The 46,093-nt window shown below is 39.2% G+C and carries 41 protein-coding genes; 31 read left to right on the top strand and 10 right to left on the bottom strand.

Translation table 11 applies throughout. The features are described from left to right. The 7 genes from tssD to QZ738_RS09820 form a co-directional block, all read left to right on the top strand. Nucleotides 1–191: type VI secretion system tube protein TssD (tssD, locus tag QZ738_RS09850; protein WP_293783898.1), on the top strand; the 191-nt coding region annotated here is incomplete at its 5' end. An 85-nt stretch (nt 192–276) separates the two neighbouring features. Further along, nucleotides 277–996 (top strand): hypothetical protein, encoded by a 720-nt coding sequence (locus QZ738_RS09845; protein ID WP_293787034.1) that lies wholly within the window; start codon nt 277–279, stop codon nt 994–996. Between the two features lies 1 nt (nt 997). Continuing rightward, nucleotides 998–1,843, top strand: coding sequence for a hypothetical protein (locus tag QZ738_RS09840; RefSeq protein ID WP_293787032.1), 846 nt, complete (start codon nt 998–1,000; stop codon nt 1,841–1,843). 22 nt (nt 1,844–1,865) lie between these two features. Next, entirely contained in the window at nt 1,866–3,704 is a 1,839-nt protein-coding gene (locus QZ738_RS09835) for a phage baseplate assembly protein V (protein ID WP_293787030.1), read from the top strand. 4 nt (nt 3,705–3,708) lie between these two features. Next, on the top strand, nt 3,709–5,271 hold the full coding sequence (locus QZ738_RS09830; RefSeq protein ID WP_293787028.1) for a polymorphic toxin-type HINT domain-containing protein: 1,563 nt from the start codon (nt 3,709–3,711) through the stop codon (nt 5,269–5,271). A gap of 11 nt (nt 5,272–5,282) precedes the next feature. Then, nucleotides 5,283–5,936 (top strand): hypothetical protein, encoded by a 654-nt coding sequence (locus tag QZ738_RS09825; RefSeq protein ID WP_293787026.1) that lies wholly within the window; start codon nt 5,283–5,285, stop codon nt 5,934–5,936. Between the two features lie 93 nt (nt 5,937–6,029). Further along, nucleotides 6,030–6,530: a hypothetical protein gene (locus tag QZ738_RS09820; RefSeq protein ID WP_293787024.1), complete on the top strand. Its 501-nt coding sequence runs from the start codon at nt 6,030–6,032 to the stop codon at nt 6,528–6,530. Between the two features lie 506 nt (nt 6,531–7,036). Here the strand turns inward: QZ738_RS09820 and QZ738_RS09815 are convergent. Then, nucleotides 7,037–7,639, bottom strand: a complete 603-nt coding sequence (locus tag QZ738_RS09815) for a DUF2807 domain-containing protein (RefSeq protein WP_293787022.1) — start codon at nt 7,637–7,639, stop codon at nt 7,037–7,039. A 270-nt stretch (nt 7,640–7,909) separates the two neighbouring features. Here QZ738_RS09815 and QZ738_RS09810 point away from each other — a divergent pair, with 270 nt between their 5' ends. Then, nucleotides 7,910–8,266, top strand: a complete 357-nt coding sequence (locus QZ738_RS09810; protein ID WP_293787020.1) for a response regulator — start codon at nt 7,910–7,912, stop codon at nt 8,264–8,266. Between the two features lie 271 nt (nt 8,267–8,537). Here the strand turns inward: QZ738_RS09810 and QZ738_RS09805 are convergent, their stop codons facing one another. Next, entirely contained in the window at nt 8,538–9,836 is a 1,299-nt protein-coding gene (locus QZ738_RS09805; protein ID WP_293787018.1) for an AarF/ABC1/UbiB kinase family protein, read from the bottom strand. Between the two features lie 7 nt (nt 9,837–9,843). Next, entirely contained in the window at nt 9,844–10,497 is a 654-nt protein-coding gene (locus QZ738_RS09800; RefSeq protein ID WP_293787016.1) for a TetR/AcrR family transcriptional regulator, read from the bottom strand. A gap of 161 nt (nt 10,498–10,658) precedes the next feature. Between QZ738_RS09800 and QZ738_RS09795 the strand changes: the two genes are divergently transcribed. From QZ738_RS09795 to QZ738_RS09775, 5 genes are all read left to right on the top strand, one after another. Then, complete coding sequence (locus tag QZ738_RS09795) at nt 10,659–11,591, top strand: HD domain-containing protein (RefSeq protein WP_293787014.1); 933 nt, start codon at nt 10,659–10,661, stop codon at nt 11,589–11,591. Nucleotides 11,592–11,895: 304 nt separating this feature from the next. Continuing rightward, nucleotides 11,896–12,036 carry a twin-arginine translocase TatA/TatE family subunit gene (locus QZ738_RS09790; RefSeq protein WP_090496822.1) on the top strand — a complete coding sequence of 47 codons (141 nt, stop codon included), beginning with the start codon at nt 11,896–11,898 and terminating at the stop codon, nt 12,034–12,036. A gap of 59 nt (nt 12,037–12,095) precedes the next feature. Further along, nucleotides 12,096–12,302: a hypothetical protein gene (locus tag QZ738_RS09785; RefSeq protein ID WP_293787011.1), complete on the top strand. Its 207-nt coding sequence runs from the start codon at nt 12,096–12,098 to the stop codon at nt 12,300–12,302. A gap of 235 nt (nt 12,303–12,537) precedes the next feature. Further along, nucleotides 12,538–16,092 carry a PKD domain-containing protein gene (locus tag QZ738_RS09780; protein ID WP_293787009.1) on the top strand — a complete coding sequence of 1,185 codons (3,555 nt, stop codon included), beginning with the start codon at nt 12,538–12,540 and terminating at the stop codon, nt 16,090–16,092. Nucleotide 16,093: 1 nt separating this feature from the next. Continuing rightward, nucleotides 16,094–17,104, top strand: a complete 1,011-nt coding sequence (locus QZ738_RS09775; RefSeq protein ID WP_293787007.1) for a type IX secretion system membrane protein PorP/SprF — start codon at nt 16,094–16,096, stop codon at nt 17,102–17,104. 278 nt (nt 17,105–17,382) lie between these two features. Here the strand turns inward: QZ738_RS09775 and rpoN are convergent, their stop codons facing one another. Beyond that, entirely contained in the window at nt 17,383–18,855 is a 1,473-nt protein-coding gene (gene rpoN, locus QZ738_RS09770; RefSeq protein ID WP_293787005.1) for an RNA polymerase factor sigma-54, read from the bottom strand. A gap of 171 nt (nt 18,856–19,026) precedes the next feature. Here rpoN and mscL point away from each other — a divergent pair, with 171 nt between their 5' ends. After that, complete coding sequence (gene mscL, locus QZ738_RS09765) at nt 19,027–19,476, top strand: large conductance mechanosensitive channel protein MscL (RefSeq protein ID WP_293787003.1); 450 nt, start codon at nt 19,027–19,029, stop codon at nt 19,474–19,476. Nucleotides 19,477–19,518: 42 nt separating this feature from the next. Here the strand turns inward: mscL and QZ738_RS09760 are convergent, their stop codons facing one another. Beyond that, nucleotides 19,519–20,382: a ChaN family lipoprotein gene (locus QZ738_RS09760; protein ID WP_293787001.1), complete on the bottom strand. Its 864-nt coding sequence runs from the start codon at nt 20,380–20,382 to the stop codon at nt 19,519–19,521. Between the two features lie 140 nt (nt 20,383–20,522). Here QZ738_RS09760 and QZ738_RS09755 point away from each other — a divergent pair, with 140 nt between their 5' ends. The 8 genes from QZ738_RS09755 to tsaB all read left to right on the top strand — a co-directional run bounded on the left by QZ738_RS09755 (nt 20,523) and on the right by tsaB (nt 25,847). Beyond that, a complete protein-coding gene (locus QZ738_RS09755) occupies nt 20,523–21,281 on the top strand; it encodes a LiaF domain-containing protein (RefSeq protein WP_293786999.1) in 759 nt (252 codons plus the stop codon). A 20-nt stretch (nt 21,282–21,301) separates the two neighbouring features. Further along, a complete protein-coding gene (locus QZ738_RS09750) occupies nt 21,302–21,484 on the top strand; it encodes a DUF4288 domain-containing protein (protein WP_293786997.1) in 183 nt (60 codons plus the stop codon). Nucleotides 21,485–21,638: 154 nt separating this feature from the next. Beyond that, nucleotides 21,639–22,700 (top strand): sensor histidine kinase, encoded by a 1,062-nt coding sequence (locus tag QZ738_RS09745; RefSeq protein ID WP_293786995.1) that lies wholly within the window; start codon nt 21,639–21,641, stop codon nt 22,698–22,700. After that, nucleotides 22,678–23,412: a response regulator gene (locus QZ738_RS09740; protein ID WP_293786993.1), complete on the top strand. Its 735-nt coding sequence runs from the start codon at nt 22,678–22,680 to the stop codon at nt 23,410–23,412. Before QZ738_RS09745 ends, QZ738_RS09740 begins: the two co-directional genes overlap by 23 nt. A gap of 456 nt (nt 23,413–23,868) precedes the next feature. Then, the gene (gene rpmH, locus QZ738_RS09735; RefSeq protein ID WP_010601723.1) at nt 23,869–24,027 is read left to right on the top strand and encodes a 50S ribosomal protein L34; all 159 of its coding nucleotides are present in this window, start codon (nt 23,869–23,871) and stop codon (nt 24,025–24,027) included. Between the two features lie 67 nt (nt 24,028–24,094). Then, nucleotides 24,095–24,493 carry a ribonuclease P protein component gene (locus tag QZ738_RS09730; protein ID WP_293786991.1) on the top strand — a complete coding sequence of 133 codons (399 nt, stop codon included), beginning with the start codon at nt 24,095–24,097 and terminating at the stop codon, nt 24,491–24,493. After that, entirely contained in the window at nt 24,477–24,707 is a 231-nt protein-coding gene (yidD, locus tag QZ738_RS09725; protein WP_293786989.1) for a membrane protein insertion efficiency factor YidD, read from the top strand. The genes QZ738_RS09730 and yidD overlap by 17 nt, the downstream gene beginning before the upstream one ends. Before the next feature lie 444 nt (nt 24,708–25,151). Continuing rightward, nucleotides 25,152–25,847 (top strand): tRNA (adenosine(37)-N6)-threonylcarbamoyltransferase complex dimerization subunit type 1 TsaB, encoded by a 696-nt coding sequence (gene tsaB, locus QZ738_RS09720; protein WP_293786987.1) that lies wholly within the window; start codon nt 25,152–25,154, stop codon nt 25,845–25,847. Nucleotides 25,848–25,849: 2 nt separating this feature from the next. On the opposite strand, the gene QZ738_RS09715 is transcribed toward tsaB, so the two are convergent. After that, nucleotides 25,850–27,259 carry a DUF5723 family protein gene (locus QZ738_RS09715; RefSeq protein ID WP_293786985.1) on the bottom strand — a complete coding sequence of 470 codons (1,410 nt, stop codon included), beginning with the start codon at nt 27,257–27,259 and terminating at the stop codon, nt 25,850–25,852. Between the two features lie 26 nt (nt 27,260–27,285). Further along, entirely contained in the window at nt 27,286–28,857 is a 1,572-nt protein-coding gene (locus QZ738_RS09710; protein ID WP_293786983.1) for a hypothetical protein, read from the bottom strand. 90 nt (nt 28,858–28,947) lie between these two features. Here QZ738_RS09710 and QZ738_RS09705 point away from each other — a divergent pair, with 90 nt between their 5' ends. From QZ738_RS09705 to QZ738_RS09695, 3 genes are all read left to right on the top strand, one after another. After that, nucleotides 28,948–29,334 (top strand): DUF423 domain-containing protein, encoded by a 387-nt coding sequence (locus QZ738_RS09705; RefSeq protein WP_293786981.1) that lies wholly within the window; start codon nt 28,948–28,950, stop codon nt 29,332–29,334. Next, nucleotides 29,334–31,814 (top strand): primosomal protein N', encoded by a 2,481-nt coding sequence (priA, locus tag QZ738_RS09700; RefSeq protein ID WP_293786979.1) that lies wholly within the window; start codon nt 29,334–29,336, stop codon nt 31,812–31,814. Before QZ738_RS09705 ends, priA begins: the two co-directional genes overlap by 1 nt. 191 nt (nt 31,815–32,005) lie before the next feature. After that, nucleotides 32,006–32,662: a protein-L-isoaspartate(D-aspartate) O-methyltransferase gene (locus tag QZ738_RS09695; RefSeq protein WP_293786977.1), complete on the top strand. Its 657-nt coding sequence runs from the start codon at nt 32,006–32,008 to the stop codon at nt 32,660–32,662. Between the two features lie 79 nt (nt 32,663–32,741). Here the strand turns inward: QZ738_RS09695 and smpB are convergent, their stop codons facing one another. Beyond that, complete coding sequence (gene smpB / locus QZ738_RS09690) at nt 32,742–33,191, bottom strand: SsrA-binding protein (protein ID WP_293786975.1); 450 nt, start codon at nt 33,189–33,191, stop codon at nt 32,742–32,744. Between the two features lie 688 nt (nt 33,192–33,879). Here smpB and QZ738_RS09685 point away from each other — a divergent pair. Continuing rightward, the gene (locus QZ738_RS09685; protein WP_293786973.1) at nt 33,880–34,359 is read left to right on the top strand and encodes a redoxin domain-containing protein; all 480 of its coding nucleotides are present in this window, start codon (nt 33,880–33,882) and stop codon (nt 34,357–34,359) included. A gap of 60 nt (nt 34,360–34,419) precedes the next feature. Here the strand turns inward: QZ738_RS09685 and QZ738_RS09680 are convergent, their stop codons facing one another. Both QZ738_RS09680 and QZ738_RS09675 read right to left on the bottom strand, forming a co-directional pair. Next, nucleotides 34,420–36,285, bottom strand: coding sequence for an Nramp family divalent metal transporter (locus tag QZ738_RS09680; RefSeq protein ID WP_293786971.1), 1,866 nt, complete (start codon nt 36,283–36,285; stop codon nt 34,420–34,422). Next, a complete protein-coding gene (locus QZ738_RS09675; protein ID WP_293786969.1) occupies nt 36,272–36,934 on the bottom strand; it encodes a metal-dependent transcriptional regulator in 663 nt (220 codons plus the stop codon). The genes QZ738_RS09680 and QZ738_RS09675 overlap by 14 nt, the downstream gene beginning before the upstream one ends. A 125-nt stretch (nt 36,935–37,059) precedes the next feature. On the opposite strand from QZ738_RS09675, the gene QZ738_RS09670 reads away from it, so the two are divergent. The 5 genes from QZ738_RS09670 to QZ738_RS09650 all read left to right on the top strand — a co-directional run bounded on the left by QZ738_RS09670 (nt 37,060) and on the right by QZ738_RS09650 (nt 45,282). Then, on the top strand, nt 37,060–37,530 hold the full coding sequence (locus QZ738_RS09670; protein ID WP_293786967.1) for an Lrp/AsnC family transcriptional regulator: 471 nt from the start codon (nt 37,060–37,062) through the stop codon (nt 37,528–37,530). 1,259 nt (nt 37,531–38,789) lie between these two features. Next, complete coding sequence (locus tag QZ738_RS09665) at nt 38,790–39,395, top strand: TetR/AcrR family transcriptional regulator (protein ID WP_293786965.1); 606 nt, start codon at nt 38,790–38,792, stop codon at nt 39,393–39,395. A gap of 72 nt (nt 39,396–39,467) precedes the next feature. Continuing rightward, the gene (locus tag QZ738_RS09660) at nt 39,468–40,670 is read left to right on the top strand and encodes an efflux RND transporter periplasmic adaptor subunit (protein ID WP_293786963.1); all 1,203 of its coding nucleotides are present in this window, start codon (nt 39,468–39,470) and stop codon (nt 40,668–40,670) included. A 24-nt stretch (nt 40,671–40,694) separates the two neighbouring features. Next, nucleotides 40,695–43,889 (top strand): efflux RND transporter permease subunit, encoded by a 3,195-nt coding sequence (locus tag QZ738_RS09655; RefSeq protein WP_293786961.1) that lies wholly within the window; start codon nt 40,695–40,697, stop codon nt 43,887–43,889. Further along, nucleotides 43,876–45,282 carry a TolC family protein gene (locus QZ738_RS09650; RefSeq protein WP_293786959.1) on the top strand — a complete coding sequence of 469 codons (1,407 nt, stop codon included), beginning with the start codon at nt 43,876–43,878 and terminating at the stop codon, nt 45,280–45,282. The genes QZ738_RS09655 and QZ738_RS09650 overlap by 14 nt, the downstream gene beginning before the upstream one ends. Nucleotides 45,283–46,093: the final 811 nt, after the last annotated feature.

Here is a 46,093-nt window from a genome sequence, read left to right as displayed (position 1 = left end):
ACATCATCTTTAAAAAAGGCGAAGAAGATGCAAAAATGAAGGAACTGTCTTTCGAAGATGGTTACATTATCCAATATAACGAAGGTATTGCCGTGAATGACAATACACCGATGACTTTAAGTTTTGTAGTATCGGCACGTAAGCTAAAACTCGGCAACGCCGAACACGAAAACGATTGGCCTAAGGCTTAATCCGATTTAAATCGTTATTGGTATCAGGTAAAGCTGCGCCAGTAACGATTTTTCTGTTTTTGGGGCATGATCAAAAGAGCTACCTATGGCTACCGATTTGGAATACATCAACCTGTTTAATCGTTGTACAATTTCTCCGTTAAAATCTGCAGAAATCAACCGGATCATCGATGATAAAATCCTAGTTAACAAATCAAGATATCAGGCGATTAGAAATAAACTGCTTGATTTGACTGGATACACTTATCGTACCTCCAGCTTTTTTACCGGGACGGAAGATAACTTTCCGGACAAGAATCCAAAAATCTCAAATCGTTTTTTTAACAGGCCGTTTGAAGATACCGGACTCTTTTCTGAAAACAGCGGTATACCATGGTATTTTATTGCATGTGTGCATTACCGGGAGAGCAATTCCGATTTTACCAGGCACCTGCACAATGGCGATCCATTAAGTGGCTTTACCAGACAGCATCCTGCAAACAGACCAAAAATTGACCATGGCCCGCCCTTTACCTTTGAGGAAAGTGCAGTTGATGCCCTGAAGTTACGTGGTTTAGATAAAGAAACCGTTTGGTCATTACCTAAGGTTATATTGCGTTTAGAGCAGTACAACGGCATAGCTAAAGCTTATCAGCGCAATAACATCAATTCTCCATATCTATGGGGTGGTTCCAATCTGTATACTAAGGGAGGTTTCCCGAGAGATCATGTTTTTAGCCTTGATTATGTAAATAAACAGATCGGAACAGCTGTTATTTTAAAGGCAATGGAAAACAGGGGGATTATCAATATACCAAGGCAATAATATGAAAGCAACAGGCATCCTATTTCTTTATTTAGCTTTCCTGCTGTCTTCATGCGGCCCAAAGCATAATCAGCAACAGCATGAAAAGGTCAATGACTCGGTTACGCTTAAATATCAAAAATTAGATTCACTTTCCGCCAAAATAGATACGCTGGAAAAACTGGCTGCGCAAATGGTGGCTTCAGGAGAAAGTTACTTGAATAATGGCAATACAGATGCTGAGCAGATTTTTATAAAGGCGTTTATGGAAGCTTTAGAAGAACCAAAAGCGTTTGAAACCAATTTCAACAAGTTGAGGAAATACGATATTCAAATGTTGACTGCGGATGATGGCAAACTCAGGGTGTTTTACTGGCTTTCTCCATATTCAGGTTCCATGTGGCATGTACAGAATATTGTGCAATATAAAGATGAAAATAATGCGGTAACGGCCCTTTCATTTAACAACCTTTACGAGGATAAAGATGATGAGGGCAGTCCTACGCCATTTTTTGATCACATTTATACGTTAAATACATCGCCTCAAAAGACCTATCTCTTAACTGGGTATGGACAAATGAGTGGAACCGAACCTTACACGGTAGGCCATACACTCGTGATCGATCAGGGAAAGTTTAGCATCACTAAAGCTTTGTTCAAAACAGGCAAAGGGATTAAAACACAGTTATTCGCATCTGCAGAACTTAAAGAAAACCAGGATAAAGAAAAGCTGTTGGCCCTATTGGCCATCATCTATAACGCTAAAGCTAAAATCATTAGCTATCCCGAAGTGAATGAAACAAAAGATGGTTCTGCACTCACGGGTAGGAGAAACATTTTAACCTTTCGTGATGGGATGTTCAAGTAGGCACAAACGATTATAAGTTGATATGGAAAAGAAATTAATCACCGAAATAAACATAGAAGATAAGGCCATTACCCACTTTTCTTCCTTCAGTTTGAAGCAGGCCTTTAATGCCCATCATTATTTTGAGCTTCGGTTTAACCACGATCAGATGGGTTTGCCCGGCATGATCAGCTTAGACGATAGTCGCGATTTTGTAGGGAAAACCCTCACCGCTGCGTTCGGTCACGATTCGGGGAGTTTACAGGAATTTGCAGGATTGGTAACAAAGGTTGAACTGGCGCAGAGCCATGGTTACCATGGCATACTGATTGTAAGCGGTTACAGCCCAACCATTTTGATTGATCGTGGGCCAGACCTTGGATCTTATTTAGATAAAGATTTAAATGCCATTGTTAGCCTTGCAACTTCAGAAGTACCCCAAAATGATCTTAAAATTGTATCAAATGCCTCTAGAAAGTCACCTATTGATTATTTGATTCAGTACAGGGAAAGCGATTTCAATTTTTTAAATAGATTATCTGGAGAGTACCACGAGTGGTTTTATTATGATGGTAAACAATTGAACTTTGGTAAGCCCGACGATCAGAAAGAAATAGCTCTTTTTTATGGCCGGGATGTGCAAAATCTGCAATATGCAATGGAAATTGCACCGATAAAAAATAAACGTTTTGCCTATAATCCCAAACAGGATGAAATGTTACATAGTGAAAGTGCTGCTGCCGCCAACGGATCGCCCGATTTGGATCACGCTATTCAGGCATCTAATAAAACATTTAGCAAGATATTCAACCAGCCATCTTTAATCAGGGTTGATAACAATAGTGATATCAAGAGCCACGTAGATAATGAGGAAAAAGCAACTATCAGTAATCTTCTAAAGGTGCATGGAAGTGGCGATAATGCAACGCTGGCAATAGGCAGTATCGCAGAAATTACGATGAGCTTGAGAAGAGAACTTGCTTTTAGTACCGAAAGTTTGGGTAAATTCCTCATTACCAGTATTAATCATGATATTGATGGTACAGGTAAATATTACAATACTTTTGAAGGGCTGGTTTCTACAACAGAACGTATCCAGGTACAGAATTATACTAAACCGAACCCAGATATGCAGCTAGCAGATGTAGTAGACAATGCTGACCCCAAAGGACAAGGTCGCGTTAAGGTTAAATTTAAGTGGGAATGCCAAAGCAACGACGTAACAGAATGGCTAAGGGTAATAACACCAGATGCCGGAAGCAGTGAAACGGTAGCTAAAAACCGTGGATTTTCTTTTGTACCTGAAGCGGGTGACCAAGTGGTGATAGCCTTTGAAGAAGGGAATATAGCTCGTCCCATCGTATTGGGCAGTGTTTATCATGGCAAATCGGGAAGCGGCGGAGGAGATACCAATAAAACCAAATCATTAACTACCAGAAGCGGCAACACTATAATTTTGGACGATAGTAATGGCAGCATCAACGTTAAAGACCCCAGTGGTAACGTAATCACTATGCATGGTAATGGCCAGGTTACGTTAACGGCACCCCATTCTTTTACCATTAATACTAAAGATTTTATTGTAAATGCCAGCAACAGTATTGCAATTAATGCACAACCAGGTGAACAAGGAGGTGGTGAAGGTACCATAGCCATTAGCGCCAAAAAAACTATTGCTGCAACGGCAGATACAGAAGGCATTACTTTTAATGCTACGGAAATGGGAGTGGCGATTAAGGGTAAAACAGATGTAAGCCTGGAAAGTACCACGGCATCTGCATCAGTTAAGGGAACTACCGAAACCAAAATTGATGGAGCCGATGTTAAAATGAGCGGAACAGCTACAATAAGAATCAATTCTAATGATACCGATATAACTTAAGATTATGCCTCATGAATTAGAATATATTGTTGATAAAGCCGTTTGTCATTGCGATAAAGGTGCTGCCCCTAATTTTTTTCGAGGGCTGGCCAACCAGAATGTCAAGATAAATGGTTGTATGGCCTGCACAAAGGCTGATAAGATACCCATTGCCAATATACCATCTTTCGGAGTGTGTAGCGTTACCGGATCTGCTTGTGCACCAGCACCTGTAGATTGGACTGATACCTATAAGGTAAAAATAAAAGGAAAAGAAACATTGCTTTTCAAATCCAAACTACCCTGTACTGTAGGTGGTAAAATCGAATTCATGACTAGCGGGCAAGTTCCGGTGAGTGAGGAAGATTTGGCCAATATGACCGATGAACATAGTGAGGAAGAGGAAGATGAAGGCTGGGGCTGGTGGGATACTGCCGAGTTGATTCCCGTGGTGGGGAGTGTAATTGGGATTGTACGCTCGGCAGCAAAAGGCGATTGGTGGATGGCCGCTGCTAATGTTGGTTTTCTTGCTCTTGATATTGCTGGTGTAGTTAGTTTTGGTGCTACCACTGCAGCTTCCACCGCAGCAAAAGGCGGATTAAAAGCAGGTTTAAAGGTAGCTGGTAAAGCCGCACTCAAAAGTGCTGGAAAAGTACTTACCAAACAAGGTGCAAAGGCGCTTGCCAAAGGCTTAGCTAAACATGTAGATGATATTGCTATGGCTACTGGTAAAATATGCGTATTCGCGTGTTTTCCGGCAGGTACGCCTGTACATACAATTTCAGGACAAAAAAACATTGAGGAAATTGTAACCGGGGATGAAGTGTGGGCTTGGGATGAAGACAGCGGAACCGTTGCCCTGAAAAGGGTAACAGCCACCATGCAGCAGGAGGTTGATGCCACAGTAGCAATAACGCTGGAAGGAGAAACCATAGAAACCACTGCCGAACATCCTTTTTACACCCGCAAAGGCTGGAAAGAGGCTGCTGATTTAACCACTGACGATGAATTGAAAACAAAAAATGGTGAGTGGAAGTTTATTAAAGTGCATAAGTTTGCTTATCAGAAGCGTAAAGTTTTTAACTTTGAAGTAGAGGATTGGCATACTTATTTTGTAGGGATATGTGCCTGGTTGGTGCATAATGCAAGACCTTGTTTAAGTCAGATAAAACATCTTCCAGAATGGCTGGCAAGAATGTACAAAGGAAATTACTTCAATTTTATAAGAGAGGGCTTCTATAAAAGGGCTGGGGGTTTTAACGAGGTTGTTTTAGAAACTGGTAAAAGATTAGATAGCTATATTCCTGGTAAGGAAATTGTATCTAGAAAATTTTCGCAACTGGCAAACGTTACGGAGGAAACCGCAAAAAAATATATTGATGAGCTTGTAGAAAAATATGGGCCCGAGACTTTATTAAAAAAAACACCTAGAAATGCTGATGCTATAGCACAAGGTGGCGAAAAACTGTCAGGAGAAATGATATTGGAAGTACCAGTTCAAAAAGGAGGTATTCCTCAATCAGTATTGGATCACGCCAAAGATGCAGGTGTGAAAATTAGGGACATAGGGGGAAACTTATATAAATAATTTTAATGGAAGTGATATTTAGAACTTGGCTATATGGCTATAAGGAGTTGAACACAGAAAAAGGTGCAGTTGGTCGGTGGGATCTGTGGAATAAAACAAAGTACAAGCAAAAAGTAGAAAAAGGAGAATTAACCTCACGAGACGTTGCACAGCTAAATCATAAAGAAAAGCTGGGCTATGAGTTCTGTATCTTTAATGAGGATAATAAAGAATTTCCATTTTGCACTGCAAATTTAATTTTAAAAAGTAGTCATGCAGGAGTTGAGTTCATTGATTTTATTGGAAGAAAGTATCTGAACTATCTTTTTGGCGAGTCTTTACGTAATAAAGAAGAGTTATTTCTTCGAGAAATATGGTACTATCATTTTACCTCAGAGAGTGGGGAGAACGAAGATTACAGGATCCATTTTGTATTCGATGAAGAAGGTAATATCAATTACAGAAAGTATGATGATAAAAACCAAAAATTCGAGGATTATGAGAGTAATCGTAAATTTGATGTGAGTGGTTTATATGAGCCATATCCAAATTTCGAAGAGTATGAATCATTGATCCGTCTCGACCGGAATCTCCCATTAGATATTTTCCCTAAAGATGGCAATAACGACAATGATCCCGATGTACCTAAAAACCCCTGGTTGCCTGTAGATTGGAATAAGAATTGATTTTATACAGTCTTTATAGGTTGGCAAGCATTAGGTTAAATGGATAATATCACGTTTGATCATAGATTTTATAATGATGTCCGTTATTTAATAATGGATGAAGAAAAAAGCTTAAGTAACATCAAAACAAGGGTTGAGGATGATGTCTCTAAAGCAATTTGGAAAGAATATGTCAAAACAACCAAGGATTGGGCAAAATATGCACATGAGCATAACTTTTGGTATCCTACAACAGTATATAAAAACAATGAGCCATTTGCCTATATTGTTAATACTGAAAAAACTGTTCATATTAAATTTCTCAATGAAAAACTGTTTTGGACTGGGGGCATGGTTTTTAAAAAAGAAAACAGCGATAAAATGTTTTTAAGTGAGGTATGGATTAGACGTTATGCCGGTAAAAATGATGAGATGTTAAAAGATCTTTTACAAGACCAACATTTAGTTTTCACTCCTAAAGGGAATCTAACGCTAACAACAGAAACTATTATTCGTGAACCATTTGTCAAGATTGAACGGGAAGAAAAGGAAGCTGCATATCCTGTTAATGTTTCTCAGAATTGGAAAAAATATACCAAAATACGGCGAATATGACGAATTTTTGGATTATGAATCGATTATCAAACCTGGCGATCTTTTAAAAGGAATAGACACGAGTATAGAACCTCCAACGGATGATCAGGCTGGTCAAAGTAATGGAAAAAATGATCACCCATGGTTACCAAAGGATTGGAACAAGAACTAAAGTAAAAGCGGCTGAACAGGTCGCTTTTTTTGTTTAAAATTAATGAAATTATTGTAATTGCAGTTTTGCCTTCGCCAGTATAAAACCGCTATATTTTTGAGGTAGGGATTGGCAATTTTGGAGAAACCGCGATTTTAGGCGCACTTGATGGTGTATTAACTGGCCTGGGGGGTGCAATAGTATTGGATTCTGCCGCGTTAGCGTTACACAAACCAAAATAAGTTTTCTAAATAAAGAATATAGCTGGGAGGGGTTAGAGATTGTTTGATTTTATAATGGAGATGATGGAATAACCAAAAAAAAGGCTCCCTGATATAACCAGGAAGCCTAAGTTTCATTTGCATGTTTGTGTATGTTATTTGATTGCGGCTAGTTCTTGTCCAACGGCAGTAGTTTCTATCGTACTGATATTGGTTTTTAGAGCCGCAAACTTTTCAATAGTTAACTTTTGTGATTTACCCATAATCAAAGTATGGATATCAGTAGAGCCGCTTAATTTTAAATCAGCATGGTCTGAAATCACCGTATATAACCCCTCCGAAGTGGTATTGATGTCAGCATGGGCATTTCCTTTTAAAAAGATTTGAAAATATTTCGTGTTCAGTTTTCCTTCAGTTCTGACAACCGCATTTTCTGAAGCTTCAATTCTGTAAAAATCAGTTACATAAACGGTTAATTTTGCTTTTTCGGTACCGGTTGAAGTGATTTTCAAATCATAACCGTTTTGCATAACTTTCGCTGTTCCCGCATTGTCATCATCATAAGCAATACCAGAGGTCCCCCGCTGAATAATGGTTAATTCCACATTTCCTTTTACAGAGATTCTCTTAAAATCCGATATTTTTATAATGGCATCCGGTTCTTTTTCTTTTGCCGAAACGTTTGTAGTCAATACAGCTGATGATAAAACAATGGCTGTTAAAGAAGTGGTGAGTAGAGTTTTGATGGCGGTTTTCATAATATCTTATTTTAGAATTAAGTTTTAATTAATTGTCTTTTAGTTGTTTATGTTTGTTTTTTTTGTTGTTTGATAATAAGACGCCATTAAATCAAAAACGTTGCAGGCCTTGCTGCATTTTTATACCATCCTTAATTAATATCCGACGAACAGACATTATTTGAAGACGAATGCCTGGAACTTTTACCAATCATTTGTAAAATATTTTAAGATCTACTGGTGGATTGTGCTTTTTTTTTATCTTTAATGAGAATTTAGGCTTGCTTAATTATGAAGAAAAAGGTTGTGCTTGTTCAGGATAATAAAGATATCCTTGATATTATGGACGAGGTGTTGAAAGAGGAGGGATTTGATGTTACCCCATCACTATCAACCGAGCCTCTAGAAAGAATAGAAGAAATTGAGCCGGATGTGGTGATTGTGGATGATCACATCAAGGGTAAAAAGAAAGGGTCGCAGGTAATTAAAGAGCTTAAATCTGATCCTGAAACCGAAGATGTATCGGCAGTATTAACTTCAACATCCAATAACCTACCCCAACAGGCAGAAGATTGCAAAGCCGACGATTATATTGAAAAGCCATTTGATATCGATCACATGGTGGATGTAGTAAAGAAAAATGCTTAAGCATTATAATTCAACAGTCGGATAGCTCCCTGAAGTGATTACCAATAACCAGCAGTCTCACTATCACTGACAGGCTCCAATAGAAACATCGTCATCTCTAAAAAACCTACACGAAATGCCAGCCTGTGCGTAGAAGCGGAGAGAGATTTACCGCAGATTATGGAAACAGGTTTACATGATTGTACTAAGCAAAATCATTTATTTTGCCCTGTACAAATATGTGATCCTTTGGAATGATGTTATTTTAACCAAAGGGAACTTATATCCTTCTTTAAACATGAGGCTTAAAGGTGTCTGTTTTAACAGTAGCTTTTAACTCGTGCAAAATCTGATATAATCCAAAATTAGTTCGGTTAACATAAATAAAATGTTTTACTCCACGGGCCTGTTTAAATTCCGGCATTCTGGAAATTTTCTCTCCGTATGTATAAAGCTGCTCAAAAAAATCAGGCTTGCTAAAGTCAAATGATTTGCTGGTATAAGGTTTGGCAAAAAGACTAATCATTTCCCGGTATGATTTGTAGTAAAACTCCACCTGCTCAGCTGAATCGTCTTCGTGTATCATGTCCAGTTTTCTAAAAGCTTCAACGGTTTTATTTTTATCATTGATCACGTCAGTAGAAATTAAGGAAAAGAAGGGGGAATAAAAATCATCCGGCATCTCTTTAATGCAGCCAAAATCAATTACACCAAGATTTTCATCAGGAGTGATCATGAAATTCCCAGGGTGAGGATCAGCGTGAACAGCTCTGAGTTCATGTTGTTGAAAGTTATAAAAATCCCATAAAGCCTGGCCGATTTTATTACGAAGTTCAGTAGAAGGATTGGTCTGTAAAAATTCTTTTAAGTGCAGGCCATCAATCCAATCCATGGTAATGATACGCTTTCCGGATAATTCCGGATAATATCTTGGAAAAACTACGTGATCGAGGTTTTTACACGCGTTAGAAAACTGAATGGAACGTCTCACTTCCAGTTCGTAATCGGTTTCTTCAAGCAAGCGTTCTTCAACTTCTTTGATGTAGATATTCAATTCCCTTTCCGACATGCCCAATAAACGGAATGCAAAAGGTTTTACCAGTTTCAAATCAGACGAAATGCTATCGCCCACACCAGGATATTGAATTTTGATGGCTAATTTTTTACCGTTAAGCGTGGCCTGGTGCACTTGCCCGATAGAAGCCGCGTTGCTTGAATTTAAACTAAAACTATCAAAGATGTTTTCAGGAGTTTTGCCAAAGTTTTTGGTGAAAGTGCGTACAATTAACGGACCTGAAAGCGGAGGGGCATTGTATTGCGATTGACTAAACTTATCTACATATGATTTCGGCAGGATATTTTTGTCCATGCTCAGCATCTGTGCAATTTTTAAGGCACTTCCTTTTAGTTCGCTCAACGATTGATAAATATCGGTAGCATTATCTTCATTGAGCTGTTCACGGTCAAGGTTAGGATTAAACAGTTTTTTTGAATAATGTTTAATGTAATTGCCCCCGATCTGAATGCCGGTTTTAACAAATTTTGCCGAACGTTCTACTTTAGTGGTTGGAATAGTTTTTTGTGTCTTCATCTGGTGTTTAAAACCTCATTTTTTCTGCAAACTTCCCATTTCTAGATAAAAACTTTCCGTATTCCAGTAAATTATCGATTGGAGAGTGCTGGAAAAGATCGAAAGTAACATTAATGCCTTTTTCTATAGCTTCGTCGCTTTTTTCAAAACCCTCACTGTCATCGTCGATCCAGAAATTAAGAATAAAGGCAAACTGAATCCATAAAGCATCTTTATATCTTTTGCTTAAAAAACGACGTTCAGCAAGTTCGCCGCTCTCTAACCCTTCTTCAATAATTTCTTGTGCAAAGTTTTCAAAAATGGGTTTAACACCTGCAAGTACTTCCGGAGTAGAAAACTTACCACGATGATGTTTCAAACTATAAATGACAAAACTTCGCTCATTCTTCAGATTTTCCAGATAACTGTAAAAGAAAGAGAGCATTTTTTCCCTCGCCGTATACTGGAGCCAAATTTCCTGTGCTTTTATTTTATTAATGGTTTCGAAAGTGAGTTCAAACCAGATTGTTTTTTCAATGCTTTCGAAAGAAGAGAAAAACTGATAAAAATCGGCCTCAGTAATCTTAAGCTTTTTTGCAAAAACATAAACCGATTTTGGCTTTTCGTTATTCGTTAAAACATAATCTAAATACCCTTTTCTAATTTGTTGAGCAGTTGCCATATAGCTGTTTTTTACAAGTATAACGCTTAATCAAATTCCTTGTTTTTGTTAAAGGCTTTTTATTGATCATGAAATTGTAATAATAGCTTTCAAAATAATTGAAAGTTGGTTTTTAAGCTAATTATTTTGGTTTTTTCAAACTGTATTTATGATAATTTGTTATGATTAAACTAAATAATTTAGTATTTTTGTTTTTTGAACTAAGGCACAGTGATATGATTAATGTGAATGATTTTTTATATGGTAAGATGGAATTGCCCATGGTATTTTCCGATCTGTTGAATACTGATGCTTTAAAAAGGTTGGGTGGGATTCACCAAAGTGGTGCTATATTTTTGGTCAATCCGGATATCTGTCATTCGCGGCTGGAGCATGCTATTGGGGTGACCATGTTAATCAGGACATTGGGTGGTTCCGAACTGGAGCAAATTGCAGGCCTGCTACATGATATTTCGCATACCGCTTTTTCGCATGTGGGCGATTATGTTTTCGGAAATACGGATGAAGATTATCATGAAAAGGTTTTTGCTGAAGTTTTATGCAAATCAGAAGTGCCAGGTATACTGTTGAAATATGGATATAATGTTAGCCAGATTTTGCATGGTACTTTTGATATTTTAGAACAGCCCTTACCGGCGCTCTGTGCCGATCGTTTAGATTATACTTTACGTGATGGCGTTCATGGTGGGGTGATTTCCCGTCAGCGCGCCCGCGAATTTTTAACTGCTGTTGTTCTGAAAGATGGAAAAATAGCGGTTAACGCAGGAACCGAAGTAGCCTGGATTAATGAAGCTTTCGAGAAGCTGAATAATGATGTGTTTAAATTGCCTCTACATTTATATGCCAATGGTAAAATGGCTGAACTGATTAAGCGCTTTCTGGATAAAGGCTTATTGGTGGAAAGCGACCTGTTTAAAACAGATACCATGCTGTTGAACAAAATCAGAACTTCCTATGAAGGATATGAAGCGATAAAGTCGATTAAACAATTAAAAGGTTTAGCCGAATTTATGCGTAATGGTGCGGGGCCAAAAATTAAAAAAACGAACATTAAATGCCTTTCTGGTTTAATAGGCCTTACATGGATTGTCTAAAAAGAACAATTATCGGTTTATGGGCTTAAAGATAGATCGTGTAATGTATTTGCCCTCATCCTTTACCCTATATTTTAAAAAATCCTCATGCTTTTACTTTAATTTATACAAGTTTCAGATTCTTCAACTCATTCTATCAGGGGTGTAAATAAGTAGAGTTTTCAAATTACCTCTCTGAAAGGGTCTTTAAATGTTTCTAAAGACTGCGTTTTTCGTATTCCGTCAATACTGAACTTCCCATAAACCTGTAATCGGAGGATCCGATTCAAACGAATTCACGTATATTGTTAAAAAATATAATGATATGTCTGCAATAGAAATTATTTTAATCGGAGTTGTTATTCTGCTCATTTTTGGGGGTAAGAAACTTCCTGAGCTGATGAAGGGGATCGGTAAGAGTGTAAAAGAATTTAAGGATGCCAAAAATGAGCCCCCGGTTAAATAATCTTTGTAATTGAAACATTCCTTTACGGGTGCTGTTTAAACTAAACTAAATAGCTAAAAATGGAAAATCAAAAACAAGATCTGCCAAAATCTAATTTCACCGAAGAAAATGCAAGAAATCCTGAAAAGGGGCTTGACAATTGGAATGAACGTTTAGACGAAAACCTGGAGCCTGAAGCACATAATGATATCGACGCAGATGAAAAAGCTAAAGATTTCTCTGAGAAATATGGTAGCGGCGATCAGTCCGATCTAACTAATGATTGACAATTGACGATGTAGTCTTCTTTTTATTACTCATATATCAACCAGGTTTGCTTCTTTTAATACGAAATTCATTCGTATCTCAAATATCTTTACACTAATCTCTTCGTTTTATTACACGAAATAGAATTTTATTTCCAAAAAATTTTATAATTGTTTTCATGTAATTTGATTAATAGTATATTGCATACCTAATCAAGCAAACATGTACAACGTTTTTAAACTGGACTGATAAGTGATGAATAAGCATTGGTTATTGGTTTTGTTTTTCTTGCTTTCTGCCAGCCTTTTTTCTTTTGCGCAAAATACATCGAATAAGGGAAAAGATTTTTATATTCCTTATGCAGGGCATGTTGATGGTAATAACTCCAGATTAACCTTGTTTTTATCAGCGGATCAGGCAACTGATTATAAAGTTTACATCGGAGGGGTTCTGGTATCTTCGGCGGGAGCCACTATTCCTGCAAATTCCTGTCTTCCATTTGTAATTGATCCCAACGCGTATAATGTGTTGATGAGCAGCTCTAATGTAGTTGAACGTAACAAGGCTATTACCGTGGTGACAACTAAAGCAATATCGCTGTACAGTATCATTTCTAATAACGCCCGTACCGGTGGAACATTGGTATTGCCAACAAACACACTTGGGCAGGAATATTATGCCTTTAGCTATGAAAATCATGGTAATCAACAAGGGTTTTCACAATTTACCATTGTGGCAACAGCTGATAATACCGATATAGAAATTACACCTAAACAAAATGAAAGAAATGGCGGAAGAACGGCTAATACGACTTTTACCATCAAATTAAATAAAGGTGACATCTATCAATATCAATCAATTGGTGATTTAACAGGAAGCCACATTAAAGCCTTAAATTGTAATCCAATAGCCGTATTTTCGGGTAATACCTGGGCAGCTTTTTGTAATGAGGGCAATAGCCGTGTTCCAAGCGGAGGTGACAACCTTTATCAGCAGGTTTTTTCGGTTGCGGCCTGGGGAAAGAACTTTGTGACCGCACCATTTTATAATACCCTAAATGGTAATACCGATATTATGAGGGTAATTGTTGCTGAGGATAATACCATATTAACTGTGAATGGAAGTACGACCAATGCCAACGGCACCCCACTTTCCAATCCTTACAGTAAGGGTGCGGTGGTTACATTTTTTTCCACTTCGGCAAATGTAATATCTGGTTCGAAGCCTATTTCTGTTGCGCAATATCAGACCTCGCAAACCTGCAATCCAAACAATGCGCAAGATACAAGACAGGGGGGACCGTTTTTGGGAGACCCTGAAATAACCGTACTTAATCCTGTGGAGCAAACGTTAAATAACATTACCGTTTTTTCAGATCTTAAATCGGTAAGAGTGCCTACCCAGATTTCTAAATATTATTTAAATGTCATTATTAAAACCGCAGATATACCATCGTTCAGACTTGATGGTAATCCGGTGAATAATTTTGTGGCTATTGATAATGTATTTAGCTATGCAGTGATTGATGTAACCAACACGCAGCCCCAACACAGATTATCTGCTGCGGGAGGATTCTCTGCAATTTCATATGGTTATGGTGCTGTAGAATCATATGCGTATCTCGCAGGCGCAAACATTCAAAATTTTACCTTTCAGCCTACCAGTACGGTTACCGGACAATCTATAACCAGTGGATGTTTAGGAGAACCCATAAGTTTAACAATAAATTTGCCCTATCAAGCCACTAAACTGGATTGGGAAATTCAGGGTGCACCAAGTTTTACGGATGGAAATCCTGCACCTGTTAATACTTTTACGAGACCAAATGATATTAATACCTATTACACTTACAAATATCCTGACCAGCTAAACTATCCAAATCCGGGCGATTATCAGTTTAAGGTAATTGCAACCAAGCCCAGCGCTGATAATTGTGGCAACATTGAAGAATTGATTATTGATTTTTCTGTTGATAATCAGCCTACTGCCGCATTTGAATTCCCGGCTACCGGTTGTCAGTCTGTTGGAATTCCATTTACCGACAAGAGTCAATCCAATTCGAACTCAAGGAGCATTACACAGTGGTTATGGGATTTTGGTGATGGAAAAACCTCCACTGAACAGAATCCTGTTCACGTTTATGACCGACCAGGGACTTTCAACGTGGTTTTAATGGCCACGACCGATTCGAAGTGTTCCCAAACATCTGCTGCATTTCCGATTTTAATCAATCCCAAACCTCTATCTGATTTTGATGTAAAAAGTTTATGTGTAGGCAAACCGATTATTTTAACCGAAAAATCTACGATCGAAAATCCGGGAAGCATTGTAAAGTGGACCTGGGACTTTGGCGATGGAAGCACACCTTCAACTGAACAGCATCCCATCCATCAGTATAATGCAACTGGTTCTTACATGATCACCCTTATTACCGAAAGTGATAAAGGATGTGTGAGTGAAACGAAGAGCAAAAATGTAACAGTGATTATCCCGCAATCTGCTGATTTTGAACTGCCCGATTTCTGTTTGGATGATGGGATAGCGAGATTTAAAAATACATCTAAAAATGCTGATGGAAGTCAAACTGATTTAACAGCGCAATGGACTTATACCTATAATGGCAGTATCGTAGCAACATCGGCCGATTTCGATGGTTCTTTTTCGCCAACTGCAACTGGTGATTATACCGTGGCTTTAATCGTTAAAAATGGAGATGGCTGTGAAATGTCAAAAACGCTTACATTTACGGTTAACGGGGCGGTTAAATCTGCTGATTTTGATATCATAAAAAATAATGTTTGTGTGAGCGATAAGATTGTAATCAAAAATACATCCACTACATTTGCCGGCAGGATTACGAAAATTGAAATTTACAGAGACTATCCAAATGAAACCAGTATTTATAAAACCATTTCTTATCCTGATGATAGCGACATAGAAATTGAATACAATACTTTTGGTGGTGCTGCAGATCGTACCTTTAATGTCAGGCTGGTCGCTTATTCAGGTGAAAGTTGTTTTAAATCAGTAGATAAACAGGTTACCTTAAAATCCGTTCCACAATTGCTGTTTGATGATATGCCAGCTGTTTGTGAAGGTGATGGAACAGTAATTATTACGCAAGCCAAACAGAAAAATGAAGAAGAAGTGGCCGGTGGTAGCGGCGAATATACCGGAGATGGTATAAAGGCAGATGGCACTTTTAATCCGAAGATTGCAGGTGTTGGATCACATATCATCACTTACACTTTTAAAGGTAATAACGATTGTTTTTCTTCGATAAGTAAAACTATCGAGGTGTATGCCTCTCCTGTGGCTAACGCGGGTACCTTGATTTACGTGTTGGCGGGCGGACAGATTGAAATTCCGGCAACTGCTGAAGGAATAAATCTGAAATATAATTGGTCGCCTGCAACAGGTTTAAACAGAACGGATGTATTAAATCCGATTGCATCTCCGGACGACGACACAGAATATACCTTAACGGCAACTACACAGCCCGATGGTTGTTCAACTTCGTCAAAAGTATTGGTTAAAGTTTTACAGGCATTACAACCACCTAATACCTTTACGCCAAACGGCGATAATGTGAATGATACCTGGATTATTAAGTATTTAGAATCCTATCCAAATGCTACTGTAGATATATTCAACAGAAATGGCCTTAAGGTATTCTCCAGTAAAGGTTACAAAGTCCCGTTTGATGGTACCTACCAGAACGAACCACTACCCGTTGGCGTTTATTATTACATTATTAATCCACAAAATGGCCGTAAAACCATAACAGGACCGCTCACTATAATCAGATAAATTGAAGAAGCTACTTACCATACTTACATTTTTTACATCTTTAAATGTTTTTGCACAACAAAAGCCGCAGTATACGCAATACATTTTTAATCAGTATCTGTTAAACCCGGCATTGTCAGGAATTGAAAATTACCTTGATTTTAAAGCTGGTTACCGTAAACAATGGTCGGGTATTACCGATGCACCGCAAACCTCATTTGTCTCTGCACATTGGGCGCTGGGCGATAATCAGTTATGGAGCAATGCGCTTACTGCTTTTCCGGAGCAAACGGGGAATCCGATGGATAGGAACTACACGCAAAATTATATGTCGTCTCCATCCCATCATGGCATGGGGGTAACCGCTGTTTTAGATAAAACTGGTCCGATAAAAAGGTTGGATGCCAATGTTACCTATGCTTATCATTTACAGTTAAGTAATAATTTTAATCTTTCGGCAGGTGTGGCTGCAGGTATTTCAAGTATTGCATTAGATGTAAATGCACTTACATTCGATATGCCGGTAGATCCGGTTATGAACAGGGCTTTGATTAACCAGGTAAAACCTGATTTAAGTATAGGTTTATGGTTATATGGTGCCAGAATGTTTGCAGGTGTTTCGGTACAGCAAATTTTACCTCAGAAGTTAAGTTTTACGGGTGATAACAGTTATAACATGGGTAAAGAAGTGCCACATTATTTTGCGACCGCAGGGTATAAATTTTTTGTCGATGATGAAATTTCTGCTATCCCATCGGTTATGGTTAAATATGTATCACCCGTACCTGTTTCTGTAGATGTAAACCTGAAACTGGCTTTTAAAGATAAAGTCTGGTTGGGTGGCAGCTACCGTAAAGACGATTCTTTTGCTGCCATGGCAGGTTTCAATATTGGAAAGATGGTTAACCTGACCTATTCTTATGATTTCACCACTTCGCAATTAAATAAGGTTAGCAATGGAAGTCATGAAATCGTATTGGGTTTATTGCTGAACAACATCTACAAAGTGCCTTCTTATATTAAGATGTGGTAATAGTGATCCTATCGGTAATACAAATGTTCCGGGCAGTTTTCATTTTCGGGGATGCAGGAAGCCCCTTTATCTTAAACCTGACAGCAGCGGCAGCTCCCGATTTTTCATCGGGACTATAGCGAATGGCAGGACAGCAGACGGCCAAGCAAACAGGACCGTTCATTTCCAAATCAATAATAACAAGCGGATTTTTTGCAGCGCCGTCTGGTCGGCCAGAAGAAACTTAGCCGGTAATTTTCTGCTACCTGAAAACTGCCAACTGTCAACTGAAAATTGAACTAAAGTTCTTTCCTCAGCCTGGCTACCGGAATATTCATCTGTTCCCGGTATTTGGCAACTGTTCTTCTGGCAATGTTATAACCTCTATCTTTTAAAATTTCGGTTAGTTTCTCATCGGCCAGAGGTTTGCGTTTATCTTCATTACCAATACAGTCTTCCAATATCTTTTTCACCTCTTTATTCGAAACTTCTTCACCGTTTTCCGTCTGTATAGCTTCAGAAAAGAAAGATTTTAACAGAAAAGTACCAAATTCGGTTTGCACGTACTTAGAGTTTGCCACCCTTGATACGGTTGAGATATCCATATCGATTTTATCGGCAATATCTTTTAAGATCATTGGGCGCATTTTACGCTCATCTGCAGTTAAAAAATATTCATATTGATAGTGCATAATGGCATTCATCGTTTTTAACAAAGTTTGTTGTCTTTGTTTAATCGCATCTATAAACCACCTTGCAGAATCTAATTTTTGTTTCACAAACTGAACGGCCTCTTTCAGCTTTTTGTCTTTAGACGCCGCCTTGTCGTAATGCTCAAACATCTCCTGATAAGATCTGCTTACTTTTAATTCCGGGGCATTTTTCGAATTTAAAGTCAAAATTAATACGCCATCATTATTGCTGATATGAAAGTCAGGAATAATCTGCATCTGTTTGGTGGTTACCTGATTGGCATCACCAGGTTTAGGGTTTAAACGTAAAATTTCATTTACAACCTCTTTAAGCTCTTCGCTATCTAAACCTAAACTCTTTTCCAGTTTATCGTAATGCTTACGCGTAAACTCATCCAGATAGTTTTCTACAACATTCATTGCTTTAACTATGATCGGATTGTTGGTATCTTTTCTTTTCAACTGGATCAATAAACATTCTTTCAGGTCTCTGGCCCCAATACCCGGGGGATCAAAACCCTGGATCAGTTTTAACATTTCCAGTACATCCTCTTCCTCTACCATCACATTCTGGGAAAAAGCAAGATCATCAATCATAGATCCCAACGGTCGGCGCAGATAACCATCATCATCCAAACTGCCAATGATCTGTTTACCGATAATAAAATCCTGATCAGATAGCGGTATGAGGTCTAATTGCTCTTGTAAACTTTCAAAAAAGGTGCTTTCAATGGCAATTGGTGTTTCTTTTTTCTCCTCATCTTCTTCGCCGTTATTATAATTGGTACTGTAATCATTGGCCGAATCGTCCTGCAGATAATCATCCACGTTAAATTCGTCCATACTGGTGTCTTCTGATGATTGTTCGTAATCCTCCGGACCATCATTTAAATCATCATATTCGCTCTTAGGCTCATCCTGAGTCATTAAACTTGGATCTTCAAGTGCCGGATTGTCCTCCAATTCTTCTTTTACACGCGTATCTAAAGCAACGGTTGGCACCTGCAACAGTTTGATGAACTGTATTTGTTGCGGCGATAACTTTTGTAATAATTTTTGTTGTAGATGTTGTTTTAGCATAGTAAATAAAAAAGAATAGGGCAAAAATAAACAATAGAATTCAGATATTATGCTGATTTGACCTAAATGCCTATTGATAGGTTCGGTTTTTAAAATTATTTGCTAAACGTTTGTATTGAGTTTAATGTTTGCTACTTTAGTAAATAAATAAAAATGAACTAATCAGAAGGTATGGGATTTGTAAAAGAATTTAAAGAATTTGCCATTAAGGGCAACGCTTTCGATTTAGCAGTCGGAGTAATCATCGGCGGTGCTTTCGGTAAGATTGTAACCAGTATCATTGAAGATTTGATTATGCCTGTTGTAGCGGCTATGGTAGGTAAGCCAGATTTCAGCAGCATTTATTTTGCAATGGGTAAAGGATCGGAGCTAATCCCCAAGGGCGCATCATTGGCCGATGCTAAAAAAGCTGCTCCAGATGCGGCTATATTTGCATATGGCAATTTTATTACCGTTGCGATAAACTTCTTTTTACTGGCCTTAATTGTTTTTATTATGGTTAAAACCATTAACCGGATGAAAAAGAAAGAAGAGGCTGTAGCAGTTGCTACCCCACCTGTACCTACAAAAGAAGAGGTGCTTTTAACCGAAATTAGAGATTTGCTAAAAGCAAAAGCATAAAAAAAGCGCCGCAGACCGATCCCGCTGTGGAGCTTTGTCTTTTTAATAACTTCTTTTAACCCCAGGATCGGTAATGATGATGTAATCGCCAAGATGGCTAAATTTTGCCCATTTGGGATCGGTAAAACTTTCATCAGAAAACGACGAGATATTCAGGATTTTTAATCTCGGATCGAGTTGTTTGAGTTTGGCTAATGTTCCAAGCTTTTCATCGCTATGGAACCGGCCGTTGAGCTGTAAAATCTTAATGCCTTTGTTTGCTTTGATACATTTATGGATAGACCAGGCCATGGTCGCATCCCATAAATTTTGGGTCTGGTAAATTTTCATCGTACCCATGTTATGCCCACCTAAGGTCTCCGTAAATTTCTCATAATACCTGCCCTGAGCCGTATCAATAGGTAAAGGAGGCAAAAAAGTGAATGATGCTTTAGGAAACTTTTCCAGTACCTTCAGCCCACTAAATGTAACAGCATTGCTGTATCTTGTTGCTGCATTTGCAGCGATAACTTTTATTCTGTTCTCTTTAGCATATTCGATTAAAGGTCGGTAATCTTTATAATTTCCCCAGGCTCTGCTTTCTTTGACAAAATTTTTTTCTGAGATTAATCCTGCCAGGTATTCATCTACCTCAGTTTGTACGTCGGTGTGGAACATTTCCAGAGATAATGCCATTTTTAGCGGATATTTGGAATGGAGTTTTTGGAGAAGTTCCATTTCAAGGTAATGTCCTACAGAATCATTATGGTCTTCGCCAAAAAATAAAACATCTGCATGCTCCATATCAGCAACAATATCATCCAGTGAAATGGATGTTTGTTTTTTAACATCATAAATTTTGTAATGACTGCTTATTTCCTGCGCATGCAAGCCAGTACAAACGGCAAAAACAAGTATAAATAGCATAAATTTCATACCTTCAAAATAACAAAATAATTTTCACCGATAAAATAAGGCCGCCTACCGCTTTTTACCAGGTTCTTACATGTGGCATATAGGATGATCTGGTGCTGATCAATACTTTTGAAGAATAAATACGAGCACAAATGGAAAACTTGAATCATAACCATAACAATCAGCTTAAAAACTCAGGGAGAGTTTGGAGCGGCTTTATCATTATTATCATTGGACTGGCATTTCTGTTAAACAATATGGGGTTAAATATTCCACGATGGATCTTCAGTTGGTCTAATTTTTTAATTTTATTGGGCGTGTTTCTCGGCGTTCGCCGTAACTTTAAGGGGATAGGCTGGCTGGTCTTAATTCTGATCGGTGCTTACAATACCTTAATTCGCATTCCGGGTCTGGCTTTCGACCTGTCTAAATACGCTTTGGGCCTTGGTTTAGTGATCGTGGGTGGTTTTTTGATCTTCAGACCAAAGAATAGCTGTGCTGCTAAAAGAAAAGATAAAAAGAAGGCTGATTTTGATTTTGAAGGTGCTACAGATAAGGAAACTGTGAATAATAACGATGTGATTGATGTAATGGCGGTTTTTGGCGGTAGTCATCAAACGGTATATACTAAAAACTTTCAGGGCGGTGATATTACGGCTGTTTTTGGCGGTGCTGATATTGTAATGACCCAGGCTGATTTTCAGGAAACCGTATCGCTTGATGTAACAGCAGTTTTTGGTGGAATTAAATTGATTGTACCGCAAAATTGGGCAATAAAATCAAATGTAACGGCATTATTTGGTAGCGTTGAAGATAAAAGATCGCATGTGATGCCGGTGGCAGAGTTGAAAAAAACATTAATTTTAGATGGTACAGCTTTATTTGGCGGGATCGAAATTAAAAGTTTCTAAACATTTGTGATACATGGCCTATGAAATGGTTTGCAGTCAACGGTATCTATCAGGTAATTTGTAGGGAAGGAAAACATGCACACCGGTTTAACGAACAAATGCGTTTAATCCAGGCAGATGGGATTGCGCAGGCCTTAGGTAAGGCCAAAATAAATGCTGCATATTTTAACCCAACTTTAGATAATGGTAACGGAGAAAAATAGTATGGAAATTTTTAGGTGTAGGCGGAATATCTATGGTGGAAGAACCAACCAATTGGTGTAGAAGTAAGTTCGAGGATTGTTGAACCTAAATCAGTTAAACAATATCTTAAAAAACTGGCACACCGCAATAAATCATTAACTAACCAAAATCATTTTGACAACTAGACCTTTATCCGTTCCGCAGATACAGAAAATATCGCTCACCATTGCAATCGTGTGGACGGTAATATGTGCCGCCGGATTACATTATGTAGTTAATTTTTCCTGGTGGATAGCCATATCCGATAGCTTAACCAGTAATTTTTTGTTAGCGTTGGCCTGTATAGGGCTAAGTAATATGTTGGGTTATTATCAGCCAAAAAATGAACGGATTTTCTATGTACTGATTCTAACCCTGGCCCTTACAGTTGTAATTATCTATGCTGCCAAATATTGCATGTTTTATATTTTTGCCGATTACAAAGAATATAAAGATTTTTATAATTTTTCTTTTGCCTTTAGGGGCTTAATTTCCTTTATGTGTTTGGCCTGGTGCGCATTAGCTAATATACTCTGGTATCGATTAGAAGAACAGTCAGAAACCCACGAAAGACTATCGGCAGCAAAGAGTTTGGCTAAAGAGGCAGAGTTAAATAAGTTAAGGCACCAGCTACAGCCACATTTTCTTTTTAATAGTCTAAATTCAGTATTTGCACTTACTATGGTTAATCCAAAAGAAGCAGGGGTGATGATTACAAAATTAGCTTCTTTTCTTCGTGGTACCCTAAAACGTGATGATGAATTATGGGTTTCTGTTGAGGAAGAAATGGAATATATTCAATTATACCTTGATATTGAAAAAGTAAGATTCAGCCATAGGTTGAATATTGAAGTGAATGTTGCCGAAGATACCTTAAATCTTTGTTTGCCAGGTACATTATTGCAGCCTATTGTAGAAAACGCCATTAAATTTGGTCTTTACAATACTTCCGCAGGCATTACGATCAAAATTGATGTTACCGTTGAATATAATATTTTACAATTGCGCGTACAAAATCCTTTCGATCCTGAAATGAAAGCAGCTGGGGGAACAGGATTTGGCTTAAGTGCCATTAAACGCAGGTTATACCTTTTATTTGCAAATACCCACCTGTTACAAACCGACATTGAGGCAAATAATTTATATATTACCACCCTAAAAATTCCACAAAAAAATGATCCGGACAATACTAATTGATGATGAGCCTTTAGCGAGAGATATTGTAAAGTATTACCTTTCAGATCATACAGAAATAGAGATTGTAGCCGAGTGTGGCGACGGATTTGAAGGTTTGAAGGCCATTACTTTGCATAAGCCTGATTTAATTTTTCTAGACATACAGATGCCCAAAATCAGCGGTTTCGAAATGCTCGAGCTGGTAGAAGATAAACCTGCAGTAATTTTTACCACCGCTTTTGATGAGTACGCCATTAAAGCGTTTGAGGTTAACGCCGTAGATTACCTGCTTAAGCCGATTGATAAATCGCGCTTTGATACCGCCATCAAAAAAATACCAGGCAAATTAAACCAGACCGAAAATACAGAAGCTGTTTTGGATGCTGCAGCATTAAGCCCGGCACAAAACAATAGGGTAGTGGTTAAAAAGGATGGTGTGATTAAGATAATTCCTGTAGCAGATATCAACTATTTAGAGGCTGATGATGATTATGTAAAATTAAGTACAGTTGATGGCATTTTTTATAAAAACAAAACCATGGCATATTTTGAACAAACCCTGGATGTTAGCCAGTTCATACGGATACATCGATCATATATCATTAACCTGGCGCAGGTAACTAAAATAGAGCTGAAAGAGAAGGATAGTTATGTGGTGTTGCTGAAGTCTGATATCTGGCTTCCGGTAAGCAAAACAGGATATGTAAAACTGAAGGCAGCATTAGGAATTTAGTCTGATTTTTTGGAAAGCAATCAACTGCTCAAGTTATTGTATTCATGCTTTCCGTTACCATCTTTTTACCCGTTGGACTAAACTTAGAGTGACAAAAAGGATTTTCACTACAAACAGGTTTATTTTAAGAAGAACGCTGCCATGATTATTATCGGCCTGTTCCTTTCAGCGCCCGGTACTAATAACAATGAATATGGTTACAAACTCTTTATTTCGTCCAATCGAGATGAATCATGGGGCAAAATAGCTAATGTGTATATATTTTCGTTCCGTAGGAACGTTTGATGAAATACAGTACGGTTCAGGCAATGACTAAATAATAACCTTAGTCCTGTTTTTCAAAAGATTTTTTAGATTTGCATCTAAATAGAAAAATAATAATTAATCACGCTTGCATTTGTAGAGAAATCGCTTTATATTTGCACCTCTTAATTTTACAATAGATAATATACAGTCATGAAAAGAACATACCAACCTTCGCAAAGAAAGAGAAGAAACAAACACGGCTTCCGCGAAAGAATGGCAACAGCTAACGGCAGACGAGTATTAGCATCACGTCGTGCTAAAGGAAGAAAAAGATTAACAGTTTCTGACGAACGCAAGCATAAAGCATAATTTTTGATTGCTTTTCCGTTAAGTCGGGATTGGCAGATCAAAATCTGCAGTTATCAATCAAAAATATATGTACACATTCAGGAAAGAAGAACGGTTATGCAGCAGGAAATATTTAGACCTGTTGTTTAAAAACGGTTCTTCTTTTTTATTATACCCTTTTCGGGTTTCTTATCTTTTTGTGGAGGCTACCACTGATGTGCAAGCGCAGGTAGTGATCAATGTGCCTAAAAGAAGATACAAACGGGCAGTAGACCGAAATCTGCTCAAGCGGCGCATTCGCGAAGCTTATCGTTTAAATAAGCAGGATCAATTATACTCGCCTTTACCTACCGGTAGGGGATTACTTTTGTTTTCCATCCAGTTTGTAGGCAAAGACAAGTATGAATTTGCTTTTATCGAGAAAAAACTGATCGCTAGCTTCAAACGTTTCCAAAATTTAATCCGGCCTAATGAAATTCATCAATAAAATTTTTGGATGGCTGTTTTTAGGTTTGATTAAAATTTATCAATACGCCATTTCACCTATGCTGGGTGCAAATTGCCGCTTTACCCCAACCTGTTCACAATACGGAATTGAAGCCATTAAAAAATACGGTCCATTTAAAGGCGGCTGGATGGCGCTAAAACGTATCGGCCGTTGTCATCCCTGGGGAAAACATGGACACGATCCGGTTCCGTAGTGGTTTATTGGTTCACTGGCCATTGGTTTATTGGTCAATTGTAAATTGTATTATAGGCTATTTTTGGTTAATCGGTTACTGTTTAAACTGGTTAATTGTAGGGCTGATAACTGTGGATTGCCAACGGTAAATTGGTTTATTCATTCTCCACAGTAATTCCGACTTTAACATATTCCTGAATTTTACGGAGAGAATCAACTAAAAGATCCTTCGACTATGCTTAGGATTGACATAATGGAGGGTGAACCCGAGACTTTGGACTAAAGACTATAGACTCGTCTAAACCATCATCCATTTTACATCTTAAATCATTAAAGATCTCACTTTGCACCGAGGATTGACAGAGAAGAAAGAGATTTCACTGGAGACTCAAGACTATGGACTCATCTAAACTATGTTCCACAACACCTCTTACATCTTCCATTTTATTAATATCTTTGCCAAATGGCTAAAATACTTCAAATAGAAACCGCTACTGCAATCTGTTCAGTGGCATTATCTGTTAACGGTGAAAACATTTCTTATAAAGAGGAACATGGACAAAACCTGCATGCAGCAAATTTAACCCTGTTTATTGATGAAGTAGTTAAAGCCGCTGGCTTAGCTTATCAGGATTTAGATGCCATTGCGGTAAGCAAAGGGCCAGGGTCGTACACGGGCTTGCGTATTGGTGTTTCAACCGCCAAAGGACTTTGTTATGCCCTGGATAAGCCACTGGTTGCCATCGAAACATTAAATATGATGGCTGCCGGTTTTTTGACTGAAAATCCAGGTTATTCAGGTTTGATCTGTCCGATGATTGATGCCAGAAGGATGGAAGTATATACAGCAGTTTTTGATCCCTTATTGCAGATATTATTACCAACTGAAGCTAAAATTATCGATGAAACTAGTTTTAACAACTTTCTTTCCAATCAGATTATCACCTTTTTAGGAGATGGAGCAGCCAAATGTGCAGAAGTTTTAACACATCAACATGCAAAATTCGATGCGCGCAATTTTAATTCTGCTGCCTATATGTCGCAGTTGGCTAACCAGGCTTTCAATAACGGTAATTTTGAGGATGTCGCCTACTTTGAGCCTTTTTACCTGAAAGATTTTGTGGTTACCCCATCTAAAAAGCAACAGGCACAGGGTTAACTCTATTTTCTTTTAAAAACCGAAAACAAGCTTTTAAAGAAACTCCCTCCTTCATTGTCGTTTATGCCCGGGATGATGTCGGCAAACTGCGGATGGTTGACCACGTTACCGAATTTGATACCAACTCCCATATAAAATGAAGCGCCGTTGGGTCCGCTGCCTACAGTAGCATCTTTTTTAATGCTACCAATGGTTTGGAAACTGGTTGCAACCAAATTATCAGTCCCTAAAAACAATTCGAAATTGGGTGTTTGGTATTTGCCTTGTGCACCAAGCATAAAAACACCGTTTAAATTGTACATAGGTGTTGCGCTTACTGAAAAATCGTTGGCAATAAAGGTATTGATGAAAGCGATATCGCCACCTTTGTAAAACAGGTTTTTCGAAACCGCCAATGCAGGTTTGTAAAAACCATAGCGTTTAGACATATAAAAATCAAGTTTAGCATTGGTTGGAGCCAAAAACTTTTTAGGCTGTTCCGATAGCAGGAAAATGTCTTTTATTTCCTGGTTGGTGTTCGATTGGTTGTGCCCGATGTTTTCAATAATTTTGGATTGATCTACCGTAGTACGTTGGGAATTGCTGCGCCACCAGATAAATCCTAAATCTTTAATGTTAGCCATTAAAAATAAACCTTTTTTAGTGGTGTAGTTAGTGCCAAAACCAAATGATAAACCGGGGTTTTTAAAGTTTGGGAAGAAGTTTTTCTTATTGATCTCATTAAAATCCGAGAAATTGGCGGAATAAGTTCCGTTCAAATCAATAAATAATGCATCTGATTCGGGATCGATAAATAACTGAGAATCATAAATATTCAGTTTATTGTAAAGTATCCCGCTCAATACACTGGCTTTTAAACCAAATGCCAGCCTTTTGTCCCAGTTTTCCCGATAGGTAAAGCTAAACTGATGGTAACTTTGCTGATAACCTTTGGTGTTGAAAATTCCGATATACTGCTGGTTGGTATTGAACCTTTTGTACGAGTCAAAAATTGCTAAAGTTTCGTTGGTGTAATCGATATGGGCATCAGATCTGATCTGCCATGAAAAGCCCATTTCTTTCTGATATTTATAGGATTTGAACAGTCTGAATGTGGCTACATAGATATTGCTGTTCTCAAAAAAATGATTTACCTCGCCAGTGCCGATCGGTAAACTTCTGGTATCAAAAACACCTTCCTGTGTTAATTTTCTTAAGGCAAACTTAGAATTGCCTTTGTTAATGGCATTGGTTCCAAAATAAGGAAGAAAGAAATTTGAAGAAAATTTTCTTGATGAATCTAAAGTGAAAGATTTTTGAGAGGGATTTTCGAATGCATCGAATATGGTTCTGGTGCCGAAAAGCGCATATTGTTGTGCATTGGCAACGCCGAAGCTGGTTATTGCCAGTAACGCAAGTAAAAGTTTCTTCATGTATGGTGGTTTATTGGGATGGTTCCTTAGTAACGGTTGCTTAATGAATCTGGTATTTCTGGTTGTATATATTTGTTTAGAAGCAAATTAGTAATAAACTTGTTCTTGTCGGCACTCATTTGATAACAAAAAGTATCGAAACTTTTCAAACCACTATCGGCCCGTAAATGTCTGTAGAAACTCAGTTGAATATTGTGTCTGAAAATATCTGCCGAATTTTTGGTATTGATGTAATAGCTCACATTCGAAGTGGTAGAAATCTCGTTCATTGCATCTAAATATTGCGGTGTTTGTATTAAAAGCCTGTTGTTTTTATAATGATTCAGAAATGATTGTACCGTGCTCGCATTATTGGCTACCACCAGATTATTGTCAACAATGGTATAATAGGGCCTCGTAAATTTTTTAAACGGTTCACCAAAATAACTGTACAAGATATCGGCAGATTTAAAGAGTTTGATGTCGTCATTATAATCTGTACTTACATCAAGCAACAACTGTTTTGTTTTTTCGCCATCTGATAATGAAATTGCGCCTAATTTTTCGCTTGTACTCAACTGAAAAACAATAAATTGATTCTTTGTGTAATTGGTAAAAATGAAGTTTAAGTCCGTTCTGTAATCATTCTTTACTCTTTTGATTACAGCATCGGTTTTTGAAAGTATTTCCTTTTTTTCCTGCCAGGTATTCAGTTTCCTGAGCCATTTGCGATAATCATCATAAGCATAAAGTGCATAATTTGCAGTATTATCGGGCAGGATATTCTGGATAGATGTGTTTTGCGCGGCGGTGTTTTCAAATAGCTTAAGGTAATTATGCTGATCTTTTAACTCGGTACTTCCATTAAAAAGAATTTTTTCTCTACTGAAATTGTAATTAAGTACAGCAAAACTGTTCTGTTGATTAAATAAGGCAATTTCACCATTGATGTTTCCTGCAATAATATTTTTGAGCAATAGCGGAGCCTGGTTAAAGTTAATGTAAATGTTAGCCAGTACATTTTTAATCTGGTGGTTATTTTCCTTAATATATTCGGTAAAAGGATTTTCAGTTAAACGCACATTTGCGTCATTAATCAATTTAAGTGATGTTGAAGCCGTCAATACCTGGCCGTGTACACCTAAATAAACGGATAAGCTGTCATTTATCTTTACGGTGAATAGGTCTTTGGCCTTTTCGCTAACCACCTTTTTAATTTTTAGCTGCCCGTAGAACTTTTTGATGTCGTTTTCCGGCTGAATTTGTAAGGTGATCAGGAAGTTTAGGGTCTTATTCGAATCAGGCAGCACACTAATATAAACCTGCTGATCTTTCACGTACCTGTTGAGTAGATTGTCGTCAATAATACTTGCTTTTAGCTGCTTCAGGAGGGTCATTTTATCTTTTCCCAAAACCTGCTGGATCAGGTGTTGCCCTTCGATTATATCATAAAAACTTTTGTCGTTACGAAAAGAAAAAACCAATGCTGCGTTATTGGTTGCCGATTGAAGCGCCAGGTCTTTCGCGTCATTATCAATTCCCAATTTCGAAAAATAGAGATAGGCCATAAAGGCCACACCTAAAAGTAATGCACTTGTTAAAATTATGATTTTTTTCATCTGCTGTGCAACAAATTTAATTTATTACCTTGATTAGTGAGAAGTTCTTTGTCAATTTATTAATTTAGCGATCGCTACTTGCAAATAATTATGAATAAACGAATAATCCTTACTGCTTCTTTTTTTGGTGCTGTAGCCGTTTTGCTGGGTGCATTTGGTGCCCATGGGCTAAAAGCTATGATTGATGGCCCATCATTGGAAATTTGGCAGAAAGGTGTTGATTATCAGTTCTATCATACATTTGCTTTATTATACCTGTCTACCTTTGCCCGTTACCGGAACAAGCTTATCAATATTGCTTATTTCTGCTTTACATTCGGAATCATCCTTTTTTCAGGATCATTATATTTATTGGCTACCCGAAGCATATCGCACCTAGGATTTACCGAATTTATTGGTCCGGTAACACCAATTGGCGGGCTTTTATTTGTGTTGGGATGGATAATGCTCTTTTTTGCAGCGTTTAAAGATAAATAATGAACACTTTCGAAAACGACATTTTTTCAGAAAGAGAAACACTTTTTGTGGAGGTTATTTTGCCATTATCTTTGGCAAAAAACTATACCTATCGGGTACCATTTGATCTAAATGATCAGATTGCTGTTGGGAAACGGGTGGTAGTGCAATTTGGAAAACATAAAATTTACACGGCTTTAATCAGCGGAATCAGTACCGTACCACCAACTGTTTATGAGGCGAAATATATTATAGATGTTGTAGATGCCGAGCCTGTAATTACACCCATGCAGCTTAAATTCTGGACATGGATGACCAATTATTACATGTGCAACGAAGGCGATGTTATGGCGGCAGCCTTGCCTGCCAGTTTAAAATTGGCAAGTGAAACGATCCTTATTCTTCGCGACGACTATAATGACGATGCTACGCTTAACGATAAGGAAGAAATCATCATCAATGCCCTGAAACAGCAACAGAAACTTACGGTTAACGACGTTTCAAAACTGCTGGGACAAAAAACAGTATACCCGATCATTAACCAGTTATTGGATAAGGAATTGGTACTGGTGGCAGAAGAGGTGGTGCAGAAATATAAGCCTTTGTTAAAATCATTTATTGTTTTAAATGATTTTTACAGCGATGAGGAAAATCTGAAACAGCTTTTTAATATCTTAGATAAGGCGCCTAAGCAGTTAGATGCTTTACTGGCTTACCTGAAATTGCGAAAAAAGAATTTGCCAATTGCCAAAGAGCAGCTTTTAGCAGAAAGTAATTGCGGACCGGCAGCATTAAAAGCTTTGACCGACAAAGATATTTTTGTGGTGATGAAAAGGCCGGTTAGCCGTTTGGCTGCCCATGATGAAGCGTTCAGCGTTAATTTCGAACTGAACGAAAGTCAGCAGAAAGCGTTAAATCAGATTAACCGCCATTTTGAAGAGAAAGAGGTGGTTTTGCTACATGGCGTAACTGCATCAGGAAAAACGCAGGTTTATATTAAACTGATTGAAGAAATTATTCAAAATACCGATGGACAGGTATTGTTCTTGCTGCCAGAAATTGCCTTAACCACACAGATTGTAGAAAGGATTAAACGTTATTTCGGCAATTCGATAGGGGTATACCATTCTAAATTTAACAATAGCGAAAGGGTAGAAATCTGGAACAAGGTAAGAACAGGCGCCTATAAGGTAATCCTCGGCGCGCGTTCAGCGGTTTTTCTACCTTTTAAAAATTTGAAGCTGATTGTTGTTGATGAGGAACATGAACCTTCTTATAAACAATACGATCCGGCGCCACGCTATCAGGCCAGGGATGCTGCCATTTATTTAGGCTATCTGCATCGTGCCAAGGTTGTGTTAGGTTCAGCTACGCCGTCGTTAGAAAGTTATTATAATGCTTTGCAAGGCAAATACGGTCTCGTAGAAATGAAAGAGCGGTTTGGTGGTGTGCAGCTTCCGAACCAGCAAGTGGTGAGTATTGCTGAGGAAACGAAGAAAAAAACGATGAGTTCGTATTTTTCCAGCGTACTGATCAAGGATATTGATCTGGCGCTTTCTAAAAAAGAACAAATTGTATTGTTTCAAAACAGGAGGGGTTATGCTACCATTCTCATTTGTGCCACCTGTGGTTATACGCCGAAATGCGTAAACTGCGATGTAAGTTTAACCTACCATAAAAGCAGCGGAAAGTTGCATTGCCATTATTGTGGTTATCAGCAAAGTAGTATCAATATTTGTCCGGCTTGTGGTTCGGTACATGTAGAGCAAAAAGGTTTTGGTACCGAGCGGATTGAAGAGGAACTCAGATTACTTTACCCGGAAGTTTCTATTGCTCGATTGGACATGGACAGTACAAGGACCAAAAACGGTTTGCAGCAGATCTTAAATGATTTTCAGGAGAAGAAAACCGATATTTTAATCGGTACGCAAATGGTGGCCAAAGGACTGGATTTTGATAACCTGAACCTGATCGGTGTAATCAATGCCGATACCCTTTTAGGTTATCCTGATTTCCGGGCTTATGAAAGAAGTTTCCAGCTGCTGGCACAGGTTGCGGGCAGGGCAGGCAGAAGGGCTGACCAGGGCAATGTTTGTATCCAGACTTACGATGCTGAAAACCGGATCATCAAACAAGTGGTGAACAATGATTATGAGGGGATGTATCATGATGAAATTGTAGAGCGGGAGAAGTTCCTATATCCGCCGTTTTCGCGCATGATATTTTTATATATCAAACATAAAGATTCGCATGTTTTAGATCATGCTGCACTTACTTTGGCCAATATACTGAAAGCAAAATTCGGTAAACGTGTTTTAGGACCCGAACAACCGCTGGTAAGCCGTGTACGGAACCTTTATATCAAACAGATGATCATCAAAGCAGATAAACATACGGCCATTCAAAAAGTTAAAGATGCATTAAGAGAAACCCTGACCGAATTTAATGCGACCAGGGAATTTAAAGGCATTTTTACACAAATTGATGTAGATCCGTACTAAAAATCATTGAATTGTTGAATTTTGAATGATTGAATAGTTTTTGCCATTCTCTAATTAAATCCTTCTCTCATTCAATCATTCTTCCCTGTGGATAATGTATCATTCTCTAACTCAGGTAATCCATTCACTAATTCAACCATTCTCTTATTTTGTCCTTGTATCACCGTTAAAAAAAGCTAATTTTGAAGCTCATGGCGTATAAATTTGTTGATAATTACCGAGAACGTGGAGCGAGAAAAAAACTGGTTGAGTTGTTGAAATCCCGCGGAATTGAAGATGAAAATGTGTTGGCGGCCATAGGTAAAGTTCCACGGCACTTCTTTTTTGACGAGACTTTTTGGAACCAGGCCTACAAAGACATTGCTTTCCCCATAGGCGATGGACAAACCATCTCTCAGCCTTATACTGTTGCTTATCAAAGTGAACTGCTGCATATCAAAAAAGGCGATAAAGTGCTCGAGATCGGAACCGGATCGGGATATCAAACCTGTATTTTAATGGAATTGGGCGCTACTGTTTTTACCATTGAGAGACAGGAGAATATTTACAACAGAACCATTCAGGTTTTGCCTGGAATGGGTTACAGACCCACTTTTTACTGTGGTGATGGCTCTAAAGGAATTGCTGCCCATGCCCCATACGATAAAATCATCGTTACTGCTGGTGCACCAATGGTTCCTGAAATTTTACTGAAACAATTAAAAATAGGAGGCATTCTCGTTATCCCGGTTGGTGATGAGAAAACCCAAAAGATGGTTACGGTGATCCGCGTAAGCGAAACAGATTACGACAAAATTGTATTGGATACCTTTAGGTTTGTACCCTTAGTTGGAGATCAGGCCTGGTAGTTTTTGAGTCCATAGTCAGAAGTCCGTAGTCAGAAGTCGATTTAGACTAAGGACTCAAGACTTCAGACTGAAGACTAACCTATCTTTTCATCGCTCTATCCAGTTCCCGCTTATTATCCCTTTCCTTAATGCTATCGCGTTTGTCGAATTCTTTTTTACCTTGTGCCAGGGCAATTTCCATTTTGGCAAAACCCCTTTCGTTGATAAAAATGCGTAAAGGAACAATGGTGTAGCCTTTTTCTTCGCCTTTAAGCGTTAATTTTCTGATTTCTTTCTTTTGAAGAAGTAAAGCACGGTCGCGTTTAATATCGTGGTGATAAAAAGAACTATGGCTATATTCAGAAATATGCAGGTTGCGAACATAGAGATTACCCCCAATAAACATGCAAAATGCATCAGTCATGTTGGCTTTACCTTGTCTTATTGCTTTTATTTCTGTTCCTAAAAGGGCGATCCCGGCTACGTATTTATCTAAAAGATTATAATCAAAATATGCTCTTTTATTCTTGATGTTAATGTCGTTTTTCAAAATTTTAATAAGTGTATTATGGTAATGTATACAACGGTATGTAAAACAAAATGTTTGGATTACAAATGCGTTCCGTTATGCTGAACCTGTTCCAGTATCTTCTATAAAGATCCCTAAAACAATTTGATAGTCTACCGATCATGAAAGGTCATATATGCAAGTTGAGGTCCACAGCTTGCAAATATCTTAAAAATTGGTGTGATAATTTAGTATTAATTCAATTGTATAGATAAAGAAGTCAAGTTTTTTGGAGAGAGCGGGTATTTAAACTTGACTTCTTTGATATTTGGAAATTATCGATATTTTCCTTTCGCAGTCTTGGTCCAGCTTGCTCTGAAACAAAAGTAAAACGACTTTGGTTGCGGCCATCAATCGGTTTATTTAACATTGGCTGTAGCAAAGGAACAGGCCTTTCATCAGCACATAATACCCTTGTTTATTAAACCCGACAGGAGCGAACACGCAGTGCGACGGAGTAAAGCGTATGGCGGGGCAGCAGCACCGATGAAAAACTAACGTTCATTTTCTAATGATGATGCTTATATAAAAGAGAAGTCAAGTTTCATCAAAACCTGCACATTTAAATCTGACTTTTCACTGAAAAAATATTCATCCGTTTGTAAAAGCTAAGGGATATATTGTTATGTTCGTATTTATTGGTTTAAGTTTGGCGTTTAAATCTCCGAAAATGAAATTCAGGAACTTACTTTTGATCATATTTTTAGCCGTAACTTTCCAGGCAGAAGCACAGCAACCTACTTTATTACCGCAATTTACCTTTTATAAACTGGATGGTAAAGCCTTTTCAAACAGCGATATTAAGCAAGGAAAAAAAAATTTATTTATATTGTTTGATTGTACCTGTGAGCACTGTCAGCGGGAAAGCAAAAACCTGAATGCCAATTACGCCAGGTTTAAAGATGTGAATATTTATATGATCACCATGGATGAGGCTTTTATCATTCCGCAGTTTTTTAATTCGTATGCCAAAGGTTTAGATGCAAAACCTAATGTGTTGGTATTACAGGATAAAAAACGATTATTTATTCCTACATTTTTACCGAAACAATACCCTGCAATGTATTTGTACTCTCCAGCCGGGAAGTTGTTAATGTACCAATCTGGCGATGGAGGTATCAAAAAAATGTTGACGGTGGTGGGTAAATAATCGATTAAACACAGATAAACACAATCGTGTCTGGGCTCAATAAAACTTAACGCTCAACATTTACCTGATAATCAATACGGGAATACTTACCTTGTGCCTGACAGAATCTACCGTGGTGCCAAAAATAAGGTCTTTTAAACCTTTATGTCCGTGTGCGCCCATCACCAAAAGTTCCATTTCGTTGCGGTTACTGATTTCGGCTATGGCCTTACCTGTGCTTCCAAAACCGATAAACGGTGTCGCTTCGTATCCCAGGTCTTCCAGATTAGCTCTGTACCGCTCCAGGTTGGCTGCGTCGCTTTGCGTTTCATGGTCCATCACTTCCTTACCCAGATAGCGGGCAGCAGCCGTTTCTACAATATGAATGAGGTAATAGTGCGCATCTTTGCCACCTTGAATTAAGGCATGCCGGATGGTATTTCTATCATTTTTAGAGAAATCTACCGCAATTCCAATTTTTGTATAGGTGATCTTATCAATTCTGCCAATATCCAACGCATCTCCATGAGGTACAATTTGTCTGGATGCATTTTTTTTCTGTTCCAGTAGGGGGTGGAAGAAAACATAGAGCAGAAGTAACACAATAAGGATTAAAGCAGGTATAACAATGGCATAAATCCACCAGTTATTGGCTTCTTTTGCCCAGCCACTTATTTCCTCTATAACCAGTTTTACATTCAGCGCGATGATCACAACGGCACTTGCCCAGGCTAATACCTTTACCCATGTTTTAATGGCGAAATCTTTCATCAGTTTTTTATCTGACGTAAAATGGATTAAGGGGATGATCGCGAAACCCAGCTGCAAACTTAACACCACCTGGCTTAATACCAATAAACCTCCAAGGGCATCGTCGCCATAGTGCAAAATGGTAAAAAAAGCAGGGATGATGGCCAATAAACGCGTAATCAGTCTTCGTAACCATGGCTGGATCCGTAAATTGATGTGCCCTTCCATAATAATCTGTCCGGCTAAAGTTCCGGTAACGGTTGAGCTTTGCCCGGCAGCAATCAGTGCGATGGCAAATAGGGTGGGGGCCACATTGCCAAAAATATTGGAAAGTAATTTATGTGCATCCTGAATTTCTGCCACCTCATGTAAGCCATTTTTATAAAAAGCTGCGGCAGCCAGAATTAATATGGCTGCGTTAACAAAAAAAGCCAGGTTTAACGCAATGGTGGTATCAATGAGGTTAAATTTTAAGGCTTCTTTAATTCCTTTATTGCTCCGCTCAATTTTCCTGGTTTGTACCAGAGAGGAGTGGAGGTAAAGGTTATGTGGCATTACCGTTGCACCAATAATCCCGATGGCAATATAAAGCGCGTCTCCATTGAGTATAGAGGGCTCGAAACCTTTGGCTACTTCTTTAAGTGAGGGCTCTACAATAAACATCTCCACCAGAAAGGAAATGCCAACAATAAAAACCATCGAAACGATAAATCCTTCCATGGCCCTCATGCCTTTGTTAAGTAAAAAAAGCAATAAAATGGTATCGAAAATGGTAATGGTAATGCCCCAGATGAGGGGTAAGCCAAAAAGTAACTGTAAACCAATGGCCATCCCGATAATTTCGGCAAGATCGCAGGCGATAATTGCGGTTTGTGCCAAGGCAAATAATGGAATATTGGCCCAGCGGGGATAAGCTTGTTTAGAGGCCTGTGCCAAATCCAATCCCCTCACGATGCCTAAGCGGGCGCTTAGCGATTGTAAAAGCAAAGCGATAAGGTTAGACATCAGTAAAACCCAGATCAATTGATAGCCAAATTTACTGCCACCTGCCAAATCTGTTGCCCAGTTGCCCGGATCCATGTAGCCTACACTGATTAAATAAGCCGGACCAATAAAGGCCAGAATTCTGCGCCAGCCTTTTCTTTTATCGGTATTTACGCTTTGATGTACTTCACTTAACGATTCAGTTTTTGCCATTACTGCTGATTAAAATATGTTTTGCTACTTCTCTGCTAATATTAACTTGTTTATCGGACAGCCGGATCTCAACCGAACCGTCGAAATCGGTAACATCACTAACCTCGATTTGTTTGCCCAGGGTAAGGCCTAATTTTTCTAAATGTTTTAGAAAAGGAGAACTGTGCTGACTTACGCCCGTAATGGTGCCAGAATCGCCTACTTTTAATTCGATGAGTTTGATAAACTGAGTTTTGGCAAATCTTCTTTCTTTATCGGGGATGGGATCGCCATGAGGGTCTGCTTTCGGAAAACCTAAAAACTCGTCTAACCTTTCAATCAGCTCAATTGATTTGATGTGTTCCAGCTCTTCGGCTACATCATGCACCTCGTCCCACTTAAAGTTTAATTTATCTACTAAAAAAACTTCCCATAATCTATGTTTACGTACAATGTCAATCGCCGTGTTTTTTCCAGTTTCAGTTAAAGTAACCCCTTGGTATTTAACATAATCAATCAACCCCTTTTCCGCCAGTTTTTTGATCATATCCGTAACCGATGCGGGTTTGGTTTGCATCTGCTCCGCAATGGCATTGGTTTGAACATTTACGGTTTTCTCTGCCAGATGATAGATAGTCTTCAGATAATTCTCTTCGGTATGACTTTGCATTTATATTTGCCTAATTTTATTTTTAGGTAAATCTAAAAATTATTTGTTAAAATATTTATGATAAATCGTGTTAAAATTTAGAATTTAATTTGGTTATTTGTATTCTCAAATACCTTTAACACCATATGGCATCTGAATTAGATAAAATTGACTTTAAAATTTTAAAAATTCTTCAGGAGAATGGAAGAATTACCAATTTGCTTTTATCACAGGAAATTGGTTTATCGCCTGCACCAACTTTAGAGCGTGTACGCAAGCTCGAAATGGCAGGATATATTAAAAGTTATCATGCGTTGGTAGATGAAGAAAAACTTGGATTGGGTATTAAGACATTTATTCAGATTCAACTCGATTTTCATAAAAACAATACCATCCAGATCTTTTTAGACGAAGTAAATCAGATCAAAGAAATTACAGAATGCCATCACGTTACCGGTCAGGCTGATTTTTTGTTAAAGGTTTATGTGAAAGATATTAAGGCTTACGAACGTTTAATTATGGATAAAATCAGTAAAATTTCTGTCGTGAAAACCTTCCAAACGATGATGATCATGTCTACTACTAAAAAGGAACCTATAGTTCCATTAGAATATTAGACTTTTCGGTTCGTCGAACTGAACTTCCGCCCGGCCGGTCGGGCTGGTGTTTCATTGGCTTTGTGTTTAAAATTTTACCAGCTTCTTTTCGCCATATAAGGAATATGAGTGCATTTAAGGCATTGCGCTTATATGTAACTTACATGTCTTGTATGGATCAGTTTTTCAGGACTAGCGCCAAGGCTATCTGATGGCGATCATTTTCTCAGGCCATCACCCTGAACTTCCGCCCGGCCGGTCAGATGGGTGTTTCAGGGTCTTTGTGGTTAAAGTTTTTACAGCTTCTTTTTAACATATAAGGAATATAAGTGCATTTAAGGCATCGCGCTTGTATGTAACTTACATGTCTTATATGGTTCAGTTTTTTAGGACTATCGCCAAGGCTATCGGATGGAGATCATTTTCTCAGGCCATCATCCTGAACTTCCGCCCGGCCGGTCGAACTGGTGTTTCATTGGCTTAGTGTTTAAAATTTTACCAGCTTCTTTTTAACATATAAGGAATATGAGTGCATTTAAGGCATCGCGCTTATATGTAACTTATATGTCTTATATGGTTCAGTTTTTTAGGACTATCGCGAAGGCTATCGGATGGCGATCATTTTCTTAGGCCATCACCCTGAACTTCCGCCCGGGCCGGTTGTACTGGTATTTCAAGTTCTTTGTGGTTAAGGTTTTTACTAGCTTCTTTTGCCATATAAGGAATGTAAGGGCATTTAAGGCATTGCGCTTATATGTAACTTATATGTCTTATATGGTTCGGGCTTTCGCAGATTTCTATCTCTTTGTATCCTGGTAGTTAATCTCTTGTCTGCAGCGTCTCTGGTTTTTCCCTAAAATTTGTTGAACATTCCAGATTAAAATATTCATTCATTGGTTTTGGAGCGCAATTGCAGTGCTTATCGGTTTCATGGTTCCCGCTTTCCTTCCTGCCCCGATGAAGAATCGTGGTCATCCATCCAATCGGGGCTAGACACAACGATTTTTGCTATTATCTTCATGCTCTTTAACTATCTGCACTGCCAAAAAGGCTGCTGCAATTGTTTTTGAAATCAAAAAATGTCAGCATTGTCAGTTATAAAAGTGTTGTTCTCTCAACTCTTTCAAAAGATTGACGTTATTAAAAAAGGTTGTTTTAAGTACAGATGGAGCACTTTTTGTTTCCCAAAATTCTATATGACAATTGCATGATTGTGAATTCTGGAATTGGTTCTACATTTGCTTAACGGTGTTAGATTATTTACACCTAATATTCCAGTCATGGGAAGTAAAGAAAGAATTCTACGTTTAAAAGATGAAACCAGAACAAAAATTCTGGATGCTGCCCTGAACATTGTTCAAACAGAGGGCTGGCAGGCATTAAGTATGCGTAAAATTGCCGACCAGATCGAATATACGGCGCCGATTATTTACGAATATTTTCCAAATAAGGAAGGCATCTTACTGGAACTAACCAGACGGGGTTATTTAATATTGGCTAAAGATATCCGCGAAGCCCGTGACAAACATGAATCTCCCGAGGATAAAATGGAAGCCATGTGGATTGCCTACTGGAACTTCGCTTTTGCCCACAAAGAATTTTATCAGTTGATGTATGGGGTAGACATGGTTTGCTGCAATGTTAAAAGTTCAATGCCCGAAGCCGAAACGGTAGGCGGTATGCTGGCCGATGTGATCGAATCTTTATTCGAGAAAAAGCCGGTGTCCGAAGATGATATCTGTATGAAGTATTATACGTATTGGTCCATTATCCATGGTTTAATTTCCATTAACCTGGTTCGTCCTTATGGCAGAACAACTGATGAACTAAACCATCAAATTTTAAAAGATGCCATCAAAGGCATTACACTATCTATTAACAGTTAGCATTTTTTTTAAACAGTTACTTAACACTGTTAAATTATTTATACACTATAATTCCAATTAAATTTAATCCATATGAAATCTCTACATCGCTTGTATCCCTCACTTAACACTGTTAAACAGTTTAGTAGTGTTAATTCACTGTTAACAGTTTCACTACTCTCTATAATTTTAGTCAGTTGTAAATCTGCTCCAGATCAATCAGCAGCTGCACCACCGCCGCCAGCTTTGCCGGTAACTGCCATTAACGCCAGCACAGAAACCACCTATATCGAGTATCCGGCCTCTATCCAGGGCGCAGTTGATATCGATGTACGTCCGCAGGTAAGTGGTTATTTACAAAGTGTGCTGGTGAACGAAGGTGCTTATGTTACCGCCGGACAAACCTTATTTAAAATTAACGAAAACCCTTATCGCGAGGCACTAAACAATGCTAAAGCCAGTTTACATGCAGCAGAAGCAGCGATTTTAAATGCACAACTGGAAGTGGATAAGTTAACTCCGCTGGTTCAGAATAAAGTAGTTTCTGATATTCAGTTAAAGAGTGCTAAAACTGCTTATAAAATTGCGCAGGCCAATGCCGAACAAGCTAAGGCCAATGTTGCAGCAGCACAAATTAATTTAGGTTATACCAATGTTAAAGCTACGGTAAGCGGTTACATCGGTCGTATTCCGAAGAAACAGGGAAGTTTGGTTTCGCCGACAGATCAGATGGCTTTAACTCAATTATCTGATATCCACGAAGTGCATGTGTACTTCTCTCTGGCTGAAAACGACTTCAACAATTTTAATGCAAACTACGCGGGTAAAACACCTGCCGACCGCATTAAACATCTACCTGCGGTTGAACTTTTATTGTCTGATAATTCCACATACCCGATTAAAGGCAAGATTGATATGATCGACGGGCAGTTTGATAAAAACACGGGTGCCATTACACTTAGAGCCAGCTTCCCTAATGCCAGCGGAACACTTCGCTCCGGTAATACGGGCAAGATCCGTTTAGGCCTGCAACATGACGATGCCATTCTTGTACCGCAGTCATCAACCGTAGAAATGCAGGATAAAGTATTTGTATTTACGGTTGGCGATAGCAGTAAAGTGAAAAAACAAGCCATTACCATAGTAGGTAAAGCCGGCGAAAATTACCTGGTGAAAGACGGGGTAAAAGTTGGCGACCAGATTGTGTTAAGTGGTGTGGATAAATTGCAGGAGGGCATGGTGATCCAGCCTCAAAAAGCAGCCGATAAAGTAGCGGTGGCACAAACAAAGAAATAATAAAAAATTAAAGTTAAAGCAATCATGTTTCAGAAATTTATAGACAGGCCGGTACTTTCGACCGTTATTTCCATCTTATTGGTGATCGTTGGTATACTGGGCCTTACAAAGTTGCCTCTGGAGCGCTTTCCAAATATCGCCCCTCCGTCGGTATTGGTAACCGCAGTTTACCCCGGGGCTAATGCCGAAACCATTTTACGTTCGGTAACACCATCACTGGAGGAAGCCATTAACGGTGTGGAGAACATGACTTACATGACCTCCAGTGCCAGTAACGATGGTACTTTGGCCATTACCGTTTATTTTCAGCAGGGTACCAACCCCGATCAGGCGGCGGTTAACGTGCAAAACCGGGTGTCGCAGGCCACCAGTCAGTTACCTGCAGAGGTGGTACAATATGGTATCACCACGACCAAGCAGCAAAACAGTTTTATTGGGGCCATCGGGGTATACTCGGAGGATCCCAAAAAATACGATGCCGTTTTTGTGAATAACTATGCGCAGATCAATATCATTCCCGAATTGAAACGGATCCCGGGTGTGGGCTCGGCCAGTGTATTTGGTGGGATTAAAGATTATTCAATGCGGATCTGGTTAAACCCAAGTCAGCTGGCTACCTACAAAATTACGCCAAATGAAGTAATCGCGGCCATTCAAGATAAAAACCTGGAAGCCGCACCGGGTAGGTTTGGAGAGCGAAGTAACGAAGCCTTTGAATATATTGTTAAATATAAAGGTAAACTCACCAAACCAGAGGAATATCAGAACATCGCGATCCGCTCTAATTCTGACGGTTCTATCTTACGTTTAAAAGATGTGGCCCGTGTAGAACTGGGTGCTTACAGTTATGGCAGTGTTAACCGTTTAAACGGGCACGATGGAATCACCATTGGGGTAATCCAGTTATCAGGCTCTAATGCCAACGAAATTCAGATTGCCATTGATAAATTATTGGCGAAACTTTCAAAAGATTTCCCGGCAGGTATTAAATACAACCAGTTTTACCGCACCAAAACCGATCTTGATGAATCTATCAACCAGGTGGAGCATACTTTGATCGAAGCCTTTTTACTGGTATTCATCGTGGTATTTATCTTCCTTCAGGATTTCAGGTCAACCTTAATCCCGGCTATAGCCGTTCCGGTGGCCATTATCGGTACCTTCTTTTTCATGCAGCTGTTCGGCTTCTCCATTAACCTGTTAACACTTTTTGCACTGGTACTGGCCATTGGTATTGTGGTGGATGATGCGATTGTGGTGGTTGAAGCGGTGCATGCCAAAATGGAAGAAAACCCTTCGCTTAGCCCTAAAGCAGCCACAACTGAGGCGATGAACGAAATTACCGGAGCTATCATATCCATTACGCTCGTAATGGCGGCCGTATTTTTACCTGTAGGTTTCATGACCGGCTCAACCGGGATATTTTACAAACAGTTTGCCTTAACCATGGCCATTGCCATCATTATTTCGGCGGTTAACGCATTAACGCTGAGTCCGGCGCTGGCGGCCCTGTTTTTAAAAAACAAACATGCCGAAGGCGATCATCAAGCGCCTAAAAAAGGTTTTGTAGAAAAGTTTTATGCCGGTTTTAACGGTGGTTTCAATTACATGACCAACCGGTATGTTGGTGGCTTAAAAGTGCTGATCCGTCATAAATGGCTGAGCATGGCTGGTTTGGCTTTAGTGGTACTGATTACCATTTTTCTTGTTGGCAGAACCAAAACTGGTTTTATCCCGACAGAAGATCAGGGTTTTGTGGCCATTGCGGTTGCCAGTCCGTCGGGAACATCACTGGCCAATACCAATAAAATATTAAAACAGGCTGAAGCAGAGTTGAGGGCCATGCCATCGGCCAGATTTGTGATGTCGCTGGCCGGATATAACTTTTTAACTGCGTCCAACAGTCCTTCGGCTGGTCAGATTTTCTTATTGTTAAAACCGAACGAAGAAAGGGGCGACGTAAAAAATATCGACGAGATCCAGAATATCGTAAGGGCTAAAATGGCGGCTATCTCTGCCGGTACCTTTTTCGTGTTCAGTTTTCCGACAGTACCGGGCTTTAGTAACGTAGAGGCCATGAACGTGATGTTACAGGATAAAACCAATGGCAGGCTGGATAAATTTAGCGGTGTAGCCAACAACTTCATTGCGAAGTTAATGGCGAAACCGGCTATCGCTTACGCTTTTACTTCTTATAAAGCCGATTATCCGCAATTGCAGCTGGACGTGAACGACGAAAAGGCCGATCAGCTGGGTGTAAGCAAAAAAGATATCTTACAAACCATGCAGACTTATTTCGGTACAGCGCAGGCATCTGATTTTAACCGCTTTGGTAAATACTACCGGGTGGTGGTGCAGGCAGATGTTGCTGACAGAACTGATCCGGCCAGTATCGATCGTGTATTTGTGAAAAACAAAAACGGCGAAAGTGTGCCGATCAGTACCCTGGTAAAATTAACCCGTGTATATGGATCAGAAACGGCTTCGCGTTATAACCTGTTTAACTCGATCGAGGTAAATGCCATTCCGAAACCTGGTTTCAGTTCTGGTGATGCCATTAAAGCGATTGAAGAAACCGCCAGAGAACAGCTGCCAACCGGTTATGCCTACGAATTTTCGGGACAAACCCGTGAAGAGATTTCTTCAGGCGGACAATCGACCGTGATCTTCCTGCTTTGTTTAGTGTTTGTGTACTTCTTATTATCTGCACAGTACGAAAGTTACATATTGCCATTGGCGGTAATTCTTTCCATCCCTACAGGTGTATTCGGTGTGTTTGTGGTATTGGGTTTAACCGGTATCGAAAACAATATTTATGTACAGGTAGCGCTGATTATGCTCATCGGTTTGCTGGCTAAAAACGCCATCCTGATTGTGGAGTTTGCCGTACAGCGACGAAAGGCCGGATTGAGTTTGGTTGATGCCGCTATTGAAGCATCGAGGTTGAGGATCAGGCCAATTATCATGACCTCGCTTGCCTTTGTTTTCGGTTTATTCCCGATGAGTATTGCTACCGGTCCATCGGCACAGGGTAACCACTCCATCAGTATCGGAGCCGCAGGGGGGATGGTATCGGGTGTAATTTTAGGTTTGTTTATCATCCCGGTACTTTTTGTCATCTTCCAGGCTTTACAGGAAAAACTATCAAAAAAATCATCAAATGAGGTGGTTCGTCACCATGAAACACCTATAAATCATACAGTTTATGAAACGGTTTAATATCATCACCATTTTGCTCCTGGCTTTAATCTGGAGCGGATGTTCGGTTTCAAAAGACACAGCGCTACCCAATATCGCGCCGGGATCATTCAGAAACGGCTCATCAACAGAGGCTTCGGGCATTGGTACCTTGCCTTTGAAAAGTTTTATCAGCGACCTCACCGTTCAGAATTTAATTGATACGGCTTTGGTTAAAAATTACGATATGCAGATCGCACTGAAAAATATCGACGCGGCCGAAGTATTGTTTAAACAATCGAAACTGGGTTATTTACCCGAACTGAAACTGCAGGTATCGGCAAATTCGAGCCGCCCCAGCGATAACAGTTTAAACGGATTAAGCCTGAACCAGTTTACCGGTTCTACACACATTGAAGATTACAATGCAAACCTCGGTGTAGTTTGGGAGGCCGATATCTGGGGCAAAATCCGGAATCAAAAAGCTGGCGCTTTAGCCAGTTTTTTGCAAACCGAAGAAGCCCGTAAAGCAGTCCAAACACGTCTGGTAGCCAATGTAGCCCAGGGTTATTACAACCTGTTGATGCTGGATGCGCAACTGGAAATCGCCAAAAAGAACTTAAAACTGAACGATAGTACGCTCAGGATTATCAACTTACAGTTTGATGCCGGTCAGGTTACCTCATTGGCCATACAACAGGCGCAGGCGCAACAGCTGGTTGCTGCGCAGTTGGTTCCACGTTTGGAGCAAAATGTAACCCTGCAGGAGAATGCTTTAAGTATCCTGATCGGTACCTTGCCTAAAGCGATTAACCGCCAGAGCCGTTTAGATCAGATGAATATTCCGCAGGAATTAAATGCGGGTTTCCCCTCGGCCATGTTAAGCCGCCGGCCTGATATTAAAAGTGCCGAACTGGCCTTAACCATTGCCAATGCCAGGGTAGGCGTAGCGAAAGCGAGTTTGTATCCCTCGCTGGTAATTACGGCGAGCGGTGGCATCAACTCCTTTAAAGCCAGCAACTGGTTTAATGTACCGGCATCTTTATTCGGATTGGTTGGCGCGGGCATTACCCAACCTATTTTTCAGCGCGGACAGTTAAAAAGCAATTTAGAACTGGCCAAAATTGATCGGGAGAAAACAGTGATTCAGTTCCGCCAGTCGGTACTAAATGCCGTTGGAGAAGTATCTGACGAGTTAACGAAAGTAGAGAAGTTAAAAGCACAATACAGCATCGCTGAAAAACGGACACAAACGTTGCAGCAGGCCTCGCGTAATGCCAATCTGTTGTTTAAAAGCGGTATGGCCAACTACCTGGAGGTGATTACCGCGCAAGGCAATTTATTGCAGAGCGAACTGGAGTTAACCACCATTAAAACCGAGCAGTTAAATGCGGTGGTAGGTTTGTACCGCTCGTTAGGGGGAGGCTGGAATTAATTGAAATATCTAAACCTATAAGGTCTTTAAAACCTTATAGGTTTGTGTATAAATTTAGGCACTAAGGACGCGATGTTCTTGGTGCTTTTTTGTGTAATGCTGTTGTCATAGCACCAATTCCGTCATTGCGAGGAGGGACGACGAAGCAATCTCATTTACAAGGTTTTTATTACAAGGTATGAAGTTCATTTGATCGTCATTCCCGCGCAGGCGGGAACCTTAATGCGTTCGCTATTCTTTGGCCTTCGCTCGGGCTTGCCTCGGCTCACCGCCGCCGAGGGGCTCTTTCTTTTCTCTTGATAGAAAAGAAACAAAAGATCAAGGCTAGCATCCTTCCTTGTAAAAACCTACGGAAATCTTATTTGCGGCAGCATCGAGGCTCTTACCCTGGCTTTGTTCCACCGCTCCCGCTTTGATCCTGCCTTGGGCTGTGGAGTAACGAGGGGGTAGTGCAAAGATTTCCGTGCTTTTTCCGGCGGAAATCTGCGAGGCCGGGCAGCAGGGTGCAGATAGCATGATGGCTGGTGATAGTTTTTAATGGTCGATGTACCATCAATAAATCCGTCATTGCGAGGAGGAACGACAGCTTGCCCCGACAGTTCGGGGAAGCAATCTTACTACTATGGGTTATCGGAGATTTGTACTTTAGGCATGCTTTTATTATCTTTTATTCCATGCTGTCATCCTGAGGGATAATTTATTTTATAAAAATCAATATAAATGACGTAACTAATTACTTATGCCATACAGCCCAGTCTTGCCTCGGCTTACCGCCGCCGAATGGCTCTTACTTTTTGGCATCAAAAAGTAA

It is taken from the genome of uncultured Pedobacter sp. (assembly GCF_913776295.1).
Classification (GTDB): domain Bacteria; phylum Bacteroidota; class Bacteroidia; order Sphingobacteriales; family Sphingobacteriaceae; genus Pedobacter.
Note: the sequence above shows the minus strand (reverse complement) of the source record. Positions and strands in the feature narration are given on the sequence as shown.

What these genes read in the sequence shown, in the direction of transcription:
- QZ738_RS09845 (WP_293787034.1), top strand. Translation starts at nt 277, where the DNA reads ATGGCTACCGATTTGGAATACATCAACCTGTTTAATCGTTGTACAATT.
- QZ738_RS09840 (WP_293787032.1), top strand. Translation starts at nt 998, where the DNA reads ATGAAAGCAACAGGCATCCTATTTCTTTATTTAGCTTTCCTGCTGTCT.
- QZ738_RS09835 (WP_293787030.1), top strand. Translation starts at nt 1,866, where the DNA reads ATGGAAAAGAAATTAATCACCGAAATAAACATAGAAGATAAGGCCATT.
- QZ738_RS09830 (WP_293787028.1), top strand. Translation starts at nt 3,709, where the DNA reads ATGCCTCATGAATTAGAATATATTGTTGATAAAGCCGTTTGTCATTGC.
- QZ738_RS09820 (WP_293787024.1), top strand. Translation starts at nt 6,030, where the DNA reads ATGGATGAAGAAAAAAGCTTAAGTAACATCAAAACAAGGGTTGAGGAT.
- QZ738_RS09815 (WP_293787022.1), bottom strand. Translation starts at nt 7,639, where the DNA reads ATGAAAACCGCCATCAAAACTCTACTCACCACTTCTTTAACAGCCATT.
- QZ738_RS09810 (WP_293787020.1), top strand. Translation starts at nt 7,910, where the DNA reads ATGAAGAAAAAGGTTGTGCTTGTTCAGGATAATAAAGATATCCTTGAT.
- QZ738_RS09805 (WP_293787018.1), bottom strand. Translation starts at nt 9,836, where the DNA reads ATGAAGACACAAAAAACTATTCCAACCACTAAAGTAGAACGTTCGGCA.
- QZ738_RS09800 (WP_293787016.1), bottom strand. Translation starts at nt 10,497, where the DNA reads ATGGCAACTGCTCAACAAATTAGAAAAGGGTATTTAGATTATGTTTTA.
- QZ738_RS09795 (WP_293787014.1), top strand. Translation starts at nt 10,659, where the DNA reads ATGATTAAACTAAATAATTTAGTATTTTTGTTTTTTGAACTAAGGCAC.
- QZ738_RS09790 (WP_090496822.1), top strand. Translation starts at nt 11,896, where the DNA reads ATGTCTGCAATAGAAATTATTTTAATCGGAGTTGTTATTCTGCTCATT.
- QZ738_RS09785 (WP_293787011.1), top strand. Translation starts at nt 12,096, where the DNA reads ATGGAAAATCAAAAACAAGATCTGCCAAAATCTAATTTCACCGAAGAA.
- QZ738_RS09780 (WP_293787009.1), top strand. Translation starts at nt 12,538, where the DNA reads ATGAATAAGCATTGGTTATTGGTTTTGTTTTTCTTGCTTTCTGCCAGC.
- rpoN (WP_293787005.1), bottom strand. Translation starts at nt 18,855, where the DNA reads ATGCTAAAACAACATCTACAACAAAAATTATTACAAAAGTTATCGCCG.
- mscL (WP_293787003.1), top strand. Translation starts at nt 19,027, where the DNA reads ATGGGATTTGTAAAAGAATTTAAAGAATTTGCCATTAAGGGCAACGCT.
- QZ738_RS09760 (WP_293787001.1), bottom strand. Translation starts at nt 20,382, where the DNA reads ATGCTATTTATACTTGTTTTTGCCGTTTGTACTGGCTTGCATGCGCAG.
- QZ738_RS09755 (WP_293786999.1), top strand. Translation starts at nt 20,523, where the DNA reads ATGGAAAACTTGAATCATAACCATAACAATCAGCTTAAAAACTCAGGG.
- QZ738_RS09750 (WP_293786997.1), top strand. Translation starts at nt 21,302, where the DNA reads ATGAAATGGTTTGCAGTCAACGGTATCTATCAGGTAATTTGTAGGGAA.
- QZ738_RS09740 (WP_293786993.1), top strand. Translation starts at nt 22,678, where the DNA reads ATGATCCGGACAATACTAATTGATGATGAGCCTTTAGCGAGAGATATT.
- rpmH (WP_010601723.1), top strand. Translation starts at nt 23,869, where the DNA reads ATGAAAAGAACATACCAACCTTCGCAAAGAAAGAGAAGAAACAAACAC.
- QZ738_RS09730 (WP_293786991.1), top strand. Translation starts at nt 24,095, where the DNA reads ATGTACACATTCAGGAAAGAAGAACGGTTATGCAGCAGGAAATATTTA.
- yidD (WP_293786989.1), top strand. Translation starts at nt 24,477, where the DNA reads ATGAAATTCATCAATAAAATTTTTGGATGGCTGTTTTTAGGTTTGATT.
- tsaB (WP_293786987.1), top strand. Translation starts at nt 25,152, where the DNA reads ATGGCTAAAATACTTCAAATAGAAACCGCTACTGCAATCTGTTCAGTG.
- QZ738_RS09715 (WP_293786985.1), bottom strand. Translation starts at nt 27,259, where the DNA reads ATGAAGAAACTTTTACTTGCGTTACTGGCAATAACCAGCTTCGGCGTT.
- QZ738_RS09710 (WP_293786983.1), bottom strand. Translation starts at nt 28,857, where the DNA reads ATGAAAAAAATCATAATTTTAACAAGTGCATTACTTTTAGGTGTGGCC.
- QZ738_RS09705 (WP_293786981.1), top strand. Translation starts at nt 28,948, where the DNA reads ATGAATAAACGAATAATCCTTACTGCTTCTTTTTTTGGTGCTGTAGCC.
- priA (WP_293786979.1), top strand. Translation starts at nt 29,334, where the DNA reads ATGAACACTTTCGAAAACGACATTTTTTCAGAAAGAGAAACACTTTTT.
- QZ738_RS09695 (WP_293786977.1), top strand. Translation starts at nt 32,006, where the DNA reads ATGGCGTATAAATTTGTTGATAATTACCGAGAACGTGGAGCGAGAAAA.
- QZ738_RS09685 (WP_293786973.1), top strand. Translation starts at nt 33,880, where the DNA reads ATGAAATTCAGGAACTTACTTTTGATCATATTTTTAGCCGTAACTTTC.
- QZ738_RS09680 (WP_293786971.1), bottom strand. Translation starts at nt 36,285, where the DNA reads ATGGCAAAAACTGAATCGTTAAGTGAAGTACATCAAAGCGTAAATACC.
- QZ738_RS09675 (WP_293786969.1), bottom strand. Translation starts at nt 36,934, where the DNA reads ATGCAAAGTCATACCGAAGAGAATTATCTGAAGACTATCTATCATCTG.
- QZ738_RS09670 (WP_293786967.1), top strand. Translation starts at nt 37,060, where the DNA reads ATGGCATCTGAATTAGATAAAATTGACTTTAAAATTTTAAAAATTCTT.
- QZ738_RS09665 (WP_293786965.1), top strand. Translation starts at nt 38,790, where the DNA reads ATGGGAAGTAAAGAAAGAATTCTACGTTTAAAAGATGAAACCAGAACA.
- QZ738_RS09660 (WP_293786963.1), top strand. Translation starts at nt 39,468, where the DNA reads ATGAAATCTCTACATCGCTTGTATCCCTCACTTAACACTGTTAAACAG.
- QZ738_RS09655 (WP_293786961.1), top strand. Translation starts at nt 40,695, where the DNA reads ATGTTTCAGAAATTTATAGACAGGCCGGTACTTTCGACCGTTATTTCC.
- QZ738_RS09650 (WP_293786959.1), top strand. Translation starts at nt 43,876, where the DNA reads ATGAAACGGTTTAATATCATCACCATTTTGCTCCTGGCTTTAATCTGG.